Here is a 57,671-nt window from a genome sequence, read left to right as displayed (position 1 = left end):
ATACCCAATTCGTCAATGGTTAGAACGTGAGATCGTATTTTGTTTAAATACCGATAATCGCACCGTTTCCAATACCACATTAACAAATGAATATTATCAAATCACAAAAACGCATCATCTAACTGAAGCTGAATTTCGTTTAATCAATCGTCAAGGAATCATTCATGCATTTACTAGTGAAGAAATCAAAGCAGAAATCTTACAAAAAATGGCGCAAAGCACGCTTGAAAGAATATGAAATCTTGAGTCTGTAAACTTGATGTAAATTTCATCCTGTGTTAGAATGAATGACGTGCCGAAAGACGAAGTTATCATTTAGAAACTTAAATTCCCACTAAGGGATCTTAATAGACAGGCAAATTTTGCCAGATATTCAATGCTAGGCGGAGACAATGGAATGTATACAGTTGTCTCGCCTTTTCTAATGCCTTCAAGAAGTGGTTTTTCGGTGAGAATCTACCATTGTAAGGGACGATGGTGGATATAGCTATGAACACTTCAACGAAAAGACAAGACCCTTTAAGAAGAGGGCGCCATAAGTCATTATGGTACAATAGGAGGATTCATTTGAAATTTAAAGAATTAGATTTATCACCAGAGCTTTTAGCATCTATCGAACGTGCAGGCTTTGAAGAAGCAACACCGATCCAATCAGAAACAATTCCATTGGCTTTAGCTGGTAAAGATGTTATCGGACAAGCGCAAACGGGTACTGGTAAAACAGCTGCTTTTGGTTTGCCAATGTTGGAAAAAATCGATACGACGAAACAACAATTACAAGGATTAGTCATTGCGCCAACTCGTGAATTAGCGATCCAAACGCAAGAAGAATTATACCGCTTAGGTAAAGACAAAAAAGTCCGTGTTCAAGCCGTTTATGGTGGAGCTGATATTAGTCGCCAAATCCGTCAATTAAAAGACCGTCCACATATCGTAGTCGGTACTCCAGGGCGTATGTTGGATCATATCAACCGTCACACTCTAAAATTAGCAACAGTTGAAACATTAGTATTAGATGAAGCAGATGAAATGCTAAATATGGGCTTCTTAGAAGACATCGAAGCAATCATCTCTAAAGTCCCTGAATCACGTCAAACATTATTATTCTCAGCAACAATGCCACCGGCGATCAAAAACATCGGTGTGAAATTCATGCATGAGCCAGATCACGTGAAAATCAAAGCCAAAGAAATGACTGCTGATTTGATCGATCAATTCTACGTACGTTCAAAAGATTTCGAAAAATTCGATATCATGACACGTTTACTAGACGTTCAATCACCAGAACTTACAATCGTATTTGGTCGTACAAAACGTCGTGTTGACGAATTAGCACGTGGTTTAGAAACACGTGGCTATAAAGCAGAAGGAATCCATGGTGATCTTTCTCAACAAAAACGTATGAGTGTATTACGTAATTTTAAAGCTGGAAATCTTGATATCTTAGTTGCGACAGACGTTGCCGCTCGTGGATTAGATATTTCTGGCGTCACTCACGTATACAACTACGATATCCCTCAAGATCCAGAAAGCTATGTTCACCGTATTGGTCGTACTGGCCGTGCTGGTAAAGGCGGAATGTCTGTAACGTTTGTAACTCCTAATGAAATGAGCTACTTACACGTGATCGAAAACTTAACGAAAAAACGTATGACACCTCTACGTCCACCAAGTGAAATCGAAGCGTTCAAAGGTCAATTAGGTGCTGCGATCGAGCAAGTAGAAGAAAAATTAGCAGAAAATGGTTTAGATCGTTACTTAGCTTCAGCTGAGGAATTATTACAAGATCATTCTGCACAAGATATTGCTGCGTTACTATTAAAAGTATTAGCGAAAGATCCTGCTGATCAAGAACCAGTTAAAATTACACCAGAACGTCCATTACCTCAAGGGAAGAAAAACTTTGGTGGTGGCAATCGCAATCGTGGTGGCGGTGGTAACCGTAACCGTAATGGCGGAAATCGTCGTCGTGATAACCGTGGCGGAAGCCGTGACGAACGTGGTGGCCGCGATAACCGCGACCGTAATCGTGATGGCGGTGGCAACCGTGATCGCAATCGTGGACCACGTGAAGATGGAGCAAAAAGAAGTCGTCGTTCTTCAGACAGCAAACGTAGCTTTGTGATCCGTTCAAATCAAGATTAATAAGTAAACGAGTAAGGCTGATGTCTTGCTCGTTTTTTTATCCAAAAAAGGAAAAAATATATCTGTTTTTCTCGAGATTTTTTGGTAGAATAAGACTAACTTTAGAAAAAGGACTTACATAAATGATTAAAGGAATCGGCATTGATGCAGTTGAGTTACCTCGAATTGCGCGAATTATTGAAGAAAAATCTTCATTTGCAAAACGAGTACTCACTAAAAATGAACATAAGTATTTTGACTCCCTTCCTAAGCATCGAAAAATCGAATTTTTAGGAGGGCGTTTTGCATGTAAAGAAGCATTCTCTAAAGCCTACGGGACTGGTATTGGTAAAGTAACCTTTCAAGATCTTGAGATTTTAGCTAGCTTAAAAGGGGCACCAGTGTTTACCAAAGCACCTTGGCCGCTAGAGATGGTGCATGTTAGCATTACGCATACAGATACCACCGCATTTGCACAAGTAGTATTAGAACATGAGTAAAAAAGAGAGAAAGAAGGGATGATTGTGGTCACATCGTATCATCGCCCTACTCAATTGATTATTGATTCTGAGGCAATTCGTCAAAATATGTACTATCTACATACTCATCGTCGACCAGAAGAAGAAGTGTTCGCTGTAGTCAAAGCCAATGGCTATGGTCATGGTGCTGTTCCAATAGCGAAAATTGCTCTAGAAGAAGGAGCAACGGGCTGCTGCGTGGCGACGATTGATGAAGCGATCGAACTACGTGAGGCCGGCATACAAGCACCTATTTTGATTTTAGGAATCGTCGACCCAGAGTATTTAGCACTGATTAGTCAGTATCGCTTTTCGATTCCGCTTGCCACATCACAATGGTTAATAGAAGCAAACAAAATGTATCAACAGACACCATGGGAAAATCCGATCGCACTTCATCTTGCGATCGATACAGGAATGGGTAGGATCGGCTTTACAAATCAAGCTGAAGTCTTACAAAGTTATGAAACAATCGATGAGTTAGCGGGCTTTTTTTGCGAAGGGATCTTCACTCATTTTTCCACAGCAGACGAAGCGGATCAGTCGTATACAAATGAACAAAATCAACGCTTCAAAGAGATCATCGCTAGTTTACCAAAGCGTCCACGCTACATTCATTCTGCAAATAGTGCGAGTGAATTATGGCAAGAAAGTGAAGGGAACTTGATTCGTTATGGCATCTCACTTTATGGTTTAAATCCTTCAGGCAATGCGTTAGATTCACCCTATCCACTGATACCAGCATTGAGTCTAGTGTCTGAATTGGTGCAAGTCAAACAAGTGCCAAAAGGAACAAAGATCGGCTACGGTGCAACCTATCAAACACTTGATACCGAATGGATCGGTACGATACCGATTGGTTATGCAGATGGATTTGTTCGTAAGCTACAAGGTTTTCATGTCTTGATTGATAATCACTATTGTGAGATCGTGGGTCGTGTGTGTATGGATCAAATCATGGTCCGTTTGCCGTATGAACTACCGGTGAAAGAGCCGGTAGTACTTGTAGGAACAATGGGTGAAAAAAGTATTGAATTAGTAGATTTAGCAACATATATAGGCACGATTCATTATGAAGTCGCCTGTCTATTTTCAGAACGATTACCAAGAATTTATAAACATTAGGGGGAAGTATATGATTAGGCGAGGAGATATCTACTTTGCAGATCTATCTCCGGTCGTTGGTTCAGAACAAGGCGGTGTACGACCGGTATTGATTGTTCAAAATAATTTAGGCAACCATTTTAGCCCAACGGTGATCGTTGTGGCCATTACCGCAAAAATTGCCAAACCGAAATTACCGACGCATATTCCAATTGCAGCGTCGAAGATGGGATTAGAAAGAAATTCAGTGATTTTAGCAGAACAGATTCGCACGCTCGATAAGTCACGCTTAAAAGACAAAATTTGCCGAGTCGATGAAGAAAAAATGATGGAAGTTGAACGCGCGATTAAGGTCAGTGTGGGGATTGATCTTAAAGTGTCTGAAAATGGTCTTTTATCTAAATGAGTACAATTGCATTCATACTTATACTTCTAACAGCTTTAGGTCTGCTTTATCAAATTATAAAAAAAATCCGTCACTTGAGACAACAGCAACAAATCGAATTTGAAGGCTATTGTTTGCTTGTAACTATCAAACGAGCAGACGAATACCAAACAAAGCCGACCGGTATTTTTCAACAAGGAGAACAAGAGTGGGAGTGGCAAATTCCATTTTCAATGCAGACTTTAAAGACGCCAGTCAGAGGATATGTCGTCGTTAACAAACAAAAAGTAGTGTCATTTGATCAATAAAGGAGATTTATAGATGTTGAAAATTGGATTTATTGGCGCTGGTAACATGGCCCAAGCAATGATCAAAGGGATGATCGATAGTCAACTATATCAAGCAAGTGAAATTTTAGTCTATAACCATCGCTATGCGCCAACTTTAGAAAAAGTTGTCGATACTTATCACGTTACACCGATTTTAGAAATGGAGCAGTTGATCAAACAAGTTGATTTAGTGATCTTAGCGGTGAAACCAAATATTTTGCGTCAGTTACTTGTAACGATCAAACCTTGGATTTCAAAACAGTTAATTTGTTCGATTGCTGCAGGTGTTACGATTGCTGAAATCGAGCAAGAATTAGGCAATCAAAAGATCATTCGAGTGATGCCAAATACACCGGCTATGGTCGGTGAGGGGATGAGTAGTGTATCTGTCACACCAAATGTTTCAGCTGACGAACAAGTAGCTGTATTAGAAGTAATGTCTAGCTTTGGACGTGCCGAAGTGGTACCAGAAAGCTTAATTGATGCAGTAGTTGGCGTAAGTGGTTCAGCACCTGCATATGTATATCTATTCATTGAAGCTTTAGCAGATGGAGCCGTGGCAGAAGGGATGAGCAGAAGTCAAGCTTATACGTTTGCCGCTCAAACTGTTTTAGGAGCAGCGAAAATGGTCGCTGAAACTGGAGAACATCCAGCTATGTTAAAAGACCAAGTCTGCTCACCAGGGGGGACCACGATTGCAGCTGTGCAATCGTTAGAAGAAAATGGCTTTAGAGCCGCAACAATTCAAGCAGTACGGATGGCCGCGAAGAAAAATCGAGAAGGCTAATGTAAAAGACGAGACAGTGATCGATTGCCTCGTCTTTTTTATAAACTAGACAAAATAGATACTTTGTCTAAAAAATACTTTCTGCAAATTTTCAATCGTGGAAAACTATGATGAAACGTGATAATTTAAACATCGAGACTAAAAAAGCAGGTGAATAAAGTGCAAAAAATAAAAAACGTATTTTACCTTTATCGACTAGATTGGCAACGTGTATTTAAAATACCGATTGCGGCATTTTTAATTGTAGCCTTAATGTTTTTACCTTCGCTTTACGCGTGGTTTAATATCGAAGCATTATGGGATCCATATGGGAACACTGGTGAATTACCGATTGCGATCTATAGCGACGATAAAGGAGCTACGATCAAAGATAAAAAAATCGATATCGGAAAAGAAGTATTGGAAGAATTACATAAAAATGATCAGTTGGGTTGGCAATTTGTGGATTCAAAAGAAGAAGTCACAGAAGGAGTCAAATCAGGAAAGTATTATGCAGGGATCTATTTACCGAAAAACTTTTCTGAAGACTTGATTAGTTTTACTAAAGGTGAAATCAAAAAACCGACGATCAACTATTACTTTAATGAAAAAATCAATGCGATCGCGCCGAAGATTACAGATAAAGGCGCGCAAAGTTTAAAAGAAGAAATCAGTAGTAATTTTATCAATACAGCTTCTTCAACTTTATTTAAGGCATTAAAAGAAGTGGGATATGATATCGAAACAAATCTTGTTTCGATCAATAAAATCAAAGACTTGATCTTAACCACAAATAGCAATATGTCTGAAATCGACGGTTATTTAGCAGAAGTCGTGAGCTTGCATCAAAAATTACCCGAACTAAAAACCAAATTAGATAAAGCCAACGAGCTTAAAGGGTACTTACCACAAGTTGATGAATTAGGCGAAAAAATCATTGAATTAAATGGTAAGATGCCAAGTATCAAAGAACAGGCATCTGTTATTTTGACCTTGCAACAAAAAATCCCTGAATTGCAAGCTGCAGGCAATCAGCTAGCAGAAATCAACAAGGATTTTGATTCAGTCGAACAAACAATGACGCAAGGAGTCAACGAAGCAAAAGAAGGATTACAAGTCATCGAGAAGGTCCAAAGTTTGTGGCCACAAATCGAACAACTTGGTCAGCAAGCTAGTGGTACAGCAACATCGGTTGAAGATTTTGCCAAACAACTGCAGACAGCATTGCCTTCGATCCAAGCTTCAGTGGAGACGACGCTAAGCTCTGTGAATCAACTAGCTAGCGATACACAAAAAGTAACAGCAAAAATTCAGGAATTACTGGATAAAAATGAACTGACTGCAGAAGAAAGAACCGCTTTACAAGCACTAGTGAACGATTTACAAAAACGGTTTGAAACGCAAGCTACTTTACTAGGTACGATTGCTGACTTTTTAGAATCATTGCAACAAACAACGAATACTACTGCATTTACACAAACGATTGAACAATTACGTAATGCCCAAACATTGGCGAATGGTATGGCACAACGTTTGAGTCAGATCGATGTGACGTCAGATGCAGGAATCAATCAGCTCAAAGCGATTTTGGGAACGATCAATACGACTGCGCAATCGATCCAACAAACGATCGCTCAAGTGCAACAGTTGAATATCGGAGATAAAGTCGGAACGATTTTAACAGAATTGATTGCAACATTAGATAATGCTCAATCCTTGATGGGAGAGATCAATTATACTCAGCTAAAACAATTGCTTGATGCAACACAAGGAACGGTTACCCAAGCGATTGGGATCTTAGAAAAATATCAAGCACAGCTTCCTGCGATCCGCCAAGAATTGACAGATGCAAATGAAATGTTGAATGGTCATATAGATCAAATCATCTCAGCAATCAATAAGGGTGCGGATCTGTATCAAAACGAATTGCCAATCGTAGCAGATAAACTACAACTAGCTAGTGAGTTTATGCAAAATGATTGGCCAGGAGTCAAAACAGATATCACGAACACTTTAGACACGGTAAATGCAAAATTCCCAGATGTCGAGAATGCATTAAATCTGGCGAATACATTGATTCAAGACGATTGGCCATCGATCAAAAAAGGGATCGCGAAGGCCGCTGAAGCAATCAATAAAGGAGAAGAAACACTTGATCTAGGTCAAGTGATCAAATTGATGAAACAAGATGTTCAAAAAGAAAGTGAGTTCTTTACGAATCCAGTCGACCTGAAGACAACCACGATGTATCCGATCGCAAATAATGGATCAGCAAGTACACCATTTTATACTGCACTGTGTTTATGGGTTGGAGCGTTACTCTTCTCAAGTATCGCAACGACGGATTTCCATTTAAGCAAAAAAGAACACCAACGCTTTACAAGACGTGAAACATTCTTAGCACGGATGTTGACCTTCTTGACGATGTCGATCTTCCAAACGCTGATTGTGACACTTGGAAATATCTTTTTACTAGGAGTCGATGTCAAAGCACCTGTACTTAGTGTGTTCTTTGCTTTATTGATCGGTTTGACCTTTATGATGATCATTTATGTACTGGTCGCATTACTTGGTAACTTTGGTAAAGGAGTTGGGATCATTATCTTAGTCCTTTCCATTTCTGGTGGTGGAGGAAATTATCCGATCCAAGTATCTGGAAAATTCTTCCAAATGATCAATCCTTTATTGCCATTTACGTATGCCGTAAACTTACTACGTGAGTCTGCTGGTGGTGTGTATTGGCCGAATGCACGGATCGATATCATCGTACTAGTACTGATTGCATTAGGATTTTTTACAATCGGACTTTACGCAGCACCGAAGATGGTTCATATCCAAAAGAAAACGAGTGCTATGATCAAGAAAAGCCATATTTTCCATTAAGAAAAAGAGAGTGTGACAAAATTTTGTCACACTCTCTTTTCGCTAAACAGGCTAGTGTAAAGTTTACCTAAAAAATGATAGAATAGATAAGCAAACTAAGTAGAGAGAGTGAAGTAGAATGTTAACAACTGAAGATTTTGATTTTGATTTACCAGAAGAATTGATCGCCCAAACACCATTAGAAGATCGTGCGAGTTCACGTTTACTTGTGTTAAATACGAAAACCAAAGAAATGGAAGACAAACATTTCCATGATATCATCGATGAATTAAATCCTGGCGATGCACTAGTTATGAATAATACCCGTGTTCTTCCTGCACGTTTATATGGCGAAAAAACGGAAACTGGTGGTCACCTAGAGATTTTATTATTGAAAAATACCCAAGGCGATAGTTGGGAAACCTTGATCAAACCAGCGAAACGCGCTAAAGTTGGCACGAAAATTACCTTTGGGGATGGTCGTTTGACCGCTGTTGTGGAAGAAGAATTAGAACATGGTGGGCGTATCATTCGCTTTAGTTATGATGGGATCTTCTTAGAGATTTTAGAATCACTAGGTGAAATGCCATTACCCCCTTATATCAAAGAACGTTTAGAAGATCCAGATCGCTATCAAACCGTGTACGCAAAAGAAAATGGTTCAGCTGCGGCACCAACAGCTGGCTTGCATTTTACAGAAGAGCTATTAGAAAAAATTCAAGCTAAAGGTGTGAAATTGGTTTATTTGACGTTACACGTTGGACTAGGAACGTTTCGACCAGTTAGTGTGGATAACATCGAAGAGCATGATATGCACAGCGAATTTTATCGTTTAACCAAAGAAGCAGCGGATCAGTTAAATGAAGTGCGTGACAGCGGTGGAAAAATCGTAGCAGTTGGGACGACTTCGATCCGTACATTAGAAACGATCGGGTCAAAATTTGATGGACGCTTGCAAGAAGACAGTAGTTGGACGAGCATTTTCATCAAACCAGGTTATCAGTGGAAAGTGGTCGATGCCTTTTCGACGAATTTCCATTTACCAAAATCGACTTTAGTCATGTTAGTTAGTGCCTTTGCTAGCCGTGAGTTTACACTAGAAGCATATCAACATGCCATCGACGAACGTTACCGTTTCTTTAGTTTTGGTGACGCAATGTTCGTAAAATAAATACTAAAAAGCACAATCTGACGCCAGATTGTGCTTTTTTTACATTTTTTTAAGTTTGTATAAAAGAACACAGACTTCTTACTTTTCGTTACCCTATTTCTTGAAAGTATTTGACGAAGCATGCTATAGTAAAAGTAGAACGACTATAAGGAGGAATGGAATGGAAGAATATAAAAAAACAATTGATGTAGTCGAGAAAGAAACCAATGTGGATCTTTCGCAAGGATTAACTAGTCAAGAAGCAGCCAAACGGTTGAAAGAAAATGGACGGAACCAGTTTGAACAACCACCTGGTCAAACGATACTTTCAAAGATTTTGCATAGCTTATCTGATTTTACAACGATTATTTTACTTGTCGCAGCAGCAATCTCTTTTTATACTGCGTTCTCAACAGAACATGGTGATCTATTTGAGGGATTATTGATTATCGCGATCGTCGTGATCAATTCGGTTCTAGCGATTGTACAAGAAGGCAATGCAGAAAAAGCACTGGCAGCACTTGAAGATATGAACAAACAAATTACCTCAGTACTGCGCGATGGCCAAGTGATCGAGATCGACGCTGAAGAAGTCGTAGTCGGTGATATTTTGATTTTAGAAAATGGTTCAATGATTGCAGCTGATGCTCGGCTAACGCAAACTTCCCAATTACGTGTTGAAGAGTCTGCGTTAACCGGGGAGAGCGAACCCGTAATGAAAGATGCTGACTTCCAAACAACAGAGGAAGAAAGCTTGGGTGACCAGCTGAATATGGTCTTTAAGGGCTGTACAGTAGTCAACGGCCGTGGCCGTGCGATCGTTACGGCAATTGGAATGCAGTCTGAAATGGGGAAAGTTGCCACCTTATTGAATAGTACTAGTCAAACCATTACGCCACTGCAACGTCGTTTGAATCAACTGGGCAAACGGATCAGCCTGATTGCTTTAGGTGCAGCAGCTATCGTCTTTTTAGTGGGCTATCTACAAGGTGAGCCAGTACTAGAACTATTTATGACAGCAGTATCTCTAGCTGTGGCAGCTGTTCCGGAAACGTTGATGGTTATCGTCACATTAGCATTAGCTTTTGGTGTTCAAAAAATGGCGAAGAAACATGCGATCATCAGACGATTACCTGCTGTAGAGACATTAGGATCGGCAAGTGTCATTTGTTCAGATAAAACTGGAACATTGACACAAAATAAAATGACTGTTCGTCGTATTTGGCGTCATGGTGATGAAGTTGTCGATGCAGAAGATGCAATGACAGAAGAAGCGATCGAAGTCTTAAAAATTGCTTCATTATGTACCGACGTCATTATCGAAAAAGGGGAAGAAAAAACTTATAAAGGGAACCCTACGGAGATCGCGATCGTTCGCTCATTAGAAGAAAGCTACCATACCAAAGATGAGCTAGATGAAACCTATGTCCGGATCGGTGAATTACCGTTTGATTCTGAACGCAAGATGATGACGACCGTTCATAGACATGGTAAAAAATACATTTCCGTTACCAAAGGAGCTTTTGACGTCTTGATGCCACGTTTTCGTTATGGTGACGTCGAACAGGCAACAGTTGTCAATGATCGTTTTGGGAAAAAAGCGCTACGTGTGATTGCTGTAGGATTTAGGACTTTTGATGAAGAACCAAAAGAGATGACTTCTGAATATTTAGAAAAAGATCTACAACTCTTAGGTTTGATCGGCATGATCGATCCGCCAAGACCTGAAAGTAAAGGTGCGATTGCTAGAGCGAAACGAGCTGGTATCAAAACAGTAATGATCACCGGTGACCACATAGTGACCGCTAGTGCGATCGCTAAAGAGTTAGGAATCTTAACCAAACCACAAGAAGCGATTTCAGGTGCTCAATTACGTGAAATGACGGATCAACAGTTAGATAATCGAGTGAAAAACTTATCAGTATATGCTCGTGTAACTCCAGAAGATAAGATTCGAATCGTTCAAGCATGGCAACGTACCGGTGCAACCGTTGCGATGACAGGTGATGGCGTGAATGATGCTCCTGCTTTAAAAGCCAGCGATGTTGGTTGTGCGATGGGCATTACGGGAACTGATGTAGCCAAAGGTGCTGCGGATATGGTCTTAACTGATGATAATTTTGCGACGATTGTAGATGCAATCGCGCAAGGTCGAACAGTTTACCAAAACATTCGTAAAGCGGTAAACTTCTTATTAAGTTGTAATATCTCAGAGATCTTTATCGTATTACTTGCAATGTTATTTGGTTGGGGTGCGCCATTTACAGCAGTTCAATTATTGTTTGTAAACGTCGTTGCCGATGGATTACCTGGATTTGCATTAGGAAAAGAACCTGCTGAAAAAGGGATCATGAACGAGGCACCAATTCCACCAAATGAAAGTATCTTTGCCCGTGGATTGTTCCAAAAAATTGGAATCAATGCAATGGTCTTTACTATCGTGACACTATTTGGTTATTACCTTGGAACGTTTGTTGATTTTATTAGTCCTTGGGTTGATGCCAGCCATGAGGTAGGACAAACTGTTGCTTTCTTGATTTTAGCGTATTCTTCGATCTTACATGTCTTCAATGTACGCAGTGAACGTTCAATCTTTAATGTACGTTTATCGTCGAATAAATCATTATTTGAAATGGCGATTTTAGCGATCGTGATTACGACAGTCATCGCGTTAGTTCCATTTACACAATCGCTGTTTAGTTTAGTTCGAATCAGTTTCAATCATTGGTTGCTAGCGATCTTCTTATCATTTGTTCCAATTTTCGTGAATGAATTGATCAAATTCCATCGCTTGCCTGATGAAGAAGAAACCGAAGAAGCTTAAGTCAAAAGGGGTGTGACAGAAGTCTGTCACACCCCTAAAAACTAGATAAATGGTGTTCTATAAGTGATTTCTTTAAAAAAAGGCCGAATCATTTCCGAAATAGGTGAAACTACTCTCGGAATGATTCGGCTTTTTTCTTTGGACTGCTCACTTTTGTTATATTTAGGCTAATTCTTTTGGTAAAGCATCATAAAAGGCTGCTTTCGTTGCGGCGATGTAAGGATTCAACCACAGATAACCGATTCCTAAAGTCATGATCGCTAAGATATGCCAGCCGATGAAACTAATTTCTAAAACAAAGAGTTGACCTTTATGGCCATTCATTAATTTGCGACTTGCTGTAATACAATCTAAATAACCTAAACGTTCTCCAGTATGTTCATACGTATCATAGAAAATATTGTATGCTTGATAGTATGAATAACGTTTAACAATACCTGGAATGAGAAACAGTAAAGACCATAAAGCGATAAAAATCGTTTGAATCAAATAAACCACGAAGATTACTAAAGCATAAGGTGATGTAAACGTACGAAAGGCATCTTTAAAAGGAACAATTTTTTCACGCTTATGACGTAACATGTCTAGTAATGTCCATGTAACAGCTAGTGAGAAGAAAGTACCGACCAAACCGCTAACAAACTGACCACCTGAACTAGTTCCATTGTTGCTTTGTGCAGTGATCGAAGCGCCGTCTCCTGTAAAATGATAAATCAACATAAATGAGGGCAGTAAAATAAGGTAGAATACAGCTAATAATAAAAGTGTAGGCACCAAATTTAGCAATACAGCATCTTTCCAATTTCCTTTTAGCATTGCTTTAGCTTCGGTTTTTAATTCCCGATTTTTTTTCATAATCAATCCTCCCAAAAAATTTTGCAAATGCATTTGTGAATGATTCATTATATCACAAATAAGAAAGAGTAAACACGCTTGCAAATTAACTAAACTGCACTTATGATGGAAAGTGCAGTTTAATTTAAATCAGAAAGTAGGGAAATGAATGTCGCAACCAGCCATTCGTTATCGTTTAATAAAAAAAGAAAAACACACTGGAGCCCGCTTAGGTGAGATCATTACACCACACGGTACATTCCCAACTCCAATGTTCATGCCCGTAGGAACACTTGCCACTGTAAAAACGATCGCTCCAGAAGAATTAAAGCAAATGGGTGCAGGGATCATTTTGAGCAATACGTATCATTTATGGTTACGACCAGGAGAAGATTTGGTCGAAGAAGCAGGTGGCTTACATAAATTTATGAACTGGGATCAACCGATTTTAACGGATTCAGGTGGTTTCCAAGTATTCTCATTAGCTGATATGCGGAATATCGAAGAAGAAGGCGTTCATTTTAAAAATCATTTAAATGGCTCGCCACTATTTTTATCACCTGAAAAAGCTATCAATATCCAGAATAAATTAGGTTCTGATATTATGATGAGTTTTGATGAATGTCCACCATTTGATGAAAGTTATGACTATGTCAAAAAATCAGTTGAACGAACTTCTCGTTGGGCTGAACGTGGATTAAAAGCACACGCGAATCCAGATCGTCAAGGATTGTTTGGAATCATCCAAGGAGCTGGTTTTGAAGATCTACGTCGCCAAAGTGCAAAAGACTTGATCAGTATGGATTTTCCTGGATATTCGATTGGCGGATTATCTGTTGGAGAACCAAAATCTGAAATGAACCGTGTTTTAGACTTTACGACGCCATTGATCCCAGATCATAAACCACGTTACTTGATGGGCGTTGGAACGCCAGACTCGTTGATCGATGGTGTGATGCGTGGAATCGACATGTTTGACTGTGTTTTACCGACTCGTATTGCACGTAACGGCACTTGTATGACATCTCAAGGTCGATTAGTCGTTAAAAATGCCCAATATGCTCGTGATTTTAGACCATTAGATGAAAAATGTGATTGCTACACATGTAAAAACTATACACGCGCGTACATCCGTCATTTGATCAAATGTGATGAAACATTTGGTATCCGTTTGACGTCTTACCATAACTTGCACTTCTTATTGAATGTGATGAAACAAGTGCGTCAAGCCATTATGGATGATAATTTATTGGAATTTCGTCAAGCCTTTTTTGAAGAGTACGGATTTAATAAAGAAAACGCTAAAAACTTCTAAAATGTCTAGAGAACTTATGTTGTTTTGTGCTACAGTAGAGAAAAGAATATGGAGAGGTGTCTAGATGGTACAATTAATCATTATGTTAGTTTTCTTTGGAGGAATGATGTTATTCTTCCAACGTTCACAAAAGAAACAACAACAAAAGCGTCAAGAAACATTGGATTCAATGCAACCAGGAAGTGCAATCGTTACAATTGGGGGCTTACACGGAGTCATTTCTGAAGTCAATAAAGAAAAAAATACAGTATTGATTGACTGTGAAGGAATCGTATTAGAATTCGATCGTACAGCGATCCGCACTGTAACACCACCAACGACACCAACAAGTGTGATCGTAGAAGAAACACCAGAAACTTTAGCTGAAACTGAAGTGGATGAAGTGATCGAAGAAGAAAAAACTGAAAAATAAAGAGAAAAAGAGCTAGTTTTTAGCTCTTTTTTCTTTTTTTTGCTTTTTAGTGAAAAAAATCACAAAAAAGTATTTACAAAAGAAAAGAAGTAAGGTATATTATTCTTGTGAATAAGTTAACAAGTTGGAGATAAATAGGAGGAACCTATCAATGGCAAAAAAAGAAGAAGTTAAAACAGTTGATGTTGCAACAATGATCGATGAATTGGCGGCTCGTGGAAACGAAGCAATGCGCAAAATGTCTGATTTTACTCAAGAACAAGTCGACCATATTGTACATGAAATGGCAATGGCAGCTTTAGATAATCACATGATGTTAGCGAAAATGGCAGTTGAAGAAACTGGTCGTGGAATTTACGAAGATAAAGCAATCAAAAATATGTATGCTTCTGAATATATTTGGCATTCAATCAAAGATGATAAAACGGTAGGGATCATCAGTGAAGATAAACAAAAAGGATTGATCGAGATCGCAGAACCAGTGGGCGTTGTTTGTGGAGTAACACCAACAACAAATCCAACGTCAACAACGATCTTTAAAGCAATGATCGCCTTAAAAACACGTAATCCGATCGTATTTGCTTTCCATCCAAGTGCACAAAAATGTTCAGCTGAAGCTGCACGTATCGTGCGCGATGCAGCGATTGCTGCAGGAGCACCAGAACACTGTGTACAATGGATCGAACAACCATCGATCGAAGCAACACAAGGATTGATGAACCACCCTGGTATTGCAATCGTATTGGCAACTGGTGGAGCAGCAATGGTGAAATCAGCTTATTCAACTGGAAAACCTGCTTTAGGTGTAGGACCAGGTAATGTACCATCATATATCGAAAAAACAGCGAAAATTAAACGCGCCGTAAACGATTTGATCGTATCAAAAACATTTGATAACGGTATGATTTGCGCTTCTGAACAAGCCGTTATTGTCGACAAAGAAATTTACGATGAAGTAAAAGCGGAATTCCAAGCACATCAAGTCTACTTCGTGAAACCTGAAGAATTAGAAAAATTAGAAAATACAGTAATGAATGAAGGCAAATATGCTGTAAATCCAGCAATCGTTGGGCATTCAGCAATTTCAATCGCGAAAGATGCAGGAATCGATGTTCCAGCTGGAACGAAAATGTTGATTGCTGAAATCGATGACGTTGGACCACAACATCCATTATCTCGTGAAAAATTATCTCCAGTATTGGCAATGATCAAATCAAACAGTACGGAACATGGAATCGAATTAAGTGAAGCAATGTTGAATCTAGGTGGACTAGGACATACTGCTGTTATCCATTCTGAAGATGAAGATGTACAAATCAAATTTGCTTTACGTATGAAAGCTTGCCGAATCTTAGTGAACACGCCATCTGCAGAAGGTGGTATCGGAGATATTTACAATGAAATGTTACCATCATTGACATTAGGTTGTGGATCTTACGGACGTAACTCAGTTTCTCGTAACGTATCTGCAGTAAACTTGATCAACGTGAAAACTTTGGCGAAACGGAGAAATAATATGCAATGGTTCAAATTACCTTCAAAAATCTATTTTGAAAAGAACTCATTAATGTATTTAGCAAATATGGAAAACGTTGAACGTGTGATGATCGTTTGTGACCCAGGTATGGTGCAATTCGGTTATGTTGATACTGTGCGTGACGTGTTGATGCGCCGTAAAAATAATGTTCAAATCGAAGTCTTCTCAAATGTTGAACCAAACCCATCAACCAATACAGTGTACGCTGGAACTGAAATGATGCTAGATTTCAAACCAGATACAGTCATCGCGCTTGGTGGTGGATCTGCAATGGATGCAGCTAAAGGAATGTGGATGTTCTACGAGCACCCAGAAACTTCATTCTTTGGTGCGAAACAAAAATTCTTAGATATTCGTAAACGTGCTTACAAAATCAAAAAACCAGAACAAACACAATTTGTATGTATCCCAACAACTTCAGGTACAGGTTCTGAAGTCACACCATTTGCGGTAATTACAGATAGCGAAACACATGTGAAATATCCATTAGCAGACTATGCGTTGACACCAGACGTGGCGATCGTGGATTCACAATTTGTATTATCAGTACCTGCTTCTGTAACAGCTGATACAGGTATGGACGTATTGACACATGCGATCGAATCTTATGTTTCTGTAATGGCATCTGATTATACTCGTGGATTGAGTTTACAAGCGATCCAATTAGTCTTTGAAAACTTAGAAAAATCAGTGAAAACAGCTGATCCAGATGCGCGCGAAAAAATGCATAATGCATCAACGATGGCTGGGATGGCGTTTGCTAATGCTTTCTTAGGTATTTGTCACTCAGTAGCGCATAAAATTGGTGGAGAATATGGTATTCCTCATGGACGTACCAATGCGATCTTATTACCACATATTATTCGTTACAATGCCAAAGATCCACAAAAACATGCGATGTTCCCTAAATATGATTACTTCCGTGCCGATACAGATTACGCACAAATCGCTCGTTTCTTAGGTCTTAAAGGCAATACAACGGAAGAATTAGTTGCTGCGTTAGCTCAAGCAGTACATGATCTAGGTGCAAAAGTTGGAATCGATATGAGCTTGAAAGCACAAGGTGTTACTCAAGAAGTACTTGATTCAACCGTAGACCGTATGGCAGAACTTGCTTACGAAGATCAATGTACAACAGCTAATCCAAAAGAACCATTAATCTCTGAATTAAAACAAATTATCCTAGATGCCTACAAAGGATAATTTCTCCTTATGAAGTGTGCTGAGTGAATTCAGCACACTTTTTTTTATGGTAAACTAAGTAAGAAAGGTGTGAGAAAAATGCGAACGATAAAAGAAGTAACTAGTGAACTGGTACAATCTAGTCGACGATTGGCTACGTGGAGTAAAGCATATGAAGAGAAAAAATGGGATGATCAGACACAAGTATTTTTATTTGACATACGTGATTACCTTGCGATGTTTGTCCTTTTAGATGATCGAGCACCGATAGCTCTAGAACAGTCATCAGATTTAGATAGTCGTAAATTACTACAAGAGCAAGCGGCGCTGTTAGGAGAATGGCTAATGCTCAGTCAAGAAGACAATGGAGAAGTGCGCCGGATGAAGTCTAGCGTAGCAGGAATCTTAGAATTCAATCAAATGTTACAAAAAGAGCATCCAACTTTGAACGAGAGTCTTTTGGTAGAACAAAAAGCAAAAAACGCCACCAAAAGTTTTTGGCAGCGTCTGTTTACACGTTGATTATTTTTTAGGTAACTTAAATTCAAAAGTGACCCCAATTTGATTTTGATAATTAAAATCTTTAACTGTGATGTCACCATGATGCTCTTGGATCAATTGTTTTGCAATAGCTAAACCTAGTCCATATCCTCCAGTTTCTTTAGCTCGTGAATGATCTTCACGATAAAAGCGATCAAATAAGTGTTCTTTATCTTTATCGGCAATACCTGGTCCAGTATTGCTGACCATAACACGCCAGTCTTTAGATGTCGTTTTAGTGACGACAAAAATTTGATCTTGTGCTTTTGTGTATTTTAACGCGTTGTCGAGTAAAATCACGAGGACTTGATGGATTTTTTTACGGTCAAACGACCATGTTTGTTCTGGGTCCTCAAGAGGTTGTAACAATAATTGTTTCCCATCTAATTGGGCCATCTCTTGGAAAGGACGTAGTAATTCTTCTAAGAAAGGTTGTAATGCGACTTCTTGATATTCCACGACTTGTTGATTGGAATCGTTTCGTGCAATCGTCAGTAGATCATTGGTCAAGCCAGTTAGACGTCTTGTTTCAGCAAGTGCTTGAGCAATACTTTCTGATTCTTCTAAAATCGTTTGATTGGGTTTGGTAAATAAATGTTGCAAACTATTTTGAATGATTGCTAAAGGTGTCCGTAGTTCATGTGAAGCATTTTCGACAAATTCTTGCTGTCGTTTCCAAGAAGCTACGATCGGACGCATCGATAGACTCGCTAAAATATAGCTGATCCCAATCGATAAAAACCAAAAAATAACCATACATACGACCAAAATCGCTTTAAAGTTCGTCAAAGCCGATTTGATTTGATTGGTATTGGCCAATATTTGGACATACGCGATATCTGAATTATTATCTGGTGCTTTCCGAATGACTGAACGAAAATCAGAAGTATTACTTGCTTGATCTTCTAATTGTAGTGTTTGGATACTGTCGAGTTCTTTTGTATTGAGTGTCAATGACTCAAATTGTGCATAGCGACTACCCAGTGCTTCTTTGTTTAAGATTTGACCGTCTTTGGACCATAAGATCACTTGATTGTTAAACATCGGTTTCGGACTATCGTCTTTAAATCGTTTATCGCCATCTAAGCGTAACGTGGGATCGTTCTCTTGATAGCGTTGGATTTCCAATTGAATCAAAGGCGAATTGCTAGTTGTCTGTGTCAACTGTTGATCGGTCTCACGATAAGCCGAAAGAGATAAAACTTGTAATACGATCACACCTAAAGCAAAGAAAACAAGCGCAAAAGCTAAGACATTGGCTAAAAAAAGGCGGATTCGTTGTTTATTGGGTAATTTAGCTTTCATAAGGATCCGCTTCTTGTAAGAGATAACCCACATTTCGTAGTGTCTGGAATTTTTTATCTAGTCCTGTTTCACGTAGATGTTTTCGCAAATGACTCATATAGACTTCAACAACGGTCAAAGTAGTTGAAGAATCAAATCCCCAAATCCGATCGAAAATTTGTTCTTTGGTTAAAATAACTTTTTGATTTTGGATAAAATAGACTAATAGTTCAAACTCTTTTCCTTGAATAGGTAAAATTTGATCATGAAAACGAACTTTTTTATTCGTTAAATGACAACTAATTGGACCATAAGCTAGCATTTGTTCATCAAATAGTCCTAATGAGCGCTTCAATAATGCTTTGACACGCATGATTAATTCTTCGCGATAGAATGGTTTTGTTAAGTAGTCGTCGGCACCTTTTTGGAATCCTTCGACTTTATCTTCTAAACCATCTTTAGCTGTCAAAATCAATACCGGTGCTTGAACTTGTTGTTTTCGCAATTTTGCTAAGACTTCATACCCATTCATTTCAGGTAACATCAAATCTAAGATGATCAAATCATAGATCCCCGCCTCAGCTTCAAATAAACCTTCGCTACCAGTATACATTTGTGTGATTTCCCCAATAGATGATACGATTTCTTTAATGTTTTCAGATAACGTCACATCGTCTTCGACCAATAATATTTTTATCATATCAATTCTCCTCAAACTTTTTCTTTAGTATAGCGTATAAACCTAAAAATAACCTTAAAAAAGAGAGTGTGACAGAAGTGAATAGCTCTAAAAAATAAGCCGAATAATTCCGATAATAGGTTTAGCTATTTCGGCAATTACTCGACTTATTTTTATCGCACTCTAACGTGTTGCATAGGAAGTTGGATCGATGCCACGAGCTAAACACCAATCATGTAACGAACCAGTAAGCAGTAGTGGAACAGTGGTTGCTTGTGTAGTTTTTGTAATGCCACTCATCGTATACAGCATTTCTAGTTCAATTTTGATTCGTTCAACAAATACAATCGTATCTTCGATGCCATGTGTTAATAATTCATTTAAGATCGTAGCAGAAAGTCCAACACTATCTGCCCCTAAACATAATGATTTGAAAATATCATAAGCATGACGGATTCCACCAGAAGCAATCAATGAAAAATCTTGTTGGATTTGATTCGCTTCTAACAAGGATTCGGCAGTCGTTTGTCCATAGTCATCCAAATAATAAAATTCGCGTTGTTTACGGCGGGCGTTTTCGATTTGTGTAAAACTTGTTCCACCACGCCCGGAAACGTCGATTGTTTTAACACCACGATCAAGTAATGCTTGGATCGTTTCTTTCGTCATCCCAAAGCCAACCTCTTTGACGATCACAGGGACGTCTAGTGTCGCTGTGATTTGTTCGATCAGCGCTAGCCAATTGGTAAAATCACGATCTCCTTCTGGCATCACAAGCTCTTGAGGTGCATTGACGTGAATCTGTAAGGCATCGGCTTCAAACAACTCGATAGCTTGTTTTGCACGCTCTACAGAAGTTCCGGCACCAACATTGGCTAATAAGATCCCATCTGGATTGGTTTGTCTAACGATCGTAAACGAATCTTTGACAGTTGGATCTTTTAAGGCTGCTGAAACAGAACCTGTAGCCATTGCAAGTTTTGTCTCGCGCGCAATCGTCGCAAGGTCTTGGTTGATTTTTTTCGTTTTTTCGCTACCACCAGTCATCGCATTGATAAAAAAGGGAAACGGTGTAGCCAAAGAAGCTAAAGTAGTACTTAAATCGACTTCTTTGACTGCAATTTCAGGAAACGATTGATGAATCGGTCGGATCGCGTCAAAATCGGTAACATGTTTGCTATGAAACGCTTTTGCTAGTGATACGTGTTCATCTTTTCGATTCATTGCGCGCCTCCTTGATAGTGATAAACGTGTAAAGGTAATGGGGTGATTTCAGCTTTCTCCCAAGCGCTCATGAGCGGTAAAATGCCAGTACGTTGATCTGCGATTACAATACCGCAATCACCACCGCCAGCACCAGAAGATTTTGCTGCACCGCCACAAGCAATCGCTAATTCACACAATTCTTTTAATGCGGGCGTTTCGATAATAACGCCTGTGATTTGTGAAAGCTCAGCCAAAAGGACACGGTTTTTCAAAATCATTTTTTTGATTGTATGCACATCTTCTGCACCAAAAGCATCGATCAATGTTTGGACACATTCTTTGCTGTCTGCTAAAAATTGGCGATACGCGCGATTTTTTTCATCTTTTGATTGATTAACTTGATCCACTAAATCTGAAGTTGATGCAGGGCTGCCAGTCCAACCGATCAACAAGCGAAGATTTTTAGGCGTTTTGAGAGGCGTGATGGCCAATTTAGGCCAATCCTCAGCTAAAAGATGTGAAAGTGGCCATTCCCGTTGTTTTTTGATGACCCATTCGTGATCAAAAGTCGAAAAGGCAATCCAACCACCAAACGCGCTAGCCGCGATATCTCCACAAGAGCCATTTCCTTGGACAGCTAAATGTGCTAAAGCAGAGATTTTAAAAATTGTCATCTCATCCATTTCAAGATCATAAAAGAGATTCAAGGCTTTGACAGTAGCTACTGTAACTGCACCACTTGAACCCAGGCCATACTTGCGGCCGTTAGAATTGTCTAATTCACTCGTTACTTTCAGATCATAGAAGGCTAAAATTCTACCTTTTTCAGAAGCATATTTTTCGGTCAAACGAATGGCTTCTAAAATATAATGAAAAGGATTTTCACGATGATCTAAGACCAATTCGCCATTGCGTCTCGTCCAACGAATCGGCAGATCACTGTATTGTTGGGAATGGATCGTTCCATTTTTACGAGCGGTTTCGATTTTGACTGTAATAAATTGATCGACAGCTACGATCACTGCAGGGTGTCCAGGTTCTACGACAGCATATTCACCTGCGATATATAATTTTCCAGGTACTGAGACCTCGATCATAATGTCACTTCCATTTCTATAGGGTGCGCATCTGATCCAGCTAGGGCACAGATGATTTGTTCTTTTGAAAATGCTTGTTCTAACTGAGCAATTAATTTATGGCGATCCTTTTTTTGGCACAAAACTTTGACATTAGGACCAGCATCCATTGTAAAGTAGCACTCTAATCCATTTTGTCGTAACGTACGAACGACATCCATTGCACGCAGACTTTCAGGCGACCAATAGGTGAAAGGTGGTACAGCAGCTAGAGTAGTCGCATGCATTTTTAACGCGTTTGCTTCAGTGATTTCACCTAAACGAGTAAATGATTTAGTTGCGAGTGCTTGTTTGATAGCAATCAGATCTTCACCAGCGGTTTTGATCCAATTTGGATAAAAAGCTGAAGTGTCGACTGTTCGTTTCATCCCGTCGCGACTAGAAACGTCTTTTTGTTTGTCATTTAACAAAATAAACACCATTGCTAGTTCATCTTCAAAACGATCAGCTTGGATTGGTTGAGCAAAAGAGGTCAAATCATCTTTGCCTTGTTGCCATTCCACAAAGCCACCAAAGATGCTGCGACAAGCAGATCCAGAACCACGTCTAGCTAGGCGTGAAAGATCTTTTTTAGACAACTCTAAATGTAATGCTTCATTACAAGCGAGTGCTAAAGCTGCTAGACCACTGGCTGAAGAAGCGAGTCCGGCTGCAGTCGGTACATGATTTGTACTGATAACTTCAGCATAAAGTGGCTGATCCATTTTCTCGCGGACTAAATCTAAAAAGCGTGTGATTTTAGTCGTAGCTTTTTGATCTTGTAATGTATTATCTAAAATAAATCGATCATTTGTAAATGAATCGGAAAATGTCACAGTCGTATCTGTGTAAAATGCATCTAGTGTTAAAGATAGACTATTGTTCATCGGTAAAATCAATGCGTCATCTTTTTTACCCCAATATTTGATCAATGCGATATTGGTATAAGCACGTGCAGTTCCTTTAAGCATGTTGGTAAGCTCCTAATCCTTGTAGCCAAGTGCCTTTTACCCCAGCTTCTTGCAAAATGCGGCAAATAGTCTCAGCTTGTTCTTTAGTTTTTGTTAAAACGATAAAGCAACCACCACGGCCGCCACCAGTCAATTTGGCACCTAGTGCACCGTATTGTTTGGCTAAACGAGTGTAATCTGTAAGTTCTTGATTACTCACACCTAATTTTTCTAAATCAAGCTGTGCTTGATCCATCAATTCACCAAGTAATGTTGCTTCATTGTGCATAATGGCTTCTTTTGCTTGATCTGTAAGCAGACCTAAATGTTCAGTAAGTTCAGTAACTAATTTCGGTTGTACTTTAGCTAACTCAGCAACCGAACGGACTGATGCTCTAGTCTGCCCTTTGATTCCAGTATCTGCTACTACTAAAAATGCATCAAGATCTAAAGGAAAAGGTAAGATCGCTTGATTCTTTCGATAATAGATCGGCTGTGAGCCACTGGTTGCGGCAGCATCAATACCACTAGGATTTCCGTGGGCAATTTGTTCTGAAAAGTTGACGTAAGTGAGCAGTGATTCTTCAGATAATTCAAGTTGTTGCCAGTCAAAAAAAGCGCGCGTGATAGCTACAGCTACTGCGGCACTTGAACCCATTCCTCGTTCAGCAGGAATCGTACTTTGAATGGTTAAATGAAAGGCAGGTGTATGCAGATCTTTTTGTAATTTTTGAGTTAATTGAGTAATATTGGCTAAATTTTCAGATGTTTGTTTGAGTGATCCTGTATGATAACTTGAAGTTAAGGTATTTTCATTTGCTTGTGTAATCATCGCTGTAATCGTTGTTCCTTTAAATGGAAACGCAATTGCGGGTTTTTGATAAACGACAGCGTGTTCACCCATCAAAATAATTTTACCAGTTGCTTCCCCAGTCCCTACTTCTTTCATAGCTCTCCTCTTTCGTTTCTGTAATATCTGACAGTTCAGGCTTCATTTTACTAGATTATTGTAGATCCGTTAAGTTATCTGGTTACTTTTCTTAAAAAAATTTGATTTCTTAACCTTTTTTTCACGTTTTTTTTCATATCAAGGTATCATGACAAAAATTTTGAAGTATTGTATAGTAGTAAAATTGAAGAAATAAGGAGGAACAAGATGATTGTCTTAGCAGGAACGATTGGAGCAGGAAAGTCTAGTTTAGCAGAAATTTTAGCGACTCATTTTCAAAGTGAGGCCTTTTACGAGCCGGTCGAAGAAAATGAAGTGTTGCCTTTATTTTATCAAGATCCTGAGAAATATGCCTTTTTGTTACAGATCTATTTTTTGAACAAACGCTTTGCGAGTATCAAAGCAGCATGTAAAAAAGAAAATAATGTGTTAGATCGCTCGATTTACGAAGATTCATTATTATTTCATCTAAATGCAGATTTAGGAAGAACGACAAAAACTGAAGTTGCAGTCTATGATGAATTGCTAGCGAATATGTTAGAAGAGTTGCCGCTTGCAACCTATCAAAAGCGTCCAGACCTTTTGGTCCATATCAAAGTATCACTAGAAACGATGTTAAAACGAATCAAGCAAAGAGGTCGTGAATACGAACAGATCGAACAAGACGAAACCTTGTATGCTTATTATAAAGAATTAAACAAGCGTTACGATACTTGGTTTGAACATTACGATGCAAGTCCTAAAATCCAAATCGATGGAGATTATCTTGATTTTATAACAGATGAAAAAGCGCAAAAGATCGTGATAAAACAGATCGAAACTAAGCTTGATGAAATTTCTTAATAAAATCTAAAGATGATAAATGTTGATATATCAACATTTATCATCTTTTTTTATTTGTGAATAAAAAATAAATAATTCACAATATAAAAAATTGAAAAAAAGTGAGCAAGCAATTAACAGTTGATTTAAAAGCTTTCATTGTATTTGGTCGCATCTTTTTCGCTTGTGCAAAAAAATATGATAGTTATAGTGTTCACAATCTTTATATACTATGTATGTAAACAACACGAGGGGGAAAAATATTATGACAAAAACAGTGATTGTTGGAGCAAACCATGCTGGAGTGGCAGCTGCAAATACTTTATTAGATAACTACAAAAACCAAGAAGTGGTTATGATCGACCGCAATACAAATTTAAGCTACTTAAGTTGCGGAACAGCTTTATGGGTAGGTCGTCAAATCGAGAGCGTTGATGGACTATTTTACACAAACAAAGAAGAATTCTTACAAAAAGGTGCAACAGTTCACATGGAAACAAGTGTAGAAACGATCGATTTCGATAAAAAAATCGTCTACTGCACAACCTTAAGTGGCGAAACGTTTGAAGAATCTTACGATAAATTGATTTTAGCAACAGGTTCTGTACCGATCTCACCAAATGTACCTGGACGTGATCTAGAAAATATTCGTTTTATGAAAAAATTCCAAGATGGTCAAATGATTGATCAAATCTTAAGCAATGATGAAATCAAAAACATCGCTGTTATTGGTGCTGGATACATCGGTGTGGAAATGGCCGAAGCCGCAAAACGTCGTGGTAAACACGTTTTATTATTTGATGCAGCGACACGTTCTTTACCAAACTACTATGATAAATGGTTTACAGATAACATGGACGAAAACTTAAAAGAGCACGGCATCGAAATGCATTTAGGCGAACTTGTTCAAGAATATCAAGGAACAGATAAAGTGGAAAAAGTCGTAACAGCAAACGGCAGCTACGATGTCGATATGGTGATCAATGCAATCGGCTTTTTACCAAATAGTGCTATCGGTGGCGATAAACTAGAACGTTTCGTCAACGGTGCGTACTTAGTCGACCGTCATCAACAAACAAGTTTACCTGATGTCTACGCAGTAGGAGATTGTGCGACTGTTTACTCAAATGCGTTGGAACAAACAGCTTATATTGCACTTGCTACAAATGCCGTGCGTTCAGGAATTGTGGCTGGGGAAAATATCGGTGGAACAAGTGTCGAATCTCCGGGAGTACAAGGTTCAAATGGAATCTCAATCTTTGGTTACAATATGGTATCAACTGGAATCTCGGTTGAATCAGCAGCACGTTTTGGTGTAGAAGTGGACTATGTCGACTATGAAGATACTCAAAAACCAGAATTTATGAAAGAAAATGCGAGTGTTAAAATCCGTATTGTATTTGATAAACATACTCGTCGTATCGTTGGTGCACAAATGGGATCATACACTTCTGATATCTCAATGGCAATCCACATGTTCTCACTTGCAATTGAGCAAAAAATGACGATCGATCAATTAAAATTATTGGATCTATTTTTCTTACCACACTTCAACCAACCATATAACTACATCAACAAAGCCGCGCAAGCAGCAAACTAATATTATAGAAGAGGCTGAGATAAACTTCTGTCACAGCCTCTTTTTTTATGGAAAAATAGTTAAAAATCATTGACTTTCTATGAATAAGTCCCTATAATAGTAAGAGTTGAGAAATGAAAGCAGAAGCACCCGCTTCTCGCCTCGTGACGTTGTCGCTGGGCAGATAGTTATCCAATCAATTTGGGTCACGTTGCGGGTTCGTTAAGAACTCGTTTTTTTGTGCCTACTTGTAAGAAAACTCTTTCTTTCTCTCAAAAAACTTGGAGGTGAATGACCATAGCAAAGGATATGATGGTAAACGACGGCATTCGTGCACGTGAGTTACGTTTGATTAGTCAAGACGGAGATCAACTCGGAGTAAAAACGAAAGCAGAAGCGTTGCAAATCGCAGAACAAGCTAACTTAGATGTTGTGTTGGTTGCACCTAATGCAAAACCACCGGTTGCTCGTATTATGGATTATGGGAAATATCGTTTTGAACTACAGAAAAAAGAACGTGAAGCCCGTAAAAAACAAAAGGTTATCAGTGTGAAAGAAGTTCGCTTAAGTCCAACGATCGATGTCAATGATTTTAATACTAAATTACGTAATGCACGCAAATTCCTTGAAAAAGGGGATAAAGTGAAAGCTTCTATCCGTTTCAAAGGTCGCGCCATTACCCATAAAGAAATTGGTCAGAGAGTCCTAGATCGTCTTGCAGAAGAAACAGCTGATGTTTCAACTGTAGAACAAAAAGCGAAAATGGACGGACGCAGTATGTTCTTAGTACTTGCGCCAAAAAACGACAAGTAGATTCGGCTCTATTAGAGTAAGGTCAGTTAGATAACGAAAGATTTTGAGGAGGAAATTAGTTATGCCAAAACAAAAAACACACCGCGGATTAGCAAAACGCGTAAAACGTACTGGTAACGGTGGATTAAAAAGATTCCGCGCGTTTACAAGTCACCGTTTCCACGGTAAAACAAAGAAACAACGTCGCCAATTGCGTAAAGCTTCAATGGTATCTAAGGGCGATTACAAACGTATCCGTCAACAATTAGCGAGAATGAAATAATTCAACGCAAAATTTTCCAACAGACAAAAATTAAGTATAGAAGATTCAATTAGGAGGAATTAAATAATGGCACGTGTTAAAGGTGGAACAGTATCTCGTAAACGTCGTAAAAAAGTGCTTAAATTAGCAAAAGGATATTACGGTTCAAAACATACCTTGTTCAAGACAGCAAAAGAACAAGTAATGAAATCATATAGCTACGCATACCGCGATCGTCGTCAAAAGAAACGTGACTTCCGTAAATTATGGATCGCACGTATCAACGCAGCTGCTCGTATGAATGGCTTAAGCTACTCTAAATTAATGCACGGTTTGAAATTAGCAGAAATCGATATCAACCGTAAAATGCTAGCTGACCTAGCTGTAAATGATGCAACTGCATTTACTGCTTTAGCTGACCAAGCAAAAAGCGCATTAGCTAAATAATTTAGTTAAAGACCTAAGATCTTGTTTCTTCATTGAAACAAGATCTTTTTTTTTGAGCAAATTAGTTGCATTTTTATAAAATAACTATCTAAAAATCTATAAATGTAAGCGGATTAAACAATGAGAAACTTACAATTTTGTATGTGAATGTTTTATTTCAATGTCTCAAATCCAAAAAAATGAAACAATATAAAATAAAAAATGATTGTTATATAAGCTTTTGTATCAATGTTTCAAAAATAATTTATGTTATGTTTTATGAGAGAGATAGCATATTACTTTAAAAAAAAAACAAATGATGTTACAGTTTTGTTAGGGCATAAATAAACAGAAAGGGTGGAGTGATGAATGGCAAAATGGAAGAAGTTTGTGATTGCACTTATTGGCTTATTATTAATCACTGTTCTAGCAGATAGTTTGATTCGCTATCAGTCAGTAGGACAATTTCAATTTCACTTGCTCGCACCAAAAGATTACCCAATAGTCGGTGGAGTTTTACCAATCTACTTCTTTTGGATGGCAGCAATTTTTATGATTCTTATTCTAATCGGTATTATCGTTGTGGCATTGATCCCCAAAACTACAACTACGATTCCTTTAAAACAGGACAAAGGAACCTTGACACTATCAAAAAGTGCAGTTGATGGTTTAGTAAAAGCGAGTGCAAATGAAACCGAGTGGTTAAAAAATCCTCGTGTAAAAACCAAAATGAAAAAGAAAAAAGTGCGTGTTGAAGTAACAGGAACCGTACGACCAACTGTTGATACGTACGAAAAAGTACAACGATTCAACAAAAAAACAGAAGATGAGATTCATCGTTTTCTAGGAGTAGAGGCGCCAGTCGAGATTCATGTGACATTTAAAGACCTCCAAAAAGATACACCAAAACGCTCGTCACAAGCACGCGTACAATAAGAGGAGGGATATGATGTCTGAGTTGTTTAAACAACATACATTCCCAATAATCGGAGGGATCTGTGGCTTGATCTTAGCTATCTTATTTCTTTCGTTGGGATTTTTTAAAACGATTCTCGTCTTATTACTGATTGCGGCGGGAAGTTTTATTGGAATGTATCTACAAAGAAGTGAACTGCTGGAAAGATTTTTTCCAGATAAAAAATAATAAAATAAATAGAAAAGGAAGTGCTTGAAGCATGGAAAACGTAAAAAATAAAGAAATCAACCCAACAACTACACCAACTACTGCTGTAAAAGGTGAATTAACATTTGACGATAAAGTAATCCAAAAAATCGTAGGGATCGCTTTAGAAAATATCGATGGATTACTAGCTGTTGACGGCGGATTTTTCTCAAACATTGCTGAAAAATTAGTCAATACAGACAACGTAACTTCAGGAATCGATGTTGAAGTCGGTAAAAAACAAGTAGCTGTTGATTTAGATATCGTAGCTGAATATGGTAAAGATGTACAAGATATCTTTAACAAAATCAAAGAAGTTATCGTAAAAGAAGTTAAACACATGACTGGTTTAGAAGTGATCGAAGTCAATGTTGAAGTGGTAGATATTAAATCACAAGAACAATATGAAGAAGATTCAGTGACTGTTCAAGATCGTTTAAGCGATGCTACAGAAAATGTTGGCGATTTTGCTTCAAAACAAAGCAAAAAAGTAAAATCATCTTTTAACAATGGAAAAGAAAATGTAAAAGATAGTATTGATGAAGCACGTGAACCACGCGTACAATAATCAAGGTACATGAAGAAGCGTAGGCATCCTTTGATGCTTAGGCTTCTTTTTTTGTAGAAAGGAACTTTATATGACATTTTATACATATGATTATTTAATTAATCAACCAAATGACACAGTTTGGATACGGTATGGCTTGCTGTTTAGCTTGTTGTTCATTTTGGCAATCGTGTTTGGCTTGTACTTGAGGCATCGTTGGACTTCAAAATATCGCGATTTGAGTTTAATTGTTTTATTGCTCATTTTACTGACTTCTGGGATTCAATTTTCAGAATATCAAGAAACACAAACGAAACATTCGCCATCTACGCAAACTGAGAAAATGTTACAAACTATCGCAAAACAAAAGCAAGTTTCTCTAGCAGATATTGTTCTAAATGATACACAGTTATGCAACGGTAGCTATCTTAAAATTAAAGAAGCGATCTATTTGGTCGAATTTACGAATGATTAAGATGCTTATCAGTTAAAAAGAATTTATTTATTGGATGAGAATCTCATCCTTAAAGGAGTAGACTAGTATGGAGTTTTATAGTCCGATCATTATCAAATTAGGATTAGGAATTTTGTGTTTGATTTTACAGATCAATATTATGAGAAAAGAAAATCTAGCACCTACTTCTGCATTGGATCAAGTCCAAAATTACGTGTTAGGTGGGATCATTGGTGGAATCATCTATAATGATGATATCACCGTATTGCAGTTTATTTTAGTATTGATCATTTGGACATTGCTAGTCTTGATCGTCAAATTTTCAAAAGAACACAATCGTTACATCAAGCGATGGATCGATGGAAGACCAATCACGCTAGTTCAAAATGGTAAAGTAAATGTCGATGAATGCTTAAAAAGCGGAGTTTCTGCGAATGAGCTGATGTTTAAACTGCGTTCAAATGGTATCTATGAAGTAAATGAAGTGAAAAGTGCAGTATTAGAACAAAATGGCCAATTGACGTTGATCAAGTTTGGTGATGATAATATTCGCTATCCGATTATTGTCGATGGACAAGCAAATTTAGACGTTTTAGAATTGATCGATCAAGATGAAGCATGGTTAGAAGAACAAGCGTAACAAGAAGGATTTACAAAAATCAATGAGATTTATCTAGGAGAATATTTAGCTGGAAAGTTAAAACTTTATCGTTATCAAAAATAAAACGTTACCAAAAAATTAGGGATACCCTTAATTTGAAATAAGGTGTGATGTTTACAGAAAATGGGTTGCCCAAAATGTTAAGAAATCTCTTATTCTCAGCCTTCAACCGTTCTTTTTTGTTATGCTAAATATCTTGATAAAAACCGGAAAGTGAGTGGGCGTATTGGGGAACGAAAAACGATATCAAGAGCTGAAATTAGCTGAAAAAGGGGCGATTGTAAGTATTGTAGCTTATATAATCGTTTCAGCGCTGAAGCTATTGATTGGAAATGTAGCACATTCAGAAGCATTACAAGCTGATGGCTTAAATAATGCCACAGATATCATCGCCTCGATCTCGGTACTGATCGGCCTAAGATTGTCCAGAAAACCAGCAGATGATGACCATCGTTATGGTCACTGGAAAGCAGAAAACGTCGCGAGTTTAGTGACCTCATTGATTATGATCGCGGTGAGTTTGCAAGTATTGTATAATTCGTTAGAAACGATGATTACCGGTAGAGAAGAAACTCCAGATATGATAGCGGCAATCGTTGGGATTTTTTCAGCAAACTTCATGTACGGTGTCTATCGTTACAACAAAAAGCTCGCTCAAGGTGTACGTAGCTCAGGCTTGATGGCTGCAGCTAAAGACAATCTAAGTGATGCATGGACCAGTATCGGAACAGCAGTAGCCGTTTTTGCGGCCTCTTTTCATCTTGGTTGGATCGATAGTTTGACAGCGGTAATCGTCGGGTTGTTAATCTTAAAAACTGGGATCGATATTTTTCGCGAGAGCGTGTTTTCCTTGTCAGATGGATTTGATACGGAATTGTTAGTTGAATATAAAAAAGAAATTATGCAGATCGATGGAATAACTAAAGTAAAAAGTTTAAAAGGTCGTAACTATGGTGCAAATATTTATGTGGATGTAGTCGTCTTGATGCCAGCTAAAATGAATGTTGAAGAAAGTCATGCACTTGCTGATTTGATCGAAGAACGTTTATATGAACGGCATGGAGTAGCAGAAATCGATGTCCACGTCGAACCTGATAATCAAGAGCAAGCCTAAGTGGTTTGCTCTTTTTAAGCATGTCATTAGGCGACTGTTTTATTTTTTGATACACTATATTAGTAAACAAAAAACGAACGTCGAGGAGGATTTTTCATGAGTTTAACCGCAACATACACATTAGCAAATGGCGTAAAGATTCCGAAAGTAGGATTTGGAACATGGCAAACTCCAGATGGTCAAGTGGCCGTAGATTCAGTTAAAGAAGCCTTAAAAATAGGTTACCGTCACATCGATACTGCCCAAGGATACAAAAATGAAGGTAGTGTTGGTCAAGGGATCAAAGAAAGTGGCGTTGAGCGTTCAGATATCTTTTTAACGACTAAAGTTTGGAATAGTAACCATTCTTACGATTTAGCAAAACAATCACTTGAAAATAGTTTAAAAGAACTAGACACAGACTATATCGATTTAGTGTTGATTCACTGGCCAAATCCGGTAGAATTTCGTGATCATTGGGAAGAAGCCAATGCTGAAACTTGGCGTGCAATGGAAGAGTTTTACGAAGCTGGAAAAATCAAAGCATTGGGTGTGAGTAATTTTAGACCACATCATTTAGATGCATTATTGAAACATGCAAAAGTAAAACCTGTAGTCAATCAAATTTTCTTGGCACCAGGTGAACTAATGGAAGAAACTGTAGCCTATTGTCATGATCATGATATCTTACTTGAAGCATATAGCCCACTTGGAACAGGTAAGATCTTTGAAGTAAAAGAAATGCAAGAGTTAGCTGATAAATACAATAAAACAATTGCGCAAATCGCTTTACGCTGGTCACTTCAACACGACTTTTTACCATTACCAAAATCGGTAACTCCAAGTCGTATCCTAGAAAATAGTCAAATCTTTGATTTTGAATTATCTGATGAAGATATGGCGATCATTGATGGCTTAGACGGCGTAGTAGGGAAAGCTAGGAATCCTGATGCTGCGGAATTTTAATTAAAAAGGGAGTGACAAAATTTTGTCACTCCCTTTTTTTAGATATGTGTTGCCATTTCTTTGATCCAAGAAACAGATTTTTGATAAGCTTGTTCTTCTTTTTCAGTTAAGGAAATAGGAAAGATGTCGATGATTCCAGTGTAATTTAAACTAGCGTATTGTCCGATATAAATATCCTGTTTTGAATCATAAGCTGAAACTGGATAAAATGTTTTTTGAGAGCTTGTTAAGGCACAAATCAACTGATCGGCTTGATTGGCGATGCCAAATGAAGTATAGCCTTTGCCAGTGAAAGTCGTCTCACCGATCATCAAAGCCTGATTGGCGAGTTGTTCTAAATCATATTTAGTAAAATCTAGTTGAGAATTTAGTGTTTGCACATAGTCCCAAGGAACGAATTGTGTTGCTCCATGTTCACCTAAAACAAGAGCATTGATTGCATTTGGCATTACATCAAATGCTAAGCTAAGAGCATGTTGCAAACGAGCAGTATCCAAGGATGTACCAGTCCCGATCACACGATTTGTTTCAAAGTTTGTGAGTTGTTGCATATAATGTGTAATCACATCGCAAGGGTTGGTAATCACAAGCAAAATCCCTTTGAAAGCATAATTTGTTAAATATTCAGACCATTCTTTTGCAGCTTTTTTCGTGAAATCCAATTCGTCAAAACGGCTACCTGATCCATTCAATAAGCGGATATTTCCTATCGAAAAGACAACAAGATCCAATATAGCAAAATCTTCTTTTTGACCAATATGAATCGTCGCTGTCGTTTTTTGTCCGATTTGTGCACAAATCAAATCTTGTTGTTCAGCCACACAACGTTCCTTATTTTTATCAAATAAATATAAGTCTGTAACGTGATGACGTTCAATCAAGGTATGCGCTAATGTGCTACCAACATTTCCTATACCAATAATCCCAATTTTACTCATCTAACCCCTCCGATCTTTTGTCTTATTCTTACGTGAAATCAGCTAAAAGTCAACTTCATCTAATCTTTGCTAGAATTTTCACAATTAATTCGTTACAATAACGATGAAGTGAATACTAGCTTTTTTTAATAAGATGAAAAGAGGAATGAGACAAATGATACCGTTTACGCATGAACCTTTGAATTTATTTACAAACTATGTTCAAGCTGCCCAAAAATTTCCTGAAAGTGCGATCGTGTTAGATGAACCCTTGCGTGCTTTTCCCGAATTGCATACCACGACTACCTATCAAGCGAGTTTAGAAAGCATAAAACAACGCGCTTATCAGTTGGCTGCTTTGGGAGTAAAAAAAGGAGATGCTATTTTAATCTATAAGAGCCCACGTTTTGATACTTACTTGCTTGCTGTAGCGGCTTCTTACTTAGGCGCGATTCCGGCGATGATTTCATATCATTTACCGCAAAGTACCATTGAGGTCTTTTTAGAACGCTTAGATGATCCATTTGTAGTATACGATGAAGAAACTGCGATTCGTATCGACCCCATCACATATGACGAGACGAAAAAGATTTCCGTCGAAACATTGTTAAATACAGTTGGTAAAATAGTACCGCAAGCACAATTAGCAATAGATGAAATCTCTTATATGACGCATACTTCAGGAACGACTGGTGTCCCGAAATTGATTTGTCATTCTGCCAATTCTATGGGCTGGCGAACAGTATGGCAAAAAACAGTAATGGCTAAGATGGAAGGTCGTAGAATTGTAGCTTTCCATATTTCCCCAGTACACTCACGCTTTAATATTGGGATTTCTTCTTTGATGGCTTTAGGTTTTCCGATGTTGCCGATCGCTAATCCAGAGCTAAACAATGTTGCACAGTTACTGAAAGCATATCACCCAATGGCCTTAGAAACGCATCCGAATCATTTTGTACAATGGACTCGTTTGGCTAAAGAGCAGCCTGAAGTATTTGCGAAAACACGTTATTATCATTCCACTTTTGATGCGATCAATAACCAAACAATGGCAGCTTTCTTAAAGGCAAGCAAAGCACAAGATCCAGTCTTTTTACAAGTCTATGGTCAAAGTGAATGTGGCCCAATGATTTTAAAAGCACATCAGTTAAACACACTGACATCTTCTAATGCACGTGATATGGGAGTTGGATTAGAAGATTTGACCAAAGCACGGATCTGCGATGAACAAGGTCGCGAATTACCACGTAATACAGATGGTCATATCCAATTTCTATCAAAAGGACGTGCGTTAACGTATTATAAAGAGGATGAACGGTTCCAAAATACTGTTTTTGGAACTTGGTGGGATAGTGGTGATTATGGATGTATGAACGACGAAGGACATCTTTATCTAAAAGATCGACAAGTCGATCTCATTGACGAAGTGGAGAGTACTTTAGCCATTGAAGATTATTTACTGGACCATTTACCATTCTTAGCTGAGGTCGTTTTAGTGCGTGGAAAAGAGCATAAAGCACAACCCGTATTGGCATTGATCGAAGGGGAAGCGATGGACGAGGAACAATGGTTTAAGGCTGTAAGTGATTTGCCACAGTTGCACCATCCAGTCGTGATGGCATGGGAAGATATTCCCAGAACTGCTACGATGAAAGTCCAACGATTGCAATTAGAAAAACAATTTCAATAAGAAAAAAGGTCATTTTAATTTGATAAAATGACCTTTTTTTATGTCTAAATTTTGATAAAAATGCGTTATTTTAGTTATTAAATAAGAAAGTCATAAGGACAAGAATAGAGGAGAACATATGTTACGAAATATTGTCTATTTTATGTATTTAGTGTTATGATATTAAAGAACGGATGTTAGTTTATAAATTCATTAGCCTGTCGTGTGGTGCATCTATAAAGGACACATGCGCGTAGGAAAAGTAACCTTTTTTCCTTCCAGTTAGGAGGGGTGCGATGATCAAAAATGAAATAGGATAGAAGGGGCGGCTTAGATTTTATTTTTGATGGTGTACAGTGTTGCACTGAGTTAGGAGGAACCATTATGGATCCTTATCATAAGTTTACAATCAATACTAATGAACAAAAACTACATTTGTTCGATGAACGCGCTTTGGCTTTGTCAGTTTCTTACGCCAATGAATGGATAGAAACGAAGCGTGTGATTAACCATTATGTGGATGCATCTTCACACAAAAAAGTTCTAATTTTGGAAGAAATTTTGCACTTATTTGAGCGTAGCGATGCGAAACATTTGGATTTGGTCACGGTTGTGGAGCACGATCTACGTGAGTTAGTCGAGCGCATCGCAACGAAATATGTTGAGAAGTTATACGATTAATTTGTGTCAACACAATCTATAAAGGGCCATGAGCCTTAAGAAAGCCACCTGTTTCGTTTGAAACAGATGGCTTTTTTAAGTTACATAAAAGCCTTTTTAATCTAAATGATATTTTGAAATAAAAGCATGATAATTTAAAACTTCGATTGTGTTTTGTTCACTTAAAGGCGCGACAACTTCTTTTTCATCAGCAAAGTCACCTTTAACATTAGTGATTTGCGGGTAAACTTTGATTGCTTTATCAGGTTTTGCAACAATCACAAGCCCGCGCATCCGTTTTTTAGCAAATTCTTTTGAAGTGATTACATCAAATGAGTCAGTAAAAGACACCCAGTGGTCGTTAAATTCGATCTCTGAACGTGTATCCGGACGATGTGTTTGGTAATCTTGATAATCTGCTTTAAACTAAGCAGCATCGTCATAATCTTCTCTTTGAGGTTCTTTTTGATTTGTTGTATGTATACGAAACAATAACTGGTGATCAGCTAGTAACTTTTTGGGATCATGTTCTTGTAACTTACAGTGAAGTTGTTCCCATTTTTGATCAGAGTCGGCTAAGTCTGTTCGTGCTTCTCCACCGATCTTGTGCATGATCCAACTTTCAACGAATTCTTCCATAGTGACCTGCTTTCTAAACCTGTAATAGTGTGTTTCCTTTAGTGTAGCATAGTAAACAGAAAAATCATTTTGTAACGAATGTTTTAAAAAAAGGATGTGACAGATTCTGTCACATCCTCTTTTAGTCACCTTCTTTTTCAAGGTTTTGATGTAGATGGAATTCCTTATTATAAAATTCGATCCCGACGGTGAAGATCCAACCAGCTAACACACCCAAAACACTACCGATCACAATGCCAAGCATACGGTCTGCTAAAAGAGAACCGCTATAAGGTTGACGTGCAAGTGTGGTAAGCATTAGAGCCATTGGTGTTGTAAAAAAAGTCGCTACAGCATAATTTTTCATAATCAAATACTCAATGACCATAAATAAAATCGGAATCATTAGTAGCATGCCAACACTGCTTAAATGGATATTGAAAATCAGTGCTGTAATCAAAAGTCCAACTACAGTCCCTAAAATCCGTTGGACTTGGCGATGAGCCATAGCGCGTAGATTATCCCCCATTAAAATAGCCGCACAAGAAACAACGAGCCAGTAAGCGTTGTTAAAGTGAAGACCTTGAGATAGATAGGTGGCAAAAAATAGTGTTCCGCTGTAAAACATCCCATCTAAAATCGAACCTGGATCTTGATGCAAGCGTTCCTTGAAGGTTAATCTTTCAAGCGGTACCGCTTTTTCTTTTTCAGTTAAACTAACAAGCAGGCTTGCGACGATAGATACGACCGCACCAACTAAAAAATAGCTGCTTAGCGGTAAAACCGAGGCGATAGACACTTGCATACTTGCTCCCATCGTAATGATCATGATCGCAAAAAATGGCCCAGGTTTACTAATTCCATGTAAACGAAATAGGAAACGACCTAAAAATGCAAATATTGCCACAAGCAGTGGAGCTATCCATTGCAATTGGTGACTAAGCATTCCGGTCAATAAACAAAGATAAAGATAAATACTGACTACTACCAGACGCTGTACAAGTTGGAGTTTAGGAATATTTTGATAATAAGCAAAAATAAAAATTCCTAAAGAGCCAAAACTCGCGATATACATGTTTCCAGAAAAATAACCCGCAAGTAGAATCATCAAGACGCAAAAACCAGCAATGAAGACTCTAATCGGGTTAGTTTTAATCGGCTGGAACCGAAATAGTTCTTTGATATAAGACACCATAAATTATACTTCACTCCTTACACCTAAGCTTAGCATAAAATAGAGGGTGTGAAAAATTTAAAATCTAAAACTAAACAGATTATCATTTTTCTCCAAATTGTTCGATAAAACGTGCGTGGATTTCGGGATAAGAACGTTTTAAAGAAAGTGGACGCTGGCGTTCTTGGTCAAGGAAACAGTGACTACTAGTTCCTGTCGTGACTAATTTAGCCGTTGTTTCATTTGTAATTTCATAGCGAAACTGAAAACGTGTTCCCGTATATTGCTCGACGTAGACTTGGATCGTGAGCTGGTCTCCGTAATGGACCATTCCTTTGTATTGGCAAGAAACATCTAATACGGGAATAATGATTCCGGCTTGTTCAATCGTATGATACGGTAATTGCATAAACTCTAATAAATCAGCACGTGCTTCTTCAAACCAACGAATATAGTTAGAATGGTGGACGATTCCCATTTGATCGGTCTCATAATAGTGTGGTTTCCGTTTATAGCCTAAATAATTTAACATCTCAGACACTCCTTTACTTTGCTATCTTAGTGTACGGATTTGTCTTTAAAATAGCAACTATCATCGATAAGAATCTGCTTGACATTTTTTGATAAGTACAGTAGGGTATACGTAATATCAATGAAAAAATCGCTGAAAGAACAAGTACTTACATTTTCTTTTTTAGAGAGAACTACCTAGGCTGAAAGTAGTTTAAAAAGATGTAACGAAAAGACATTCTGGAGATGAGTGGAAGCAAAGCCACGTCCGTGTACGAGCGTTAATCGTTTGAAGGAAAAGAGCAAGCTCTTTTCAAATTTAGGTGGTACCGCGTGTAGAAAATCGACTCGCCCTTGTGTAAAAACAAGGGCGTTTTTTTATTTTTAGGAGGAAAACACATGAATTATCAACGTCCGAAAGGAACCAATGATATTTTACCTACAGACTCACCGAAATGGCAGTTTGTAGAAGAAACAGCGCGCTTATTGTTTGGGGATTATCAATTTTCAGAGATTCGTACGCCGATGTTTGAGCACATCGAAGTCATTTCAAGAAGTGTGGGGGATACTTCAGATATCGTCACTAAAGAAATGTACGATTTTTACGATAAAGGGGATCGTCATATTACTTTACGTCCAGAAGGAACAGCACCGATCGTTCGTTCGTTTATCGAAAATAAATTATATGGACCAGAATTTCCTAAACCATATAAAGTGTATTATATGGGACCGATGTTTCGCTATGAACGTCCACAAAAAGGTCGTTTGCGCCAATTTCACCAAATCGGTGTAGAAGTTTTTGGGTCTAAAAATCCAGCTACAGATGTAGAAACGATGGCAATGGCACTAGACTTCTTCGATCAATTAGGAATCAAAGGATTACGTTTGGTCATCAATTCACTAGGAGATCAAGAAACGCGTCTGGCTTACCGCCAAGCATTGATCGATTATTTAGTTCCGTTTGAAGAAGAATTAAGTGCCGATTCAAAACGTCGCCTACATGAGAATCCATTACGTGTTCTAGATAGTAAAGATAAAAAAGATAAAGTCATCGTAGCGGATGCACCGCAGATTTTGGATTATTTATCAGCGGATGCCCGTGAACACTTTGAACAAGTAACCAAGATGCTAGATGCATTAGAGATCGCTTATGAGATCGACAGCAATATGGTTCGTGGGTTAGATTATTATACACACACGATTTTTGAGATCATGTGCGATTCTAAAACACTGGGAACACAATCAACAGTTTGTGCCGGTGGTCGCTACGATAACTTGATCGAGGAATTTGGTGGTGAGTCAACTCCAGGTTTTGGGTTCGGAATGGGTGTTGAGCGCGTGTTGATGATCTTAGAAGCAGAAGGAGCCGCAATTCCAGTTGTGGATACGATCGATGCATATGTTGTGCATTTGGGTGAAGAAACCAATATCGAGGCTTTAAAAGTCGTCCAAGCGATCCGTCAAGCAGGTTATTCAGCTGATCGTGATTATATAGGACGAAAAGCAAAAGCACAATTCAAGAGTGCAGATAAAGCAAAAGCCAAATTAGTCTTTACATTGGGTGAAACAGAATTAGAAGCTGGTGTGATCAAAGTGAAGAATATGGCGACGCGAACAGAAAAAGAGTATGCATTAGCAACTATATATACTGATTTTAATCAAATTTTTGATGAAATGAGTCAAACAGCAGAATAGTTAAGGAAAAGAGGAGTCCATTATGGCAAAACGAACGGTTTATTGTGGGTTAGTAGATGAAAGTTATTTAGAACAACGTGTGACATTAAAAGGTTGGGTACAAAAACGTCGTGACTTAGGTGGCGTGGTCTTTTTAGATCTACGCGACCGTGAAGGTATCGTCCAAGTCGTATTCAATCCTGAAACATCAAAAGAAGCATTAGCGATCGCTGATAGTTGTCGTAGTGAATACGTGATTGAAATCAGTGGGACTGTGATCAAGCGTAGTGATGCAGCGATCAATCCGAAAATGAAAACAGGTGAATTCGAAGTCTTAGCAGATCAAATCGAAATCTTAAGTAAAGCGAAAACACCGCCATTTACAATCGAAGATGACCAACAAGTCAGCGATGAAGTGCGGATGAAATACCGTTACTTAGACTTGCGTCGTCCTAAAATGGCTCAAAATATGTTATTACGCACGAAAACAACGCGTGCGATCCGTCGTTATTTAGATGACAATGACTTTTTAGATATCGAAACACCATATCTTGCAAAATCGACACCAGAAGGCGCACGTGATTACTTGGTACCAAGCCGTGTACATCCAGGACACTTTTACGCATTGCCACAATCACCACAAATCTTTAAGCAATTATTGATGGCTGCAGGAATGGACCGCTACTACCAAATCGTTCGTTGTTTCCGTGACGAAGATCTACGTGGTGACCGTCAACCAGAATTTACTCAGGTCGATATCGAAACGACATTCTTAACAGCAAAAGAGATCCAAACATATACAGAAGGCTTGATCCAAGCTGTGATGAAAGAAGTCAAAGGAATCGAGATCACAGAAGCTTTCCCACGTATGACGTGGCAAGAAGCAATGGATCGTTTTGGAAGCGACAAGCCAGATACGCGATTTGCGATGGAATTGATTGATCTATCTGAAACAGTCAAAGATGTAGAATTCAAAGTATTCCAAATGGCTTTAGAACAAGGTGGCGTTGTCAAAGCCTTGAATGCTAAAGGAGCAGCAAGTCGTTACTCACGTAAAGATATGGATCAATTAGGGCAATATGTTGGTCAATTTGGTGCCAAAGGATTAGCGTGGGTCAAAGTCGAAGAAGATGGACTAAAAGGTCCAATCGCGAAATTCTTAGTCGATGCAACAGCTGATATTATCGCTGCTACGAATGCTGAAGTCGGTGACTTATTACTATTTGGTGCCGATTCATTTGAAGTGGTATCTGCAGCTCTAGGTGCATTGCGTAATCGTTTAGGATCAGAGTTAGACTTGATCGATCAATCTGCCTTTAACTTCTTATGGGTTGTTGATTGGCCACAATTTGAATACGATGCTGAAGCAGGACGTTTTGTGTCTGCGCACCATCCATTTACGTTGCCAAAAGCTGGAGATGTTGAAAAATTAGCTACTGATCCACAAAGTGTGCACGCTGAAGCCTATGATATCGTATTAAATGGCTATGAATTAGGTGGAGGATCATTGCGGATCCATACACGTGAAGTACAAGAACAAATGTTTAAAACATTAGGCTTTGCTCCACGTGAAATGCAAGAACAATTTGGGTTCTTATTAGATGCTTTAGACTACGGTTTCCCACCACATGGCGGAATTGCTTTAGGACTAGATCGTTTTGCGATGTTACTTGCAGGTGAAGATAACATCCGTGAAGTGATCGCGTTCCCTAAAAATGGTCGTGCGATCGATCCAATGTCACAAGCTCCAAGCACAGTTTCACCTTTACAATTGTATGAATTAAACTTAGATATTACTGCAGAATTAGATGAAACAGACGAATAAATAAATAACGAGTGATCACTTAAAAAGAAAGACAAGATTTTTCTTAAAAAAGTGATCACTCACTTTTTTTTTATAAAAATTCACGTATAATAAAAGGCGTAAAGAATAAAGAAGAGAGGCGACCTCATGAGTCGAGTATTCAAAGTTTTTCCTCATCCTGATTACGCAACAAAATTTTCTTTTGCAATGGTCTATGCCATATTAGCCTCTGTTGCAGTGCAATTATTTTACAGTCCAGGCAATATTTATTCGAGTGGAATCACTGGGATCGCACAAATCTTTTCCACATTGTCTGAACGCTTATTTGGAATCTATGTTCCAGTTTCTATGATGCTATTATTTTTAAACTTGCCGCTATTTATTTTAGGTTGGCGAAAAATCGGCCACAAGTTTACGATTTTTACTGGAATCACGGTCGTATCGACCTCTGTGACGATGCAGTTGATCCCAATCGAAAAAATTTCGGATGATCCAATCATTTGTGCTATTTTTGGTGGTGCTACGATGGGAGCGGGGATCGGATATGCCTTAAAAAACGGACTATCCTCTGGAGGTCTTGATTTTGTGAGTATTGCGATCCGTAAGAAAACTGGAAAAAGTATCGGTTCGATCTCGATTATCTTTAACTTTATTATTTTGATCGCAGCTGGGATTTTATTTGGTTGGCAAGCGGCATTATATAGTGCACTAGCGATTTTTGTGTGCGGAAAAGTGACCGATGCTGTCTTTACTCAGCAAAAGAAAATGCAAGTGATCATCATTACGAGACACCCAGATGATGTCATCAATCAGATCCAAGACGAAATCAGACGTGGGATCACGATCATCAATGAAGCTGAAGGAGCGTATCGTCACGATCGTCAGACTGTTTTGATTACAGTAGTAACACGCTATGAATTGCCATCATTACGTCAAGCAATGAAAAAAGCTGATCCCAAGGCATTTGTTAGTATCGCAGATAATGTCCAGATCTTGGGACGTTTTTATGAAGATGATTTTTAAAAAGAGATATTGTATCTCTTTTTTTCATGAAGAAAAGGTAAAATCATGAGTTCAATCATGCTTTTTTTTAAGGTTTATGGCATGATGGAATCAGAATGCAATAGAATAGAAAATAGAAAAGGATTTGGATTATGGCGGAGAAAAAACGAAAAAAAGGTCGCTATATCTCAGGGATCGATGGCATTAGAAGTATTGCTGTGTTAGGCGTGATCTTTTACCACCTGATGCCTAAAGCGATGAAAGGCGGTTATCTTGGTGTACCGATCTTTTTTGTGATCTCGGGGTATTTGATTACAGATTTGATGCGTCAAGAATGGCAACAAAACAATAAAATCGATATCAAAGGCTTTTACGTGAGGCGAATGAAACGTCTGTATCCAGCACTTGTAGCGTTATTGATCAGTGCTTCGTTTTATATTACAGTATTTCAGCGAAATTTATTGAACAATCTACGCGGTGTCGTTTGGAGTAGTTTGCTTTATGTCAATAACTGGTGGCAAATCAAACATGGTGCATCGTATTTCGATCGTTTTGCTAACGAATCACCATTTACGCATTTATGGTCATTAGCAGTTGAAGGACAAAATTATTTGATTTGGCCTTTTGTCTTTGTCTTATTGATTCGGTTTGTGAAAAAGAAAAGCACGATTTTTTATATTTTATCCATTTTAACGCTGATTTCAGCAATCTTAATGGCCATTATGTATCATCCAGGACAAGATCCAACACGTGTTTATTATGGAACAGATACACGAATTTTTTCACTTTGGATGGGGAGTGCATTTGCCTTTATTTGGCCTTCATTCCACTTAAAAGAAGAAATTCCAAAACAAGCTAAGAAAATTTTGAATGTGATCGGTGCCGTGGCTTTAGTAGGTCTGTTACTTTTCTTAGTCTTTTTATCCGATCAAAGCAATTTTGTTTATTACGGCGGGATGTATATCGTTAGTATTTTAGCTACATTATTGATTGCGGTGACGGTTCACCCAGGAGCAAGTTGGAATCGTTGGCTAACGAATCCTCTCTTTAATTATATAGGCAAACGCAGTTATGGTATTTACTTATATCAATTTCCGGTGATGATTTTTTATGAAGCAAAAGTACGTAACTTAGCTAACCATGTGTGGGTACATACTTTGATCGAATTTATCTTGATCATTGGATTAAGTGAACTATCTTATCGCTTTGTAGAAAATCCGCTACGCAAATACAATTATCGTCATTCGTTTAAAACCATTAGATCTTGGTTTACACGTCCATTGCTAAGTAAACAAAAACCGTGGCAACTGCCTGTAGTTGTGGTCACTTTGATTGCATTATTTGGAATTCTTACAGCACCAAGTAATCAAATCGATGCTGAACAACAAGCGTTCCAAGATCAAATCAAAGAAAACCAAAAAATCGTAGAAAAAACAAAAAATGAAACTACGACAGAATCAACGACAACCGATACGTCCACGACAAATGAAGATGAATCCGCTGAAGTCTTTAGTAACAATGTTGAAGATATCATGAAAAAATATGATCTATCGAAAAAACAAGTCGAAGCGGCTCAAGAAAAAGAATTCACTTTATTTGGGGATTCTGTGGCATTAGGTACAGCAGCAAATATCAATGAAGTATTCCCTAAAGCGGTCGTCGATGCGGTAGTGGGAAGACAATTTTATGAAAGTGTGCCCTTGTTAAAACAACTAGAAGCACAAGGGAATTTAAAAGATACAGTCGTGATCGCACTTGGAACAAATGGCTCTTTTACATCGGCACAATTTGACGAAGTAATGGATTATTTAAGTGGTCGGACAGTTTACTTTATCAATGTTCGCGTACCGACACAACGTTGGCAAAATGATGTCAATACGATGTTAGCGGATAAAGCCAAAGACAATAAAAAAATCAAGATTTTAGATTGGTACGACCTAAGTAATGATCATGACGATTGGTTTAGGCCTGATCGGGTCCATCCTACATTGACTGGTCGTATCGAATATACACATCTTTTAGCTGAAGCACTGACAAAATAGATAAAAGTATTTTATTTAAAAAAACAAAAGTGATATGATAAGCAAGAAGACTGAATGGAGGTTTTTTCATGACAATTGATTGGAAAAAAGAAGTAGCACAACGCCAAGATGCGTTATTAGAAGACTTAAAAGAGTTATTACGCGTTAAAAGTGAGCGCGAGGATGATAAAGTAACACCGGATGCACCATTCGGACCAGGACCACGTGATGGGTTACTTAAAATGTTGAGTTTTGGTGAACGTGATGGCTTTACAGTCAAAAACGTCGACAACTATGCTGGACATATCGAATTTGGTGAAGGTGATGAAACACTAGGGATCTTTGGTCATATGGATGTTGTACCAGCTGGAGATGGTTGGGATACAGACCCTTATGAACCAGTAATCAAAGATGGTAAAATCTATGCGCGTGGTTCATCAGATGATAAAGGACCAAGTATGGCAGCTTATTATGCGATGAAGATCATCAAAGAGTTGGACTTACCTTTATCGAAAAAAATCCGCTTTGTCGTGGGTTCTGATGAAGAAAGTGGTTGGGGTGATATGGACTACTACTTCGAACATGAAGCACGTCCTGACTTTGGATTTTCTCCAGATGCAGAATTTCCGATCATCAATGGTGAAAAAGGAAATATCTCATTACTTGTCCACACACCAGTGAGCAATGAAGGCGCGTATCAATTAATTAGCTTCAAGAGTGGCTTACGTCCGAACATGGTTCCAGGAAGTGCGACTGCTGTGATCGAAGTGCCTCAAGAGCAAGTCGATGCGATCAAATCTGCCTTAGAAACTTTTGTGGAAGCCAATCCAATTACAGCAAGTATCACAGAAGCTGCAAATCAATTAACGATCGAGTTAGTGGGGAAAGGTGCTCATGGAGCTCATCCTTCTGCTGGGATCAATGCTGGAACTTACTTAGCCTTATTCTTAAATGAATATGACTTTAAAGCAGGCGCAAAAAACTTCTTACAAGTTGCTGCAGAATATCTTCACTTGGATCTTGAAGGTGAAAAATTAGGGATTGCGTATCGCGATGAAAAAATGGGAGAATTGACAATGAACGCTAGTCTATTCTCATTTGAAAAAACTCAAGAAGATGCGACAGTCAACTTAAATATCCGCTATCCTCAAGGAACAACAGAAGTTGAATTAAAACAAGGATTAGCAGATTCGATCGGACAATTTGATGTGACAGTAACCGAAGAACCACATCATATGACTCCTCACTATGTACCAGTGGAAGATCCATTAGTGGCAACATTACTTTCAGTATATGAAGACCACACAGGTGAAAAAGGATTTGAACAAATCATCGGTGGTGGAACGTACGGTCGTTTATTGGAACGTGGTGTTGCTTATGGAGCAATGTTCCCAGGATATACAGACACGATGCATCAAGCCAATGAATTTATGGAATTAGACGATCTATTCCGTTCAGCAGCAATCTATGCAGATGCAATCTATCGTTTAGCGAAATAAAATATGAATACTATAAGAAAAAGCAGCTCTTTAAAAAGAGCTGCTTTTTTAAAATCCAAGTAAAATATCATCGCTGACTTCAGCAGTTTCGCGATTGATCTCTAAGACCGTACCGGTTTTTGCATCAGCTAAAAATTGATAAGCTACTAGTTGATCATCTTCAAATCGAGTGATTCCACCGGCGTAGCTATCGACTTTGATGGCAAATTTTTGATAAGGCTTGCTTTCATATTCGATAAAAGAACCTTCAATCGATCCTTCTTTTAAAAAGGCTTTTTTGATGTGGGCTAAGACATCATCAGCCGCTAAATGTTTCTTTTTTTGATACCAGATGCTTGCGACGATTCCTGTAGCCATACCGATTCCAGCACCGATAGCTAGTCCTTTAAGTAAAGGTGTTTGTTCTTGATTCATACAAGTCCTCCTTGAATAAAGTAGTGACGTTTCTTGTATTTTACCATATCTCAAAAAAAGTAACAGGTTTCAAACCATGAGTCCTTTCAAGAAAAGTAATTTGCGTTATAATAAGACAAAAGCCAATTTAAAAGGAGGCGATGATTGGTTCAACCAATCAGATTATGGAAGAAAAAACATTTCAACACATCAAGACATTAACCGAGTTACAAGGAACGAGCGGATTTGAGCACGATATCCGTGCTTACATGAAACAGGAAATGACGCCACTTGTCGATGAGATCGCACAAGATGGGTTAGGCGGAATCTTTGGGATCCGTCACAATCAAGATGCAGATGCACCGCGAATCATGGTAGCTTCTCATATGGATGAGGTCGGTTTTTTAATTACACAAATCACTGATCGTGGTTTATTTAAAGTGACTCCATTAGGTGGCTGGAATCCGTATGTCGTTTCAGCACAACGCTTTACACTAAAAACGGCTAAAGGCAACTATCCATGTATCTCATCATCAGTCCCACCGCATTTATTGCGAGGTGCTGCGGGGCAAAAGGCTGTAGAAGTAACTGATATTCTATTTGATGCAGGATTTGATTCACGCGATGAAGCACTTGAATATGGCGTTCGACCAGGTGATACGATCGTACCTGTTGCTGAAACGATCAAAACAGCAAATGGTAAAAACATTATTTCCAAAGCTTGGGATAATCGCTATGGTTGTACTGTGGTACTAGAAGCGCTCGAAGCATTAAAAGAGGAAACATTACCGAATACATTGATTGCTGGAGCAAATGTACAAGAAGAAGTCGGCTTACGTGGTTCTAAAGCGTCAGTTACAAAATTCAAACCAGAAGTTTTCTTTGCAGTCGACTGCTCACCAGCTGACGATACCGTGACGAAAAATGGGACTTTTGGTCATTTAGGTGAAGGAACTTTACTTCGCATCTTTGATCCAGGTTTAATTATGTTGCCAAAAATGAAAGAATTTTTACTGGATATAGCTTCAACTTACGATATCCCTTACCAATACTTTGTATCAAAAGGTGGTACGGATGCTGGTGCAGCTCATACAGCAAATGAAGGCATCCCAAGTAGTGTGATTGGTGTTCCAGGGCGTTATATCCATACCCACCAAACATTATTTAGCATCAAAGATTATGAAGCAGCACGTGAGATGGTGATCCAAGTAATCAAAAACTTAGATCGTACAACTGTTGATACAATCGTTGCTGGACAATAGAAAGAAGGAAAACAGATGATCAAACCAAAAAGTTTAGAAGAATTAGCAGGATATGTAGAAAAAGGCCAAAATATCTTTTTCTTTACTGCTGACTGGTGTGGCGATTGCCGTTTTATCAAACCAGCGATGCCCGAAATCGATGCTGAATTTCCAGAGTGGACTATCATTGAAGTCGATCGCGATGAATTTATCGATGTCGCTAGTAAATGGTCGATTTTAGGAATCCCAAGTTTTGTGATCATCAAAGACGGCAAAGAACTAGGTCGTTTAGTCAATAAAGATCGCAAAACAAAAGAGGAAATCACAACATTCATCAACAATACAATTAACTAAGAAAAGGTGAGAAAGATGGAACAAGAGTATCATACGATTTTAGTCGGAATCGATGGATCAAAACATGCAGAAGAAGCGTTCAAAAAAGCAATTGAGATCGCACGTCGTAATCATGGAAAAGTCATAGCCGTAAACGTAGTCGATCAACCTGTCGCTTCTTACATGGGCTATTCAAGTATTGGCGAATCAGAACTTTATCAAGAAGAAGAGATTAGTAGCGTCATGATCAATGAAGTCAAAGAACACGCCAAACACGTCGATTTTCATGATTTAGAAGCAATTATCGCTTATGGTTCACCCAAGGAAGAATTAGCCAAAAACTTACCAAATGAATACAAAATCGACTTGATCATGGTCGGTCAATCAGGAAAACATGCAACAGAACGTTTTGTGATGGGAAGTGTGGCAAGTTATGTGACACGAACTGCACCTTGTGACGTTTTAGTTGTCAGTCGTGATGAATAACAGTTGAGAGGAGCTGTGACAAAAGTCTGTCACAGCCTCTTTTTTTATTAAACGGGAAGGAAACTCGATATTTTAATGCCGCGATGAATTCCCGTTCTTTTGTTCTCACTTTACATATAGTAATGGTATAATTATCTAGAGGTGTTGATATGAAAGATAAGGAACGATTAACATATGGTAGGACTTCTGTATACAATTTAAACTACCATTTAATTTGGGGAACCAAATATCGGAATAAAGTCTTAAAAGGTGAAATCGAAACAGATTTGAAACAATTACTATATGATATTGCCGATTTGGTCGCCAAGCTATTTTGTTGAAAGTATTGGAACGATAAATGAACATGCTATTGCGAAGTATATTGATGACCAACGAGTAAAGGAGATGAACCATAATGAAACTGAAAGGAATCAAAATTAAACTATATCCTACTCAAAAACAAATTGAATTCATCGAATCTAATTTCCATATCAATCGCTTTGTGTACAATCAATTACTTGCCATGCAAATTGAACGCCATAAAAATGGTGGTGATTTTATCGGTAAATTCGGCATGAACTACTTGATTAAAGCTATGAAATTAGAATTTCCATTCATCAAATCCGCTGAAAGTACAAGCTTACTTTATACTTCTGCGGATCTAAACGACTCATTTTCAAGATTCTTCAAAAAACAAACAAAGTTTCCTCGATTCAAATCGAAGAAAAACCCTAAACATAGTTACAAATCAAATTGTGTAAACAATAATATTTCTGTTGTGGATGACCATGTGATTCGATTGCCAAAACTAGGTCTTGTGAAAGCAAATGGCTTACACCGTATCAATGGCAAAATCAAGAGTGCTGTTATTCGAAAAAATTCGAACGGATCATTTACGGCAACCATTCAGGTGGAACATGAACCTTCAACATTAGCTAAGACTAATCGTTGTATTGGTATTGATTTAGGGATTTCTTATTTAGCAATACAATCGAATGGTGTACAATTACCAAATAAAAATTTCGAACGCACTTTGTCTAAAAAGCGTAAGCTTTGGGAACGAAAACTTGCTAGACGTAGAATACAAGCAAAAAAACAAATTAGTCTAGCCAAAGAACAAGGTATTGAGCTTGAGCTGTCTTCGTTTAAAAACTTAGAAAAAGCTCGTATCATGGTGGCGGAAATTAACCGGAAAATCATGAACCAAAGAGAAGACTATCTTCAAAAGTACACGACTGGTTTAGTAAAACAATTCGACACCATCGTGATTGAAGAGTTAAAAGTATCCAACATGATGAAGAACCATCATTTGTCACGTTCCATAGCTGATGCATCTTGGGCGAAAATCAAGTCCATGCTGCAATACAAGTGTGACTGGTATGGTAGAGAATTGGTTATTGTTTCCTCTCATTATACGAGCCAAATTTGTTCTTCATGTGGTGAGAACACTGGTAAAAAACCACTACATATTCGTGAATTTACTTGTTCTCATTGTGAAACACATCATGATAGAGATATCAATGCGAGTATCAACATCTTAAACAAAGCGTTTGCCTAACGTTAAAGGCACTGGTATGGGACATCCTGCAATCAACAATGTAGTATGCCATGGTTAATAGGAGACACCGCTGTTGTTTAGAAAGTTAAATATCAAGTATGCTCTGTTCCCAAAAGCTCTGTTGCTTTAGCAATGAGTAGTTCACATTAAAAAATTAGCATCAAACGAGAATTCAAAGTAAAAGTTTGGTAAGATATGAAACGAAGAATAGATTTTAGGAGGAACGAAAATGATTTTTGCATACAATAAAGAACATGTCAGCGATACATTATTAACGATTTTAGAAGACGATAAGGGCATGGAACAACAAACAGAACGTAAAGGTGATATCGCAAAATTAACAACCGAAGATGGACGAATCATCGGCTGGAATTTCTTTAACATTTCAGAAAAATTAACGATCGATGAGCGTGGTCAAGTCTATTTAACAGACGATCAAGTGACTGTCTTAAATACTTGGTTACAAGAAGAAGGATTCACAGAACAATTAACACCTGATCACGAACCGAAATTTGTCGTGGGATTTGTAAAAGAATGCGTACCTCATGAAGATAGTGATCATTTATCGATTACTAAAATTGAGATCGATAACAACAAGGAATTACAAATCGTTTGTGGTGCACCCAACATTCGTCAAGGATTAAAAGTCGTTGTCGCTAAACCAGGTGCGATGATGCCTGATGGCCTATTGATCTGGCCTGGTGAATTACGTGGTGTTGAAAGCTTTGGGATGGTATGTTCTGCTAAAGAATTACACCTAAAAGACGCACCGAAAAAACGTGGAATCTTAGAGTTACCACAAGATGCTGTTGTAGGTGAAGCATTCCCAGTCGGTCAATAGCGACTTGTGTTTTTAGAGTGACTATAGTAAGGTAGACATTAGTAAAATCATTGCGGGGGGACTTTTATAGTTGAGAAGGTTAAAACCTGACCCTTAGAACCTGACAGTTAACACTGACGTAGGGAGCAGAAGTTTGGATCACTCACCTTATTTGAGTAAACTTTGCGCTCTCCATTTATTGATGGAGAGCTTTTTTTTCGCAATTTTTTTATTACGGGGGGACTATTTAGTTGAGAAGGTTAAAACCTGACCCTTAGAACCTGGCAGTTAAGACTGGCGTAGGGAGTAATTGCTTGCGTCTTCCAAATCAAGGAGGAAAAACATGTTTTATTCATTGGCAGTATCAGATGCCCAAACACCTTACCAGATGTGTTTGACACATCCATTTGTCACACAAGTAAAGGAATCGACTTTACAAAAAGTTAGCTTTGCATATTATTTACGGCAAGATCAAGAGTACCTCAAGCATTACGTTATTTGTTTACAAAAATGGCAACGATCATTACCCAAAAAATATCATGGCTTTATCGATGATATGATCTTAGAAGTGAAAGAAAAAGAAGAAATATTCCAAAGACGTGCGTTAAGTGAACTCCCCCAAGTAGACTACGTTTCGGATTCGATTACGACACGCTATATCGAGCATTTATACGCTAGTTTAGCTACTAACAATCATGCGTATATCTATGCGTCGTTATTAGCCTGTCCATTTATTTATCAACAGCTTGCACAAGACGTTAGATTAGATACGATTCAAGAACCTTTGTATCGTGAATGGTTTTCGTTATATCAGACGACAGAAGCTAAACAAATCCAACAGCTACAAGAAGCACGATTGGCAGACTTTTGTCAGCTCGAGCAATGTACGCTTGAAAGTTGTGTCCCATATTTTACGCAAAGTATGATCGATGAAGTATTATTCTTTGCGATGCCGTTACATCAGGAGGTGACCGTATGAGTCTTCAAGCAATTTTTGCTGCCACCCCCTTGATCCACTGTTTAACCAATCAAGTCGTTATGACGCAAACTGCCAATGCCTTACTCGCAGTAAATGCCTCACCGATCATGACCGATGAACCATTAGAAGTGCCTGAGATCACGAGCTTGGCACAAGGCGTATTGATCAATATCGGGACGATGACAGCTCAAACAAGAATAGCGATGAAACTTGCCGTCAAAACGGCCAATCAAAAGCTAATCCCAGTCGTATTAGATCCAGTTGGTATCGGTGCTAGTTCATTTCGTTTTACTTTTGTCGAAGACCTATTGAGAAATACTCAAATCAGTGTACTACGATGCAATCAAGGCGAACTTGCGACGATTGCGCGTGAACCTTGGCTGACAAAGGGTGTCGATAGTGGTCAAGGAGAATTTGATTGTGAAGTGATTGCAAAACGAGTAGCTAGGCAGTATGGGTGCATTGTAGTCGTAACGGGAGCTAGTGACTTGGTGACCGATGGCGATATAGTCCAATTGATCAAAGGCGGGAATACACTTATCACACGGATTACGGGAACAGGTTGTTTGCTGAGTGCTTTACTAGCTGCTGGAATTGCAAGTATTGATAAAAAAGAAGCATTAAGCACGTGTGCAACGATTTGTGAAGAGTACAAAGCGATTGTGACTTCAATCAAAAACTTAGGCAGTGGAATGATCCAGATCATCAATGGTCTAGCGATTCGTGCGGAGGTGGAACATGATTAAATGTGCTTGTACGATAGCTGGGTCTGATAGTGGTGGTGGTGCAGGGATTCAAGCGGATCTCAAAACGTTTCAAGAAGCAGGCGTATATGGCACGTCGGTCCTCACGGCTGTAACCGCGCAAAATACATTAGGTGTCGAACAAATTGAAGCTTCAAGTCCTGCGATTATTGCAGCGCAGTTAGATGCGATCCAAACAGACTTTTTGATCAAAGCTTATAAAATAGGGATGTTGTTTGATGAAACAATCATTGAACTTGTAGCCAGTAAGCTAGAAGCCAAAGAAGTACCGATCGTAGTGGATCCTGTGATGGTCGCTAAAGGTGGAGCAAGTTTATTACAATTAGAAGCAATCGAAGCTTTAAAAACGAAGCTCTTACCACTTGCAACGATTTGTACTCCGAATTTGCCAGAAGCTGAGATCATTACTGGAATCCAGATTACTGATGATCGGAGTCTACAACAAGCAGCAGAAAAAATACTCCAGTTAGGTGTCGAAACAGTCGTCATGAAAGGCGGGCATGCAATCGGAAAACAAGCAATCGATATCGTGTTTTCAGTACATGAAGCACCGTATCGTTTGCTGACACCACGTTACGAAACAGCACATACACACGGGACTGGCTGTACATTTTCAGCTGCAATCACGGCACATTTAGCACAGGGGATGTCTGTCAAAACAGCAATCATCGAAGCCAAAAGATTTATTGATCGCGCGATTTTTCATTCTCTGCATCTAGGTCACGGTCATGGACCGACCAATCACTTTGCCTATAAAAAGACAGGAGGCGATGTCGATGTCCAACTATTTAGCTAATTATTTGGTTTTTGGAACACCAGACTGTTTCTATCATGAGCCACTTAATCTTTTAGAGCAAGCTTTAAAAGCTGGGATAACCTGTGTCCAATTACGTGAAAAAGGCCCAATAGCTTTAACTGGTACTAAAAAAATCGTATTTGCTAAATCATGTCGAAAACTATGTACACAATATGATGTGCCTTTTTTTGTAAACGATGATCTAGAATTAGCATTAATGGTAGATGCAGATGGTATTCATGTCGGTCAAGATGATTTAGCAGTAGCTGTCATTCGTCAAAAGGCCCCACATTTAAAAATTGGCCTATCGGTACACACGAACGCTCAAGCCAAACAAGCGATCGCACAGCATGTCGATTATGTGGGGATTGGTCCAATCTATGAAACGACCACAAAAAAAGATGGTATCCAAAGTTCACCGGATTTTTTAGCAGCGATCTGTCAAACATATCCTAACTTACCTGTAGTCGCGATTGGTGGGATCAATGGTGAGAATCAACGTGCGTTACGCAAGATGGGTGCGAGTGGAATTGCAGTAGTCTCTGCGATCACAAAGCAGTATGATATTACAAAAGCAGTAAAACGAATCAAGGAGTGAAATAAATGGATATTCAAACCGTTACCTATATGGCAAAAGATTATGATGAGGCGATTGCTTATTTTACCGAAAAATGGGGATTCGTTCTTTTACAGGATGAAGTACAAGTAGAATATGACCGTCGTTTTGTACTAGTGGCTCCAAATAAAACAACAGCGATGCGTCTATTGATCAAACAAGCGAAGACACCAGAAGAACAAGCTCTAGTTGGACGGCAAGCAGGTGATGATGTTTTTCTATTTTTACAAACTGAAGCATTTGAAGAAGAATATGCACAACTAAAGGCAAAACAACTAAAGGCAAATGGCGTACGATTTTTAAGATCATTGAAGATCTATATGGAAACAAATGGGATTTTATCGGAAATTAGACAAAAAATAGGGATGTGACAAAAATCTATCACATCTCCTATAAATCGAATAAACGGTGTTCCGGAAGTAGCTCTTTTAAAAATAAGCCGCATCATTACCGAAATAGACGAATCTATTATCGGAATAATGCGGCTTATTTTTTAGAGCTGCCCACTTCTGTCACAGCCTAATTTTTTATTGACCTGGAATGGTATTATTTGAATTTGTATTGCTGTTTGATTGATTTAAGATCGATTGATCGACACTTAGTTCAACTGTCACAGTTTTTTCTTGATCACCACGGTAGAAAGTGATTTCCATCTTATCACCAACTGCTTTTTTATAGAGAGCTGCTCTTAATTCAGTTGTATTTGAGATTTCTTCACCATCGATTTTTGTGATCACATCGTATTTTTCTAGACCAGCTTTTTCAGCAGGTGTGCCATTTGCGACGCTTAATACGACAACACCGCTTTTCACTGAACTAGGTACTTTCAAGACTTGTTCTTGTTGCTCAGAAGAAATCGAGCTTAAATCATACATCGATACACCGAGTGCTGGACGACTGATTTTACCATTTTTTTCTAGTTGATTGATCACGGTTACTACATCGTTACTTGGAATCGCAAATCCCATACCTTCAACGCTCACACCACTAGAAGTACCAGAGCTTGCGATTTTACTTGAGTTGATCCCGATGACTTGTCCTTTGATATTGATCAGTGGGCCACCAGAGTTTCCTGGGTTGATCGCAGCATCTGTTTGGATCGCATTGATGTTGACTTGTTGTCCTTCATCATTTGTACTCGTTACTTGGCGGTTTAATGAAGAGATGATTCCTTCTGTTACAGAGTTCGCATATTCAGAACCTAGAGGAGAACCGATCGCAATAGCAGGTTCGCCGACTTTAAGACTTGCTGAATCACCAAAATCTGCGACCGTTGTGACTTTATCAGAATCGATTTTAAGTACAGCTAAGTCGGTATAGGCATCCGTTCCGACTAATTCAGCTTTGACTTTAGTACCATCAGCTAATAACACTTCAAGTTCACTTTGTCCTTCAACTACGTGATTATTTGTTACGATATAGGCAGTTTTTCCGTCTTTTTTGTAGATTACACCACTACCTTCACTTGCAGTTTCTAGATTACTTTCATCCCCAGTAGAACCAGAACTATTGCCATTTTGATTATTATTTCCAAACAGACCACCGTATTGGTCGTTTAAATTATTCGATTGTAGATTGATGATTGAGACTACTGCACCTTGGACTTTTTCTACAGCTTGCGTCACATCGCTAGTTACATTGTATTTCACGTTGCTTACATTCGTGCTACCAGAGTTGTTTGTAGCTGTTGTCGATACACTTGTCGAAGTAGAAGAATTTGCACCTGTAGCAAGATATAACCCGCCAAAACTTAAAGCACCGCCGATCACGCCACTTAATAATCCGATTCCAACTTTTTGAATCATTGATGATTTTTTTGGTTTTTGTTCCATCTATATGGTCCTCCAATCTATTGATCTTATCAATAGTATAATCTTATTCATTACGTTTAGTCTACTTTAAGAGTTTGAACAAAATATGAAGAACTTGGGATCAAAGACTGTGAAACAATTGAATAATTTACGAAAAAATCCACAGACTATGTAAAAAATTAGAAGAGTTATCCACAAATTGTGGATAACTCTTTAAAATTGTGGATACAAACATTCGTTCTATTTTTTCGTTAAAACCAATCCGTAAAATCGTGTATAATAAAATAGAATCTATCAAAGGAGAAACAACATGAATATCAAAATTATCACCGTTGGAAAGTTAAAAGAAAAATATTTAGTCGCAGGAATTCAAGAATACACCAAACGATTAAAAAGCTATTGTAAAATCGAATTGATCGAAGTACCAGACGAAAAAGCACCAGAAAATCTCAGTGAAGCCGAAATGCTTCAAGTCAAAGAAAAAGAAGGCGAACGGATTTTAGCCAAAATCAAAGAACAAGAATACGTCTACGCACTAGCGATCAATGGACAGAACCCTTCTAGTGAAGCTTTTGCGAAACAACTTGATCAACTTGCGATCCAAGGCAAAAGTAATCTCGTCTTTATTATTGGCGGATCATTAGGACTAAGCGACACTGTTTTAAAACGCAGCCAAGCCCAGATCTCATTTGGTAAAATGACCTATCCTCATCAATTGATGCGCCTGATTTTAGTCGAACAAATCTATCGTGCGTTTCGCATCAATAAAAACGAACCGTATCATAAATGATGCGGTTTTTTGGTAGATGGATGTTGATATAGAAGGGTTCTTGGTTAAGAATCACAGGATAAATTGATACGGGTGTGTTTTTGGATAGGAAAAAAGGGGGCAATATGGGACTGTTTTTGAAGTATCTATTGATAAGTAGTTTAATTTTTGGAGTAGGATTTACTGGATTATTTATTGTATTGGAATTATTAACGATTTTACTAATAATAAGAAGCTATAATTTTAAAAAATGTGGTAAAAATATTTATGTCACTCCTGGTATTTCTTTTTATTGTGGTAAAAACATTGAGATTGGAGATAACGTGAGTATACTAAATAATGTTCACTTCCACGATAAAAGTATGATTATAATTGGTAGTAATAGTGTAATAGGTAGCAACACAGTTGTTGGAGATAATACAATAATAGAAAATGGTAGTTATTATATAAATTAGTTTGTTTGCTAGATTACTCATTAATTTAGTGGAAACTTATCTGCTTTTTAATGTTAAATAAAGCTTAAAAACGTTATGGAAACACTCTTAGATATTCCTTAGGTTATTTTTAAAATCAACTAGTACCACAAGTGGTATACTAATAACAATTAGGAGGGGATTTTTTGGATTACGTCCATATAATTGTGTAAAAGATAAAAGGCCATGTAACAGCCCTTTTACGGTACAATGTTTTTAACCACAAAAACATACCCAGGAGGACGTTACATGACCCAAGTACATTTTACACTGAAC

At 38.3% G+C, this 57,671-nt stretch carries 58 protein-coding genes, 2 pseudogenes, 2 riboswitches and 1 other annotated feature (1 of these 63 running past the window's edge); of the genes and pseudogenes, 46 read left to right on the top strand and 14 right to left on the bottom strand.

The features are described from left to right. From add to ACWOEC_RS06680, 10 genes are all read left to right on the top strand, one after another. On the top strand, positions 1–238 hold the end of the coding sequence (add, locus tag ACWOEC_RS06725) for an adenosine deaminase (protein WP_455306843.1). It extends 773 nt beyond the left edge of the window; the window shows 238 of its 1,011 coding nt (coding positions 774–1,011); the start codon falls outside the window, past its left edge; its stop codon occupies positions 236–238. 329 nt (positions 239–567) lie between these two features. Next, on the top strand, positions 568–2,145 hold the full coding sequence (gene cshA / locus ACWOEC_RS06720; protein ID WP_455306841.1) for a degradosome RNA helicase CshA: 1,578 nt from the start codon (positions 568–570) through the stop codon (positions 2,143–2,145). 122 nt (positions 2,146–2,267) lie between these two features. Then, positions 2,268–2,624 (top strand): holo-ACP synthase, encoded by a 357-nt coding sequence (gene acpS / locus ACWOEC_RS06715; RefSeq protein WP_455306839.1) that lies wholly within the window; start codon positions 2,268–2,270, stop codon positions 2,622–2,624. Between the two features lie 24 nt (positions 2,625–2,648). Next, on the top strand, positions 2,649–3,767 hold the full coding sequence (alr, locus tag ACWOEC_RS06710) for an alanine racemase (RefSeq protein WP_455306898.1): 1,119 nt from the start codon (positions 2,649–2,651) through the stop codon (positions 3,765–3,767). A gap of 10 nt (positions 3,768–3,777) precedes the next feature. After that, the gene (locus tag ACWOEC_RS06705) at positions 3,778–4,152 is read left to right on the top strand and encodes a type II toxin-antitoxin system PemK/MazF family toxin (RefSeq protein ID WP_297075674.1); all 375 of its coding nucleotides are present in this window, start codon (positions 3,778–3,780) and stop codon (positions 4,150–4,152) included. A 74-nt stretch (positions 4,153–4,226) separates the two neighbouring features. Next, on the top strand, positions 4,227–4,439 hold the full coding sequence (locus ACWOEC_RS06700; protein WP_455306837.1) for a hypothetical protein: 213 nt from the start codon (positions 4,227–4,229) through the stop codon (positions 4,437–4,439). A 13-nt stretch (positions 4,440–4,452) separates the two neighbouring features. After that, on the top strand, positions 4,453–5,247 hold the full coding sequence (gene proC / locus ACWOEC_RS06695) for a pyrroline-5-carboxylate reductase (RefSeq protein ID WP_455306835.1): 795 nt from the start codon (positions 4,453–4,455) through the stop codon (positions 5,245–5,247). Positions 5,248–5,406: 159 nt separating this feature from the next. After that, the gene (locus ACWOEC_RS06690; RefSeq protein WP_455306896.1) at positions 5,407–8,109 is read left to right on the top strand and encodes a YhgE/Pip family protein; all 2,703 of its coding nucleotides are present in this window, start codon (positions 5,407–5,409) and stop codon (positions 8,107–8,109) included. A 118-nt stretch (positions 8,110–8,227) separates the two neighbouring features. Then, positions 8,228–9,259 (top strand): tRNA preQ1(34) S-adenosylmethionine ribosyltransferase-isomerase QueA, encoded by a 1,032-nt coding sequence (queA, locus tag ACWOEC_RS06685; protein ID WP_455306833.1) that lies wholly within the window; start codon positions 8,228–8,230, stop codon positions 9,257–9,259. Between the two features lie 160 nt (positions 9,260–9,419). After that, the gene (locus ACWOEC_RS06680) at positions 9,420–12,062 is read left to right on the top strand and encodes a calcium-translocating P-type ATPase, PMCA-type (RefSeq protein WP_455306831.1); all 2,643 of its coding nucleotides are present in this window, start codon (positions 9,420–9,422) and stop codon (positions 12,060–12,062) included. Between the two features lie 162 nt (positions 12,063–12,224). On the opposite strand, the gene ACWOEC_RS06675 is transcribed toward ACWOEC_RS06680, so the two are convergent. Continuing rightward, a complete protein-coding gene (locus ACWOEC_RS06675; RefSeq protein ID WP_455306829.1) occupies positions 12,225–12,917 on the bottom strand; it encodes a DUF975 family protein in 693 nt (230 codons plus the stop codon). 148 nt (positions 12,918–13,065) lie between these two features. On the opposite strand from ACWOEC_RS06675, the gene tgt reads away from it, so the two are divergent. From tgt to ACWOEC_RS06655, 4 genes are all read left to right on the top strand, one after another. Further along, on the top strand, positions 13,066–14,211 hold the full coding sequence (tgt, locus tag ACWOEC_RS06670) for a tRNA guanosine(34) transglycosylase Tgt (RefSeq protein WP_297075688.1): 1,146 nt from the start codon (positions 13,066–13,068) through the stop codon (positions 14,209–14,211). Positions 14,212–14,275: 64 nt separating this feature from the next. After that, positions 14,276–14,623 carry a preprotein translocase subunit YajC gene (gene yajC, locus ACWOEC_RS06665; RefSeq protein WP_297075691.1) on the top strand — a complete coding sequence of 116 codons (348 nt, stop codon included), beginning with the start codon at positions 14,276–14,278 and terminating at the stop codon, positions 14,621–14,623. A 151-nt stretch (positions 14,624–14,774) separates the two neighbouring features. Then, entirely contained in the window at positions 14,775–17,363 is a 2,589-nt protein-coding gene (gene adhE / locus ACWOEC_RS06660; protein WP_455306826.1) for a bifunctional acetaldehyde-CoA/alcohol dehydrogenase, read from the top strand. Positions 17,364–17,441: 78 nt separating this feature from the next. Further along, positions 17,442–17,864, top strand: coding sequence for a hypothetical protein (locus ACWOEC_RS06655; RefSeq protein WP_455306824.1), 423 nt, complete (start codon positions 17,442–17,444; stop codon positions 17,862–17,864). Here ACWOEC_RS06655 and ACWOEC_RS06650 read toward each other — a convergent pair whose 3' ends face one another. From ACWOEC_RS06650 to mvk, 6 genes are all read right to left on the bottom strand, one after another. Further along, positions 17,865–19,187, bottom strand: a complete 1,323-nt coding sequence (locus tag ACWOEC_RS06650; RefSeq protein ID WP_455306822.1) for a sensor histidine kinase — start codon at positions 19,185–19,187, stop codon at positions 17,865–17,867. Beyond that, positions 19,177–19,866 (bottom strand): response regulator transcription factor, encoded by a 690-nt coding sequence (locus ACWOEC_RS06645; protein WP_455306820.1) that lies wholly within the window; start codon positions 19,864–19,866, stop codon positions 19,177–19,179. Before ACWOEC_RS06645 ends, ACWOEC_RS06650 begins: the two co-directional genes overlap by 11 nt. A 162-nt stretch (positions 19,867–20,028) precedes the next feature. After that, positions 20,029–21,069, bottom strand: coding sequence for a type 2 isopentenyl-diphosphate Delta-isomerase (gene fni, locus ACWOEC_RS06640; RefSeq protein ID WP_455306818.1), 1,041 nt, complete (start codon positions 21,067–21,069; stop codon positions 20,029–20,031). Further along, the gene (locus ACWOEC_RS06635) at positions 21,066–22,148 is read right to left on the bottom strand and encodes a phosphomevalonate kinase (protein WP_455306816.1); all 1,083 of its coding nucleotides are present in this window, start codon (positions 22,146–22,148) and stop codon (positions 21,066–21,068) included. Before ACWOEC_RS06635 ends, fni begins: the two co-directional genes overlap by 4 nt. Next, the gene (gene mvaD / locus ACWOEC_RS06630; protein WP_455306814.1) at positions 22,145–23,137 is read right to left on the bottom strand and encodes a diphosphomevalonate decarboxylase; all 993 of its coding nucleotides are present in this window, start codon (positions 23,135–23,137) and stop codon (positions 22,145–22,147) included. The genes ACWOEC_RS06635 and mvaD overlap by 4 nt, the downstream gene beginning before the upstream one ends. Next, positions 23,130–24,065, bottom strand: a complete 936-nt coding sequence (gene mvk / locus ACWOEC_RS06625; protein ID WP_455306812.1) for a mevalonate kinase — start codon at positions 24,063–24,065, stop codon at positions 23,130–23,132. Before mvk ends, mvaD begins: the two co-directional genes overlap by 8 nt. Positions 24,066–24,272: 207 nt before the next feature. Between mvk and ACWOEC_RS06620 the strand changes: the two genes are divergently transcribed. The 12 genes and pseudogenes from ACWOEC_RS06620 (at position 24,273) to ACWOEC_RS06565 (ending at position 32,829) form a co-directional block, all read left to right on the top strand. Beyond that, positions 24,273–24,908: a deoxynucleoside kinase gene (locus ACWOEC_RS06620; protein ID WP_455306810.1), complete on the top strand. Its 636-nt coding sequence runs from the start codon at positions 24,273–24,275 to the stop codon at positions 24,906–24,908. A gap of 244 nt (positions 24,909–25,152) precedes the next feature. Then, positions 25,153–26,487, top strand: a complete 1,335-nt coding sequence (gene nox / locus ACWOEC_RS06615; RefSeq protein ID WP_455306808.1) for a H2O-forming NADH oxidase — start codon at positions 25,153–25,155, stop codon at positions 26,485–26,487. A 270-nt stretch (positions 26,488–26,757) separates the two neighbouring features. Next, complete coding sequence (gene infC, locus ACWOEC_RS06610) at positions 26,758–27,279, top strand: translation initiation factor IF-3 (protein WP_016185126.1); 522 nt, start codon at positions 26,758–26,760, stop codon at positions 27,277–27,279. Between the two features lie 61 nt (positions 27,280–27,340). After that, entirely contained in the window at positions 27,341–27,541 is a 201-nt protein-coding gene (gene rpmI, locus ACWOEC_RS06605; RefSeq protein WP_010742869.1) for a 50S ribosomal protein L35, read from the top strand. Positions 27,542–27,607: 66 nt separating this feature from the next. After that, positions 27,608–27,967: a 50S ribosomal protein L20 gene (gene rplT, locus ACWOEC_RS06600; protein ID WP_016185125.1), complete on the top strand. Its 360-nt coding sequence runs from the start codon at positions 27,608–27,610 to the stop codon at positions 27,965–27,967. Positions 27,968–28,315: 348 nt separating this feature from the next. Further along, positions 28,316–28,882, top strand: coding sequence for an alkaline shock response membrane anchor protein AmaP (gene amaP / locus ACWOEC_RS06595; RefSeq protein WP_455306805.1), 567 nt, complete (start codon positions 28,316–28,318; stop codon positions 28,880–28,882). Positions 28,883–28,895: 13 nt separating this feature from the next. Continuing rightward, a complete protein-coding gene (locus ACWOEC_RS06590; protein ID WP_297074554.1) occupies positions 28,896–29,090 on the top strand; it encodes a DUF2273 domain-containing protein in 195 nt (64 codons plus the stop codon). A gap of 31 nt (positions 29,091–29,121) precedes the next feature. After that, on the top strand, positions 29,122–29,676 hold the full coding sequence (locus ACWOEC_RS06585; RefSeq protein WP_455306802.1) for an Asp23/Gls24 family envelope stress response protein: 555 nt from the start codon (positions 29,122–29,124) through the stop codon (positions 29,674–29,676). Positions 29,677–29,746: 70 nt separating this feature from the next. Next, complete coding sequence (locus ACWOEC_RS06580) at positions 29,747–30,130, top strand: DUF3290 family protein (RefSeq protein WP_455306801.1); 384 nt, start codon at positions 29,747–29,749, stop codon at positions 30,128–30,130. A 67-nt stretch (positions 30,131–30,197) separates the two neighbouring features. Further along, positions 30,198–30,833 (top strand): annotated as a pseudogene (locus ACWOEC_RS06575) (DUF421 domain-containing protein). 163 nt (positions 30,834–30,996) lie between these two features. Continuing rightward, complete coding sequence (locus ACWOEC_RS06570; RefSeq protein WP_455306799.1) at positions 30,997–31,884, top strand: cation diffusion facilitator family transporter; 888 nt, start codon at positions 30,997–30,999, stop codon at positions 31,882–31,884. A gap of 96 nt (positions 31,885–31,980) precedes the next feature. Then, positions 31,981–32,829, top strand: coding sequence for an aldo/keto reductase (locus ACWOEC_RS06565; protein ID WP_297074561.1), 849 nt, complete (start codon positions 31,981–31,983; stop codon positions 32,827–32,829). A gap of 38 nt (positions 32,830–32,867) precedes the next feature. Here ACWOEC_RS06565 and ACWOEC_RS06560 read toward each other — a convergent pair whose 3' ends face one another. Further along, positions 32,868–33,767: a lactate/malate family dehydrogenase gene (locus ACWOEC_RS06560; RefSeq protein WP_455306797.1), complete on the bottom strand. Its 900-nt coding sequence runs from the start codon at positions 33,765–33,767 to the stop codon at positions 32,868–32,870. A 154-nt stretch (positions 33,768–33,921) separates the two neighbouring features. Between ACWOEC_RS06560 and ACWOEC_RS06555 the strand changes: the two genes are divergently transcribed. After that, positions 33,922–35,436 (top strand): class I adenylate-forming enzyme family protein, encoded by a 1,515-nt coding sequence (locus ACWOEC_RS06555; RefSeq protein WP_455306894.1) that lies wholly within the window; start codon positions 33,922–33,924, stop codon positions 35,434–35,436. Between the two features lie 363 nt (positions 35,437–35,799). Next, complete coding sequence (locus ACWOEC_RS06550; protein ID WP_455306795.1) at positions 35,800–36,096, top strand: DUF1048 domain-containing protein; 297 nt, start codon at positions 35,800–35,802, stop codon at positions 36,094–36,096. Between the two features lie 96 nt (positions 36,097–36,192). Here ACWOEC_RS06550 and ACWOEC_RS06545 read toward each other — a convergent pair whose 3' ends face one another. The 4 genes from ACWOEC_RS06545 to ACWOEC_RS06530 form a co-directional block, all read right to left on the bottom strand. Further along, positions 36,193–36,426 (bottom strand): hypothetical protein, encoded by a 234-nt coding sequence (locus ACWOEC_RS06545; protein ID WP_455306793.1) that lies wholly within the window; start codon positions 36,424–36,426, stop codon positions 36,193–36,195. Between the two features lie 75 nt (positions 36,427–36,501). Next, positions 36,502–36,714 (bottom strand): hypothetical protein, encoded by a 213-nt coding sequence (locus ACWOEC_RS06540; protein ID WP_455306791.1) that lies wholly within the window; start codon positions 36,712–36,714, stop codon positions 36,502–36,504. A 121-nt stretch (positions 36,715–36,835) separates the two neighbouring features. Then, complete coding sequence (locus tag ACWOEC_RS06535; RefSeq protein WP_455306789.1) at positions 36,836–37,888, bottom strand: FUSC family protein; 1,053 nt, start codon at positions 37,886–37,888, stop codon at positions 36,836–36,838. Positions 37,889–37,970: 82 nt separating this feature from the next. Next, positions 37,971–38,399 (bottom strand): acyl-CoA thioesterase, encoded by a 429-nt coding sequence (locus ACWOEC_RS06530; RefSeq protein ID WP_455306787.1) that lies wholly within the window; start codon positions 38,397–38,399, stop codon positions 37,971–37,973. Positions 38,400–38,522: 123 nt separating this feature from the next. Further along, positions 38,523–38,736 (top strand) — a binding site (T-box leader). Positions 38,737–38,776: 40 nt separating this feature from the next. On the opposite strand from ACWOEC_RS06530, the gene hisS reads away from it, so the two are divergent. From hisS to pepV, 5 genes are all read left to right on the top strand, one after another. Continuing rightward, positions 38,777–40,072: a histidine--tRNA ligase gene (gene hisS / locus ACWOEC_RS06525; protein ID WP_455306785.1), complete on the top strand. Its 1,296-nt coding sequence runs from the start codon at positions 38,777–38,779 to the stop codon at positions 40,070–40,072. A gap of 22 nt (positions 40,073–40,094) precedes the next feature. Further along, complete coding sequence (aspS, locus tag ACWOEC_RS06520; RefSeq protein ID WP_297074573.1) at positions 40,095–41,876, top strand: aspartate--tRNA ligase; 1,782 nt, start codon at positions 40,095–40,097, stop codon at positions 41,874–41,876. A gap of 126 nt (positions 41,877–42,002) precedes the next feature. Further along, positions 42,003–42,878, top strand: coding sequence for a YitT family protein (locus ACWOEC_RS06515; protein WP_455306783.1), 876 nt, complete (start codon positions 42,003–42,005; stop codon positions 42,876–42,878). Positions 42,879–43,006: 128 nt separating this feature from the next. Continuing rightward, the gene (locus ACWOEC_RS06510) at positions 43,007–44,899 is read left to right on the top strand and encodes an acyltransferase family protein (protein ID WP_455306892.1); all 1,893 of its coding nucleotides are present in this window, start codon (positions 43,007–43,009) and stop codon (positions 44,897–44,899) included. A gap of 68 nt (positions 44,900–44,967) precedes the next feature. Next, positions 44,968–46,377: a dipeptidase PepV gene (pepV, locus tag ACWOEC_RS06505; protein WP_455306781.1), complete on the top strand. Its 1,410-nt coding sequence runs from the start codon at positions 44,968–44,970 to the stop codon at positions 46,375–46,377. Positions 46,378–46,425: 48 nt separating this feature from the next. Here the strand turns inward: pepV and ACWOEC_RS06500 are convergent, their stop codons facing one another. After that, complete coding sequence (locus ACWOEC_RS06500) at positions 46,426–46,791, bottom strand: hypothetical protein (RefSeq protein ID WP_455306779.1); 366 nt, start codon at positions 46,789–46,791, stop codon at positions 46,426–46,428. A gap of 164 nt (positions 46,792–46,955) precedes the next feature. On the opposite strand from ACWOEC_RS06500, the gene pepA reads away from it, so the two are divergent. From pepA to ACWOEC_RS06445, 11 genes and pseudogenes are all read left to right on the top strand, one after another. Beyond that, entirely contained in the window at positions 46,956–48,032 is a 1,077-nt protein-coding gene (gene pepA, locus ACWOEC_RS06495) for a glutamyl aminopeptidase (protein WP_455306890.1), read from the top strand. A gap of 15 nt (positions 48,033–48,047) precedes the next feature. Beyond that, positions 48,048–48,365, top strand: a complete 318-nt coding sequence (locus tag ACWOEC_RS06490; RefSeq protein ID WP_297076627.1) for a thioredoxin family protein — start codon at positions 48,048–48,050, stop codon at positions 48,363–48,365. Between the two features lie 15 nt (positions 48,366–48,380). Then, complete coding sequence (locus ACWOEC_RS06485; RefSeq protein ID WP_297076623.1) at positions 48,381–48,830, top strand: universal stress protein; 450 nt, start codon at positions 48,381–48,383, stop codon at positions 48,828–48,830. Positions 48,831–48,979: 149 nt separating this feature from the next. Then, positions 48,980–49,250, top strand: a pseudogene (locus ACWOEC_RS06480) (transposase). Next, a complete protein-coding gene (locus tag ACWOEC_RS06475) occupies positions 49,225–50,367 on the top strand; it encodes an RNA-guided endonuclease TnpB family protein (RefSeq protein ID WP_455306776.1) in 1,143 nt (380 codons plus the stop codon). Before ACWOEC_RS06480 ends, ACWOEC_RS06475 begins: the two are co-directional and overlap by 26 nt. Before the next feature lie 229 nt (positions 50,368–50,596). Beyond that, positions 50,597–51,208: a YtpR family tRNA-binding protein gene (gene ytpR, locus ACWOEC_RS06470; protein ID WP_455306774.1), complete on the top strand. Its 612-nt coding sequence runs from the start codon at positions 50,597–50,599 to the stop codon at positions 51,206–51,208. Positions 51,209–51,252: 44 nt separating this feature from the next. Then, a riboswitch (TPP riboswitch) is annotated at positions 51,253–51,350 on the top strand. Between the two features lie 63 nt (positions 51,351–51,413). Beyond that, a riboswitch (TPP riboswitch) is annotated at positions 51,414–51,510 on the top strand. A gap of 20 nt (positions 51,511–51,530) precedes the next feature. Then, the gene (locus ACWOEC_RS06465; RefSeq protein WP_455306772.1) at positions 51,531–52,166 is read left to right on the top strand and encodes a TenA family protein; all 636 of its coding nucleotides are present in this window, start codon (positions 51,531–51,533) and stop codon (positions 52,164–52,166) included. Continuing rightward, positions 52,163–52,912, top strand: a complete 750-nt coding sequence (gene thiM / locus ACWOEC_RS06460) for a hydroxyethylthiazole kinase (protein WP_455306771.1) — start codon at positions 52,163–52,165, stop codon at positions 52,910–52,912. The genes ACWOEC_RS06465 and thiM overlap by 4 nt, the downstream gene beginning before the upstream one ends. Further along, positions 52,905–53,726, top strand: a complete 822-nt coding sequence (gene thiD, locus ACWOEC_RS06455) for a bifunctional hydroxymethylpyrimidine kinase/phosphomethylpyrimidine kinase (protein ID WP_455306769.1) — start codon at positions 52,905–52,907, stop codon at positions 53,724–53,726. The genes thiM and thiD overlap by 8 nt, the downstream gene beginning before the upstream one ends. Beyond that, positions 53,707–54,324, top strand: a complete 618-nt coding sequence (thiE, locus tag ACWOEC_RS06450; protein ID WP_455306767.1) for a thiamine phosphate synthase — start codon at positions 53,707–53,709, stop codon at positions 54,322–54,324. The genes thiD and thiE overlap by 20 nt, the downstream gene beginning before the upstream one ends. 5 nt (positions 54,325–54,329) lie before the next feature. Continuing rightward, positions 54,330–54,713 carry a VOC family protein gene (locus ACWOEC_RS06445; RefSeq protein ID WP_455306765.1) on the top strand — a complete coding sequence of 128 codons (384 nt, stop codon included), beginning with the start codon at positions 54,330–54,332 and terminating at the stop codon, positions 54,711–54,713. Between the two features lie 156 nt (positions 54,714–54,869). On the opposite strand, the gene ACWOEC_RS06440 is transcribed toward ACWOEC_RS06445, so the two are convergent. Further along, positions 54,870–56,174: a S1C family serine protease gene (locus ACWOEC_RS06440; protein ID WP_455306763.1), complete on the bottom strand. Its 1,305-nt coding sequence runs from the start codon at positions 56,172–56,174 to the stop codon at positions 54,870–54,872. Between the two features lie 289 nt (positions 56,175–56,463). On the opposite strand from ACWOEC_RS06440, the gene rlmH reads away from it, so the two are divergent. Next, entirely contained in the window at positions 56,464–56,943 is a 480-nt protein-coding gene (gene rlmH, locus ACWOEC_RS06435) for a 23S rRNA (pseudouridine(1915)-N(3))-methyltransferase RlmH (protein ID WP_455306761.1), read from the top strand. Positions 56,944–57,047: 104 nt separating this feature from the next. Continuing rightward, positions 57,048–57,377, top strand: coding sequence for an acyltransferase (locus ACWOEC_RS06430; RefSeq protein ID WP_455306759.1), 330 nt, complete (start codon positions 57,048–57,050; stop codon positions 57,375–57,377). Positions 57,378–57,671: the final 294 nt, after the last annotated feature.

It is taken from the genome of Enterococcus bulliens (genome assembly GCF_053761865.1).
The sequence above is the reverse complement of the archived record's forward strand: the minus strand, read 5'-3'. Positions and strand labels throughout refer to the sequence as shown.

Excerpts from the sequence above, each read along its gene's own strand:
- acpS (WP_455306839.1), top strand. The coding sequence starts at position 2,268 with ATGATTAAAGGAATCGGCATTGATGCAGTTGAGTTACCTCGAATTGCG.
- ACWOEC_RS06705 (WP_297075674.1), top strand. The coding sequence starts at position 3,778 with ATGATTAGGCGAGGAGATATCTACTTTGCAGATCTATCTCCGGTCGTT.
- proC (WP_455306835.1), top strand. The coding sequence starts at position 4,453 with ATGTTGAAAATTGGATTTATTGGCGCTGGTAACATGGCCCAAGCAATG.
- queA (WP_455306833.1), top strand. The coding sequence starts at position 8,228 with ATGTTAACAACTGAAGATTTTGATTTTGATTTACCAGAAGAATTGATC.
- ACWOEC_RS06680 (WP_455306831.1), top strand. The coding sequence starts at position 9,420 with ATGGAAGAATATAAAAAAACAATTGATGTAGTCGAGAAAGAAACCAAT.
- ACWOEC_RS06675 (WP_455306829.1), bottom strand. The coding sequence starts at position 12,917 with ATGAAAAAAAATCGGGAATTAAAAACCGAAGCTAAAGCAATGCTAAAA.
- tgt (WP_297075688.1), top strand. The coding sequence starts at position 13,066 with ATGTCGCAACCAGCCATTCGTTATCGTTTAATAAAAAAAGAAAAACAC.
- yajC (WP_297075691.1), top strand. The coding sequence starts at position 14,276 with ATGGTACAATTAATCATTATGTTAGTTTTCTTTGGAGGAATGATGTTA.
- adhE (WP_455306826.1), top strand. The coding sequence starts at position 14,775 with ATGGCAAAAAAAGAAGAAGTTAAAACAGTTGATGTTGCAACAATGATC.
- ACWOEC_RS06655 (WP_455306824.1), top strand. The coding sequence starts at position 17,442 with ATGCGAACGATAAAAGAAGTAACTAGTGAACTGGTACAATCTAGTCGA.
- ACWOEC_RS06650 (WP_455306822.1), bottom strand. The coding sequence starts at position 19,187 with ATGAAAGCTAAATTACCCAATAAACAACGAATCCGCCTTTTTTTAGCC.
- ACWOEC_RS06645 (WP_455306820.1), bottom strand. The coding sequence starts at position 19,866 with ATGATAAAAATATTATTGGTCGAAGACGATGTGACGTTATCTGAAAAC.
- fni (WP_455306818.1), bottom strand. The coding sequence starts at position 21,069 with ATGAATCGAAAAGATGAACACGTATCACTAGCAAAAGCGTTTCATAGC.
- ACWOEC_RS06635 (WP_455306816.1), bottom strand. The coding sequence starts at position 22,148 with ATGATCGAGGTCTCAGTACCTGGAAAATTATATATCGCAGGTGAATAT.
- mvaD (WP_455306814.1), bottom strand. The coding sequence starts at position 23,137 with ATGCTTAAAGGAACTGCACGTGCTTATACCAATATCGCATTGATCAAA.
- mvk (WP_455306812.1), bottom strand. The coding sequence starts at position 24,065 with ATGAAAGAAGTAGGGACTGGGGAAGCAACTGGTAAAATTATTTTGATG.
- ACWOEC_RS06620 (WP_455306810.1), top strand. The coding sequence starts at position 24,273 with ATGATTGTCTTAGCAGGAACGATTGGAGCAGGAAAGTCTAGTTTAGCA.
- nox (WP_455306808.1), top strand. The coding sequence starts at position 25,153 with ATGACAAAAACAGTGATTGTTGGAGCAAACCATGCTGGAGTGGCAGCT.
- infC (WP_016185126.1), top strand. The coding sequence starts at position 26,758 with ATGACCATAGCAAAGGATATGATGGTAAACGACGGCATTCGTGCACGT.
- rpmI (WP_010742869.1), top strand. The coding sequence starts at position 27,341 with ATGCCAAAACAAAAAACACACCGCGGATTAGCAAAACGCGTAAAACGT.
- rplT (WP_016185125.1), top strand. The coding sequence starts at position 27,608 with ATGGCACGTGTTAAAGGTGGAACAGTATCTCGTAAACGTCGTAAAAAA.
- amaP (WP_455306805.1), top strand. The coding sequence starts at position 28,316 with ATGGCAAAATGGAAGAAGTTTGTGATTGCACTTATTGGCTTATTATTA.
- ACWOEC_RS06590 (WP_297074554.1), top strand. The coding sequence starts at position 28,896 with ATGTCTGAGTTGTTTAAACAACATACATTCCCAATAATCGGAGGGATC.
- ACWOEC_RS06585 (WP_455306802.1), top strand. The coding sequence starts at position 29,122 with ATGGAAAACGTAAAAAATAAAGAAATCAACCCAACAACTACACCAACT.
- ACWOEC_RS06580 (WP_455306801.1), top strand. The coding sequence starts at position 29,747 with ATGACATTTTATACATATGATTATTTAATTAATCAACCAAATGACACA.
- ACWOEC_RS06565 (WP_297074561.1), top strand. The coding sequence starts at position 31,981 with ATGAGTTTAACCGCAACATACACATTAGCAAATGGCGTAAAGATTCCG.
- ACWOEC_RS06560 (WP_455306797.1), bottom strand. The coding sequence starts at position 33,767 with ATGAGTAAAATTGGGATTATTGGTATAGGAAATGTTGGTAGCACATTA.
- ACWOEC_RS06555 (WP_455306894.1), top strand. The coding sequence starts at position 33,922 with ATGATACCGTTTACGCATGAACCTTTGAATTTATTTACAAACTATGTT.
- ACWOEC_RS06550 (WP_455306795.1), top strand. The coding sequence starts at position 35,800 with ATGGATCCTTATCATAAGTTTACAATCAATACTAATGAACAAAAACTA.
- ACWOEC_RS06540 (WP_455306791.1), bottom strand. The coding sequence starts at position 36,714 with ATGGAAGAATTCGTTGAAAGTTGGATCATGCACAAGATCGGTGGAGAA.
- ACWOEC_RS06535 (WP_455306789.1), bottom strand. The coding sequence starts at position 37,888 with ATGGTGTCTTATATCAAAGAACTATTTCGGTTCCAGCCGATTAAAACT.
- ACWOEC_RS06530 (WP_455306787.1), bottom strand. The coding sequence starts at position 38,399 with ATGTTAAATTATTTAGGCTATAAACGGAAACCACACTATTATGAGACC.
- hisS (WP_455306785.1), top strand. The coding sequence starts at position 38,777 with ATGAATTATCAACGTCCGAAAGGAACCAATGATATTTTACCTACAGAC.
- aspS (WP_297074573.1), top strand. The coding sequence starts at position 40,095 with ATGGCAAAACGAACGGTTTATTGTGGGTTAGTAGATGAAAGTTATTTA.
- ACWOEC_RS06515 (WP_455306783.1), top strand. The coding sequence starts at position 42,003 with ATGAGTCGAGTATTCAAAGTTTTTCCTCATCCTGATTACGCAACAAAA.
- pepV (WP_455306781.1), top strand. The coding sequence starts at position 44,968 with ATGACAATTGATTGGAAAAAAGAAGTAGCACAACGCCAAGATGCGTTA.
- ACWOEC_RS06500 (WP_455306779.1), bottom strand. The coding sequence starts at position 46,791 with ATGAATCAAGAACAAACACCTTTACTTAAAGGACTAGCTATCGGTGCT.
- pepA (WP_455306890.1), top strand. The coding sequence starts at position 46,956 with ATGGAAGAAAAAACATTTCAACACATCAAGACATTAACCGAGTTACAA.
- ACWOEC_RS06490 (WP_297076627.1), top strand. The coding sequence starts at position 48,048 with ATGATCAAACCAAAAAGTTTAGAAGAATTAGCAGGATATGTAGAAAAA.
- ACWOEC_RS06485 (WP_297076623.1), top strand. The coding sequence starts at position 48,381 with ATGGAACAAGAGTATCATACGATTTTAGTCGGAATCGATGGATCAAAA.
- ACWOEC_RS06475 (WP_455306776.1), top strand. The coding sequence starts at position 49,225 with ATGAAACTGAAAGGAATCAAAATTAAACTATATCCTACTCAAAAACAA.
- ytpR (WP_455306774.1), top strand. The coding sequence starts at position 50,597 with ATGATTTTTGCATACAATAAAGAACATGTCAGCGATACATTATTAACG.
- ACWOEC_RS06465 (WP_455306772.1), top strand. The coding sequence starts at position 51,531 with ATGTTTTATTCATTGGCAGTATCAGATGCCCAAACACCTTACCAGATG.
- thiM (WP_455306771.1), top strand. The coding sequence starts at position 52,163 with ATGAGTCTTCAAGCAATTTTTGCTGCCACCCCCTTGATCCACTGTTTA.
- thiD (WP_455306769.1), top strand. The coding sequence starts at position 52,905 with ATGATTAAATGTGCTTGTACGATAGCTGGGTCTGATAGTGGTGGTGGT.
- thiE (WP_455306767.1), top strand. The coding sequence starts at position 53,707 with ATGTCCAACTATTTAGCTAATTATTTGGTTTTTGGAACACCAGACTGT.
- ACWOEC_RS06445 (WP_455306765.1), top strand. The coding sequence starts at position 54,330 with ATGGATATTCAAACCGTTACCTATATGGCAAAAGATTATGATGAGGCG.
- ACWOEC_RS06440 (WP_455306763.1), bottom strand. The coding sequence starts at position 56,174 with ATGGAACAAAAACCAAAAAAATCATCAATGATTCAAAAAGTTGGAATC.
- rlmH (WP_455306761.1), top strand. The coding sequence starts at position 56,464 with ATGAATATCAAAATTATCACCGTTGGAAAGTTAAAAGAAAAATATTTA.
- ACWOEC_RS06430 (WP_455306759.1), top strand. The coding sequence starts at position 57,048 with ATGGGACTGTTTTTGAAGTATCTATTGATAAGTAGTTTAATTTTTGGA.